Raw genomic sequence first — 57671 nt, forward strand, 5'->3', positions numbered from 1 at the left:
TTACTCGAGGATGGTGGCAACCACGCCAGCACCGACGGTACGGCCACCTTCGCGGATTGCGAAGCGCAGGCCGGCGTCCATGGCGACCGGGTTGATCAGGGTGACAACCATCTTGATGTTGTCGCCCGGCATCACCATCTCGACGCCTTCCGGCAGCTCGACCGCACCGGTGATGTCGGTGGTACGGAAGTAGAACTGCGGACGGTAGCCCTTGAAGAACGGGGTGTGACGGCCGCCTTCGTCCTTCGACAGCACGTAGACTTCGGCGTCGAACTTGGTGTGCGGCTTGATCGAACCCGGCTTTGCCAGAACCTGGCCACGCTCGACGTCGTCACGCTTGGTGCCGCGCAGCAGCAGACCGGCATTGTCGCCTGCCTGACCCTGGTCCAGCAGCTTGCGGAACATTTCCACGCCGGTCACGGTGGTCTTCTGCACCGGACGGATGCCGACGATTTCGATTTCTTCGCCGACCTTGATCACGCCGCGCTCGATACGACCGGTCACCACGGTGCCGCGGCCCGAGATCGAGAACACGTCTTCGACCGGCATCAGGAATGCCTTGTCGACGTCACGCTCCGGGGTCGGGATCCAGGTGTCCAGCGCCTCGACCAGCTTGATGACGGCCGGCACGCCGATGTCGCTCTGGTCGCCTTCCAGCGCCAGACGGGCCGAACCCGAGATGATCGGGGTGTCGTCGCCCGGGAAGTCGTACTTGCTCAGCAGCTCGCGGACTTCCATTTCGACCAGTTCCAGCAGCTCGGCATCGTCAACCATGTCGGCCTTGTTCAGGAACACGACGATGTACGGCACGCCGACCTGACGCGACAGCAGGATGTGCTCGCGGGTCTGCGGCATCGGGCCGTCAGCGGCCGAGCACACCAGGATCGCGCCGTCCATCTGGGCAGCACCGGTGATCATGTTCTTGACGTAGTCAGCATGGCCCGGGCAATCGACGTGGGCGTAGTGACGAACGGTGGATTCGTATTCGACGTGCGCGGTCGAGATCGTGATGCCACGTGCCTTTTCTTCCGGCGCGGCGTCGATCGCGGAGTAATCCTTGAACTCGCCACCGAAGCGCTCGGCACCGATCTTGGTCAGTGCGGCGGTCAGCGTGGTCTTGCCGTGATCGACGTGACCGATGGTGCCGACGTTGACGTGCGGCTTGGTGCGCTCGAACTTACCCTTTGCCATTTCTTTCTACCTTATTGGTTCGTAAGTGGTTTGGAGGACCTGAGCGTTACGCTCAGGCCTTCTTCATGACTTCGTCGGCGATGTTGTTCGGCGCCGGCTCGTAGTGGTCAAATTCCATCGTGAAGGTGGCGCGGCCCTGGGTCTGCGAACGCAGCGAGGTCGCGTAGCCAAACATTTCGCCCAGCGGGATCATCGCGTTGATGATGCTGGCCGAACCGTCACCGGTGGTATCAGAACCCTGCAGAACGCCGCGACGACGGCTGACGTCGCCCATCACGTCACCCTGGTAATCCTCCGGGGTCACGATCTCGACCTTCATGATCGGCTCCAGCAGGACCGGCTTGGCCTTGCGGAAACCTTCCTTGAAGGCCATCGAGGAAGCGAGCTTGAACGCCATTTCCGAGGAGTCGACGTCGTGGTACGAGCCGAACACCAGCTTCACCTTGACGTCCACGACCGGGAAGCCAGCCAGCGGACCGCTGGTGATGGTTTCGCGCAGGCCCTTTTCGATCGACGGGATGAATTCCTTCGGAATCACGCCACCGGTGATGTCGTTGATGAACAGGAAGTCGTCCTTGATGCCGGCAGCGATCTTCGGATCTGCACGATCGGCCTCGGTGATCGGCGACAGCTCGATCACGACGTGACCGTACTGACCCTTACCACCGGACTGCTTGGCGTGCTTGTAGTCCGACTTCACGTCCGACATGGTGATCGTTTCGCGGTAGGCCACCTGCGGCTTGCCGACGTTGGCTTCAACGTTGAACTCGCGCTTCATGCGGTCAACGATGATGTCCAGGTGCAGCTCGCCCATGCCCGAGATGATGGTCTGGCCGGATTCTTCGTCGGTCTTGACGCGGAACGACGGATCTTCCTGCGCCAGACGACCCAGTGCCAGACCCATCTTTTCCTGGTCGGACTTGGTCTTCGGCTCGACAGCCATCGAGATGACCGGCTCCGGGAACACCATGCGCTCGAGGATGATCGGCTGATCCATGGAGCACAGGGTGTCACCCGTGGTGGTGTCCTTCAGGCCCACGGCGGCGGCGATGTCGCCGGCCAGAACTTCCTTGATTTCTTCGCGGTTGTTGGAGTGCATCTGCAGGATACGGCCGATGCGCTCCTTCTTGCCCTTCACCGAGTTCAGCAGCTGGTCGCCTGCATTCAGCGTGCCCGAGTAGACACGGAAGAAGGTCAGCGCGCCGACGAACGGATCGGTGATGATCTTGAAGGCCAGGGCCGAGAACGGAGCCTTGTCGTCAGACTTGCGGCTCATTTCCTTGGTTTCATCGTCAACGTCGGTACCGGTCACGTCCGGCACGTCGATCGGCGACGGCAGCAGCTGGATCACGCCGTCCAGCATGGCCTGCACGCCCTTGTTCTTGAACGCCGAGCCGCAGTACATCGGCACGATGTCGGTGGCCAGGGTGCGCACGCGCAGGGCTTCGATGATCTCGGCCTCGGTCAGCTCATCGCCGCCCAGGTACTTGTCCATCAGCTCTTCGCTGGCTTCGGCAGCCGCTTCGATCATGAAGGTACGGGCTTCGGTCGCTTCAGCGAGCAGCTCGGCCGGCACATCGCTGTACTCGAACTTCATGCCCTGCGAAGCCTCATCCCAATGGATGGCCTTCATCTTCAGCAGATCGACGACGCCCTTGAAGCCTTCCTCAGCGCCGATCGGCAGCTGCATCGGAACGGCCTTGGCACCCAGCTTCGCCTTCAGCTGGCCAACGACCTTGCTGAAGTTGGCACCGGTACGGTCCATCTTGTTGACGAACGCGATGCGCGGCACCTTGTAACGGTTGGCCTGGCGCCACACGGTTTCCGACTGCGGCTGCACGCCACCGACGGCGCACAGCACGAAGACGGCACCGTCGAGCACGCGCAGCGAGCGCTCCACTTCGATGGTGAAGTCGACGTGCCCGGGGGTGTCGATGATGTTGAAGCGGTGCTCCGGCAGGGACTTGTCCATGCCCTTCCAGAACGCGGTGGTCGCAGCGGACTGGATCGTGATGCCACGCTCCTGCTCCTGCTCCATCCAGTCCATGGTGGCGGCGCCGTCATGCACTTCACCGATCTTGTGGCTCTTGCCGGTGTAGAACAGGATGCGCTCGGACGTGGTGGTCTTGCCGGCATCGATGTGAGCCATGATGCCGAAATTGCGGTAACGCTCGATGGGAGTGGAACGGGCCACGGGGAGCCTCTCAGATTTCTTGGATTTCGGATGGCCGAACGCCGCCTTTCGGCGGCCTTCGGATTGGCGCAGCCCTTCTGGGGCCGCGAGGCAGCACCGAGATGGTGCTGCCCTGCCTGTTTTACAAGGCCGTCAAACTCACCAGCGGTAGTGGGCGAATGCCTTGTTGGCTTCGGCCATGCGGTGGGTTTCTTCGCGCTTCTTGATGGCGCCGCCACGGTTTTCCGCAGCGTCGATCAGTTCAGCGGCCAGCTTCTTCGGCATGGTGTTCTCACCACGCTTGCGCGCGGAGTCGATCAGCCAACGCATGGCCAGGGCCATCTTGCGCGAGGCGCGCACTTCGACCGGCACCTGATAGGTGGCACCACCGACACGGCGGGACTTGACTTCGACCGACGGAGCCACGTTTTCCAGAGCCTTCTGAACCAGCTCGACGGAATTCGGGCTCTTCTCACCGATCACGTCCATGGCGCCATAGACGATCTTTTCAGCGACCGACTTCTTGCCGCTCAGCATCACCATGTTGATGAAACGGGCGATGGTTTCGCTTCCGTGCTTCGGATCCGGCAGGACTGCGCGCTGCGGCGTATTACCTTTACGAGACATGTGTGCTTTCCCTTAGCTCTTCGGACGCTTGGCGCCGTACTTGGAACGGCCCTGGCGACGCTTGGCAACGCCGGAGGCGTCGAGCGAACCACGAACGGTGTGGTAACGCACACCCGGCAGATCCTTGACGCGACCGCCACGGATCAGGACCACGGAGTGCTCCTGCAGGTTGTGGCCTTCACCGCCGATGTAGGAAATCACTTCTTCCTGGTTGGTCAGGCGAACCTTGGCAACCTTGCGAAGCGCCGAGTTCGGCTTCTTCGGAGTAGTGGTGTAAACGCGCGTGCAGACGCCACGGCGCTGGGGGCACTTTTCGAGAGCCGGCGAGGCGCTCTTATAAGTGGTTGCCTGCCGCGGCTTGCGGACAAGCTGATTGATCGTCGCCATCAGTATGTTCTTCTGAGAGAGGCCGAAAAAAACCGGCCATGAATGCGGATATGTGCGAGCAGGCGAAAAACCGGCCTGCTGAGACAGACGATTGTAGCAACCTGGCGAAAACGCGGTCAAATGCGCACACGCCAAGCCAGCCCTGATCCCGGGCCGTTACAGGGGAGCCTTCTCCATGCCCCCCGTTCAGGTTGTCGTCCGACCCATCGCTGGGCCGGGCGGCATCCTACCTCATCGAAAGCCAACAGACCAGCGGCCTGGGCCCTCGAGTGCAGATCCGGCCGGAACCGGTGCTGCGTGATGCTTGTCCGGCACGAGGCCGGACCGTACGGCAGGGACCGACCGATGGCCGTCCCCTGCCCGATCAAGGTCCGGCCGGAGCCGAACCCGCCGATCAATCCTCGGCCTGCTCGGCGTCGGTCGATTCCACCACCACTTCCGGTGCTGCCACAGCCACCGGGGCTGCAGCTGCCGGGGTACCGGCGAGGGTCTGCATTTCCGAGTCGGTCAGCCCGCTCGCGTTGCGGCGGCGGTTGGCGTGGTAGGACAGACCGGTACCGGCCGGAATCAGACGGCCGACGATCACGTTCTCCTTCAGGCCGCGCAGGTTGTCCTTGGTGCCGCGGACGGCAGCCTCGGTCAGCACGCGGGTGGTCTCCTGGAAGGAGGCCGCCGAGATGAACGATTCGGTTGCCAGCGAGGCCTTGGTGATGCCCAGCAGGACCGGATCGAAACGAGCGATCAGCTCATTGCGGGTGGTCAGGCGTGCATTTTCCTCGATGACACGCTGACGCTCGACCTGTTCACCGTTCAGGAACTTGCTGCTGCCCTGATCGGTGATCTCGACCTTGCGCAGCATCTGGCGGGTGATCACCTCGATGTGCTTGTCGTTGATCTTCACGCCCTGCAGGCGGTACACGTCCTGGATTTCCTTGACCAGGTAGGCGGCCAGCGGCTCGACACCCAGCAGACGCAGGATGTCCTGCGGGCTCGGCTCGCCGTCGACGATGGTTTCGCCCTTGGTCACGTGCTCACCTTCGAACACGATGACCTGACGGTACTTCGGAATCAGCTCTTCGTGCTCCGAACCATCGGTGTCCTTGATGATCAGGCGCTGCTTGCCCTTGGTGTCCTTGCCGAAGCTGATGATGCCCGAACGCTCGGCCAGCACCGCCGGATCCTTCGGCTTGCGCGCTTCGAACAGATCGGCCACGCGCGGCAGACCACCGGTGATGTCGCGGGTCTTGGACGCTTCCTGCGGGATCTTGGCAACCACGTCACCCACGCCGACGGCAGCGCCGTCCTGCAGGTTGACGATCGAGCGCGGCGGCAGCAGGTACTGCGCCGGCAGGTCGGTGCCCGGAATCGACAGGTCGTTGCCCTTGCCATCGACGATGCGGACGATCGGGCGCAGATCCTTCGCCTGGGCGCCGCGGCGCTTCGGGTCGGTGATTTCGCGCGATGCCAGGCCGGTCAGCTCATCGGTCTTCTCGATGACGGTGATGCCGTCGACGAAGTCGATGAAGCGGATGAAACCAGCCACTTCCGAAACGATCGGGTGGTTATGCGGATCCCAGTTGGCCACGGTCTGGCCAGCCTTGACCGCATCACCATCCTTGGAGGTGATGGTTGCGCCGTACGGCAGCTTGTAACGCTCACGCTCACGGCCGTGCGCATCGAGCACCGACATTTCGCCCGAGCGCGACACGGCGACCAGCGAGCCATTGGCATGGGCCACCGACTTGAGGTTGCTGAACTTGACCGAGCCGGTGGTCTTGACGGTGATGTTGTCGACCGCAGCAGCTCGCGATGCCGCACCACCGATGTGGAACGTACGCATCGTCAGCTGGGTACCCGGCTCACCGATGGACTGGGCGGCGATGACGCCGACCGCTTCACCGATGTTGACCAGGTGGCCACGGGCCAGATCGCGGCCGTAGCAGCGGCTGCAGACACCGAAGGCCGATTCGCAGGAGATCGTCGAGCGGACCTTGATGGTCTGCACGCTGGCCTCTTCAAGCTTGGCGACCCAGGCTTCGTCGAGCAGGGTGTTGCGGGTGACGATCGGATCTTCGTCGTTGCCCGGCAGGAACACGTCCTCGGCAACCACGCGACCCAGCACGCGATCCTTCAACGGTTCGACCACGTCGCCGCCTTCAACGATCGGGGTCATGATCAGGCCTTCGGTGGTACCGCAGTCCACCTCGGTGATCACCACGTCCTGCGCCACGTCGACCAGACGACGGGTCAGGTAACCCGAGTTCGCGGTCTTCAGCGCGGTATCGGCCAGACCCTTACGGGCACCGTGGGTGGAGTTGAAGTACTCCTGCACGTTCAGGCCTTCGCGGAAGTTCGCCTTGATGGGCGTCTCGATGATCGAGCCATCGGGACGGGCCATCAGGCCACGCATGCCGGCCAGCTGACGGATCTGCGCCTGGCTGCCTCGCGCACCGGAGTCGGCCATGATGTACAGGGAGTTCATCGACTTCTGGTCGATGGTCTCGCCCTTGGCATTGATGACCTTCTCGGTACCGATGGTGTCCATCATCGCCTTGGCGATGCGCTCATTGGTGCGCGACCAGATGTCGACCACCTTGTTGTAGCGCTCGCCGGCGGTGACCAGGCCCGACTGGTACTGCTCCTGGATTTCCAGCACTTCGGCTTCAGCCTCGGTGAGGATGCCCTTCTTCTCGTCGGGGATCAGCATGTCGTCGATGCCGATCGAGACGCCGGCACGGGTCGCGTAGGCGAAGCCGGTGTACATCAGCTTGTCGGCGAACACGACCGTGTCCTTCAGGCCCAGCTGGCGGTAGCTGGAGTTGATCAGGCGGCTGATGTTCTTCTTGGTCAGCTCGGTGTTGGCCAGCGCGAACGGCAGGCCTTCCGGCAGGATTTCAGCCAGCAGGGCGCGACCGATCGTGGTCTCCACGATCGACGACTTGCTCTGCTTGTTGCCTTCCTCGTCGGTCACCACCTCGGTGATGCGGACCTTGACGCGCGCGTGCAGTTCCACCACGCGGTTGTCGTAGGCGCGCTTGACTTCGGCGATGTTGGCGAAGGCCATGCCCTCGCCCTTCTTGTTTTCCAGCGAGCGGGTCATGTAGTACAGACCCAGCACGACGTCCTGCGACGGCACGATGATCGGCTCGCCGTTGGCCGGCGACAGGATGTTGTTGGTGGACATCATCAGCGCACGCGCTTCCAGCTGGGCTTCCAGCGAGAGCGGCACGTGGACGGCCATCTGGTCACCGTCGAAGTCGGCGTTGAACGCGGTGCAGACCAGCGGGTGCAGCTGGATGGCCTTGCCTTCGATCAGGACCGGCTCGAAGGCCTGGATGCCCAGACGGTGCAGGGTCGGCGCACGGTTCAGCATCACCGGATGCTCGCGGATGACCTCTTCCAGGATGTCCCAGACTTCGGCTTCTTCGCGCTCGACCAGCTTCTTGGCGGCCTTGATGGTGGTGGCCAGGCCACGACGCTGCAGCTTGGCGAACACGAACGGCTTGAACAGTTCGAGTGCCATCTTCTTCGGCAGGCCGCACTGGTGCAGGCGCAGGTACGGACCGACCACGATGACCGAACGGCCCGAGTAGTCGACGCGCTTGCCGAGCAGGTTCTGACGGAAGCGACCCTGCTTGCCCTTGATCATGTCGGCCAGCGACTTCAGCGGGCGCTTGTTGGTGCCGGTGATGGCACGGCCGCGACGGCCGTTGTCCAGCAGCGCATCGACCGATTCCTGCAGCATGCGCTTTTCATTGCGCACGATGATGTCCGGCGCGCTCAGTTCGAGCAGGCGGCGCAGGCGGTTGTTGCGGTTGATGACGCGGCGGTACAGGTCGTTCAGGTCGGAGGTCGCGAAGCGGCCACCATCCAGCGGAACCAGCGGACGCAGGTCCGGCGGCAGCACCGGCAGGACGGTCATGACCATCCACTCCGGACGGTTGCCCGATTCCAGGAAGGCTTCGATCAGCTTGATGCGCTTGGTGAGGCGCTTCAGCTTGGTTTCCGAACCGGTGCTGGCGATTTCTTCGCGCAGGCGGGTCATTTCCGACTGCAGGTCGATGGTGCGCAGCAGTTCGTACACGGCCTCGGCGCCCATGGCGGCGTCGAAGTCGTCACCGTGCTCCTGGCGGGCCTGCAGGTACTGTTCTTCGGTCAGCAGCTGGCGGCGCTCCAGGGCGGTCAGGCCCGGCTCGGTCACCACGTAGGCTTCGAAGTACAGCACGCGCTCGATATCGCGCAGGGTCATGTCCAGCATCAGGCCGATGCGCGACGGCAGCGACTTCAGGAACCAGATGTGCGCGACCGGCGAAGCCAGGTCGATGTGGCCCATGCGCTCACGACGCACCTTGGCCAGGGTCACTTCGGTGCCGCACTTCTCGCAGACCACGCCGCGGTGCTTCATGCGCTTGTACTTGCCGCACAGGCACTCGTAGTCCTTGACCGGTCCGAAGATGGCGGCGCAGAACAGGCCGTCACGCTCCGGCTTGAAGGTACGGTAGTTGATGGTTTCCGGCTTCTTCACTTCGCCGAAGGACCACGAACGGATCAGGTCCGGCGAAGCCAGCGCGATCTTGATCGCGTCGAAGTCCAGCGTCTGGCGCTGCTGGTTGAAGAGGTTGAGCAGGTCTTTCATGGTGTTCTCCAGAAGGAGGAATGCTGTGTCGATGGGCTTTCAGTTGACTGCCAGCGGCGCGGCGGCGTTGACCGCCGCGCCGGCATGGATCAGTTGTCTTCCAGTTCCATGTTGATGGCCAGCGAGCGGATTTCCTTCACCAGGACGTTGAAGGATTCCGGCATGCCCGCGACCATCTCGTGCTCACCGTCGACGATGTTCTTGTACATCTGGTTGCGGCCCTGCACGTCATCGGACTTCACCGTCAGCATTTCCTGCAGGGTGTAGGCCGCGCCGTAGGCTTCCAGCGCCCAGACTTCCATTTCACCGAAGCGCTGGCCACCGAACTGCGCCTTGCCGCCCAGCGGCTGCTGGGTGACGAGCGAGTACGGACCGGTCGAACGGGCGTGCATCTTGTCGTCGACCAGGTGGTTCAGCTTCAGGTAGTGCATGTAGCCAACGGTGGTGTGGCGATCGAAGGCTTCACCGGTGCGGCCGTCATACAGCTGGGTCTGGCCACTGCTCGGCAGGTCGGCCAGTTCCAGCATGCGCTTGATTTCCGCTTCGGTGGCACCGTCGAACACCGGCGTTGCCATCGGCACGCCGTCGAACAGGTTGCGGGCCAGGCGCAGCAGTTCCTCGTCGCTGAACTGCGACAGGTCGACACGGTTGGCCACGTTGGTGTCATCGTGGTTGTAGATGTCGTCCAGGAACTTGCGCAGGTCGGCGACTGCCGCCTGGGCTTCCAGCATCGCCTGGATCTTGCGACCCAGACCCTTGGCGGCCCAGCCCAGGTGCACTTCCAGGATCTGCCCGATGTTCATACGCGACGGCACGCCCAACGGGTTCAGCACGATGTCCACGGTTTCGCCCGAGGCCATGTACGGCATGTCCTCGACCGGCACCACGTTGGACACCACACCCTTGTTGCCGTGGCGGCCTGCCATCTTGTCGCCCGGCTGGATGCGGCGCTTCACGGCCAGGAACACCTTGACCATCTTCAGCACGCCCGGGGCGAGGTCGTCGCCCGCGGTGATCTTGCCGCGCTTGTCGGCGAAGCGACGCTCGAATTCCTTCTCGTGCGCCTGGATCTGCTTCTGTGCGCGTTCGATGGCTTCGGCAGCGTCCTCGTCCTTCATGCGCAGCACGAACCAGTCGGCCTTCTTCAGGCCATCCAGGTAGGCGTCGGAGATGACGTCGCCCTTCTTCAGGCCGGCGCCGCCGTTGACCACCTTGCCCACGATCTGCGAACGCAGACGGGCGTAGATGGCCGCTTCCAGGATGCGGAACTGGTCGTCGAAGTCCTTCTTGACACGCTTGATTTCAGACTCTTCGATCTGACGGGCGCGCTTGTCCTTCTCGATGCCATCGCGGGTGAAGACCTGCACGTCGATGACGGTGCCGTCCATGCCCGGCGGCACGCGCAGCGAGCTGTCCTTCACGTCCGAAGCCTTCTCGCCGAAGATCGCGCGCAGCAGCTTCTCTTCCGGGGTCAGCTGGCTTTCGCCCTTCGGGGTGACCTTGCCGACCATGATGTCGCCGGCGCGGACTTCGGCACCGATGTACACCACGCCGCTCTCGTCCAGGCGGTTCAGCGCCTGCTCGGAGACGTTCGGGATGTCGGCGGAGATTTCCTCCGGCCCCAGCTTGGTGTCACGCGCAACGCAGGTCAGCTCTTCGATGTGGATCGTGGTGTAGCGATCCTCTTCCACCACGCGCTCGGAGAGCAGGATGGAGTCTTCGAAGTTGTAGCCGTTCCACGGCATGAAGGCGATCAGCATGTTCTGGCCCAGGGCCAGTTCACCGATGTCGGTGGACGGACCATCGGCCAGCACGTCGCCACGCGCCACCACGTTGCCCACTTCCACCAGCGGACGCTGGTTGATGCAGGTGTTCTGGTTGGAGCGGGTGTACTTGATCAGGTTGTAGATGTCGACGCCGGCATCGGACGCATCGGTGATCTCGGCTTCGTTGACCTTGACCACGATGCGGGCGGCGTCGATCTGCACGATCTCACCACCACGACGGGCGTTCACGGTCACACCCGAGTCACGCGCCACGGCGCGCTCGATGCCGGTACCGACCAGCGGCTTCTGCGCACGCAGGGTCGGCACGGCCTGACGCTGCATGTTGGCGCCCATCAGTGCGCGGTTGGCGTCATCGTGCTCCAGGAACGGAACCAGCGCGGCCGCGATCGACACGGTCTGCATCGGCGAGACGTCCATGAAGTGGACTTCCGCCGGCGGCTTCAGCAGCGATTCGCCCTGGTAACGGCAGGGAACGAACTGCTCGGTCAGCACGCTGTTGGCATCGGTCAGGGCGTTGGCCTGGGCGATGACGTACTCGTTTTCTTCGATGGCCGACAGGAACTCGACTTCGTCGAACACCTTGCCGTCCACGACCTTGCGGTACGGGGTCTCGAGGAAACCGTACTGGTTGGTGCGGGCGTACACGGCCAGCGAGTTGATCAGGCCGATGTTCGGGCCTTCCGGGGTTTCGATGGTGCAGACGCGGCCGTAATGGGTCGGGTGCACGTCGCGCACTTCGAAGCCGGCGCGCTCACGGGTCAGGCCGCCCGGGCCCAGGGCCGAGACGCGACGCTTGTGCGTGACTTCCGACAGCGGGTTGTTCTGATCCATGAACTGCGACAGCTGCGAGGAGCCGAAGAATTCCTTGATCGCCGCAGCCACCGGCTTGGCGTTGATCAGCTCCTGCGGGGTCAGGCCTTCCGACTCTGCCATCGACAGGCGTTCCTTGACCGCGCGCTCGACGCGGACCAGGCCCACGCGGAACACGTTCTCGGCCATTTCACCGACCGAACGCACGCGACGGTTGCCCAGGTGATCGATGTCATCGACCACGCCACGACCATTGCGGATCTCGGTCAGGACCTTGATCACGTCCAGGATGTCCGAGCTGTCGCCGTGGGCGGCAACCAGGCGCTTGGACTCTTCGTCGTTGCGCTCGCCGTAGTACTTGCGGTCGTACAGCACGGCTTCGCCGGTGGTTTCCTTGCGGCCCACGCGACGGTTGAACTTCATGCGGCCGACGGCGGACAGGTCGTAGCGCTCGAAGGTGAAGAACAGGTTGTGGAACAGGTTCTGCGCGGCATCCTTGGTCGGCGGCTCGCCCGGACGCATCATGCGGTAGATCTCGACCAGGGCTTCCAGCTGGGTCTTGGTCGGATCGATGCGCAGGGTGTTGGACAGGTACGGGCCACGATCCAGGTCGTTCACCCACAGGGTGCCCACGGCATCGACGCCGGCCTTGCGGAAGTTCTGCAGCTGCTCGTCGGTGATTTCGTCGTTGGCCTGGGCCAGCAGTTCACCGGTCGAGGCATCGACCACGTCGTGCGACAGGATGCGGCCGACGATGTAGTCGTCCGGCACGGCCAGGGCGGCGATGCCCGAGGCTTCCAGCTGCTTGATGTGACGCGCGGTGATGCGCTTGCCGGCTTCCACGATGACCTTGTCGCCATCGGCGAGGTCGAAGCCCAGGGTTTCGCCGCGCAGGCGCTCCGGCACCAGCTCCAGCTGGACGCCTTCATCCGGGTTGATGTGGAAGGTGTTGATCTCGAAGAACTCGGCCAGCATCTCTTCGTTGCTGTAGCCAAGCGCACGCAGCAGGATCGACACCGGCAGCTTGCGGCGACGGTCGATACGGGTGAACAGCGCGTCCTTCGGGTCGAACTCGAAGTCCAGCCAGGAGCCGCGGTAAGGAATGATGCGGGCGCTGTACAGCAGCTTGCCCGAGCTGTGGGTCTTGCCACGGTCGTGGTCGAAGAACACGCCCGGCGAGCGGTGCAGCTGCGAGACGATGACGCGCTCGGTGCCGTTGACGATGAAGGTGCCGTTGTCGGTCATCAACGGGATTTCGCCGAGGTAGACCTCCTGCTCCTTCACGTACTTGATGGCCTTGGTCGACGACTCGCGGTCGTAGATCACCAGGCGCACGGTCACGCGCAGCGGCGCACCGTAGCTCATGCCACGCTGACGGCACTCACGCTCGTCGAAGACCGGATCGCCCAGCTTGTAGCCGACGTATTCCAGGGCAGCATTGCCGCTGTAGCTGGCGATCGGGAAGACCGACTTCAGTGCAGCGTGCAGGCCGTGGTCCGTGCGCTTGGCCGGATCGACGTTTTCCTGCAGGAATTCACGGTAGGAATCCACCTGGATGGCGAGCAGGAACGGCACTTCGAGAATCGAACGCTGCTTGCCGAAATCCTTGCGGATACGCTTTTTTTCGGTGAACGAATAGGACGTCATGAGGTCTTCCACCTTGTTGTGCGAGTCGTGCGCCCACGACCCGAAGGGAACTTGAAATTGTCAGTTGGAAGTCGCTGGTATTGCCGGCACCAGCACGCCTTCTCCCGCTACTTCCAACTGCCAACTCGTCTGCATCCACTCCCCTGCCGTCGCGCGTTGCGCTGGCCGACCAGGGTTTGACCGCAGCCCGTGTTGGGCTTTTTGCCGCTTTTCACATCCACGCATGGCGCGGATCTACAACACCGCAACAACGACCAAAGGCCGGGGGCTTACGCCCCCAGCCTTGGCTGCATCGCCGGATTTCGATGGCGACGCAAAGGAAGTGCTTACTTGACTTCGACAGTCGCGCCAGCAGCTTCCAGGTCCTTCTTCATCTTCTCGGCTTCGTCCTTCGAAGCGTTGTCCTTCAGGACGCCGCCGGCTTCGGCCAGGTCCTTCGCTTCCTTCAGGCCCAGGCCGGTGATGGCGCGGACGGCCTTGATGACTTCGACCTTCTTGTCGCCAGCGGTCTTCAGGGTGACGACGAATTCGGTCTGCTCTTCAACGACGGCAGCCGGGCCAGCCACAGCAGCGGCGACCGGAGCAGCAGCGGAGACGCCGAACTTCTCTTCGATGGCCTTGACCAGCTCCATCACTTCCATCAGGGACTTCTCGGCGATGGCGTCGACGATCTGTTCGTTGGTAAGGGACATGATAATTACCTTTGGATGTTTTTCTGGATTGAGGTTCCGTCAGGAACCACGATTAGTCGAAACTCAGGCGGTCTCGGCGGCCGGTTCAGCAGCGTCGGCGGCGACGTCGCCACCATTCTGCTTGTCGCCGATTGCCTTGATGGCGCGGGCGAACATCGTGACCGGCTCGGTCAGGACGCGTGCCAGCATTGCCAGGGCCTGGTCGCGGGTCGGCAGCGAGGCCAACACGTCGACGTGGCTTGCCGGGAACACTTCACCACCGATTGCGACGACCTTGGCCTTCAGCTTGTCGTTGCCCTTGGCGGCTTCCTTGATCAGGCGACCGGCAGCACCGGGCTCCTCGAGCGAGAACGCGTACAGCAGCGGACCAACCATCTGGTCCTGTGCGACTGCGAACTCGGTGCCTTCAACAGCACGCGACGCCAGGGTGTTCTTGACAACTTTCAAGAAAACGCCGGTTTCACGAGCCTGCTTGCGCATCGCGGTCATCTGGGCGACCGTGGTGCCAGCGTATTCGGCTGCGATCAAGGAGTGGGCCTTGGCGGCGATGTCTGCCAGCTCCGCGACTACTTCTTGCTTCTGGGACAGATTGAGAGCCATTGCACTCCTCCGATTGAACTCCGCTTACGGCTCCTGCCGTGTGCGGTCCTGTGCGGCATCCGTCCTGGACGCCGGGAACATCGGAATGATGTTCCGGGGGGTGGGCCGTTCTAGACCTGGAGTGGGCCAACCTGGGTAACCCCAGACGTGCGTGAACCAGAAAAACTCCAGAAGGGCACCATCTACGCAGGGTGATTCCGAGGAATCGATTAAGCGTTCGTGGCTGCTCCGGCGGCGACTCCCTGCCAAATCGTGCTTCCTTGCCCGTCGCCGGCATACCACGACCGCACCTGCGGTCTTTGACGGCTACCACCGGCGATGGGTTGCCGGCGATGCCTTCAAATGTCACGGCCGCGGGACCCGAGGGACCCGCGATCGCTTGAAACGATTACTTCAGGCTCAGCGACGACTGGTCGACGGTGACGCCCGGGCCCATCGTCGAGCTGACCGACACCTTCTGCAGGTACAGGCCCTTCGAGGTGGCCGGCTTGGCCTTGATCAGGTCCAGCAGCAGCGCGGTCAGGTTCGACTTCAGCGCGTCTTCGGCGAAGTCGGCCTTGCCGATGGTGCAGTGGATGATGCCGGCCTTGTCGGTGCGGTAACGCACCTGCCCCGACTTGGCATTCTTCACAGCCTCACCCGGGTTCGGGGAGACGGTGCCGACCTTCGGGTTCGGCATCAGGCCGCGCGGGCCCAGCACGGTACCCAGCTTGCCGACGACGCGCATTGCGTCCGGGGTCGCGATCACGACGTCGTAGTTCAGATCGCCGGCCTGCATCTTCTCGGCCAGGTCGTCCATACCGACGGCTTCGGCACCAGCGGCCAGGGCTTCATCAGCCTTGGCACCGGCCGGAGCGAAGACAGCGACGCGGACCGACTTGCCGGTACCTGCCGGCAGCACGGTGGAGCCACGGACCTGCTGGTCGGACTTCTTCGCGTCGACGCCCAGGCGCACAGCAACGTCGATCGACTCGACGAACTTGGCCTTGGTGGCGGTCTTCAGGATGTTGATTGCGTCCTCGAAGGCATACGCCTTACCCGGGACAACGGCGGCCTTGATGGCCTTTTCGCGCTTGTTCTGTGCCATCTGATTAACCCTCCACCACGAGGCCCATGGAACGGGCAGAGCCAGCGATGGTACGCACGGCGGCGTCCAGGTCGGCGGCAGTCAGATCCGGTTCCTTCGCCTTGGCGATCTCTTCCAGCTGCTTACGGGTGACCTTGCCGACCTTCTCGGTGTTCGGGCGCTTGGAGCCCGACGAGATGCCAGCGGCCTTCTTCAGCAGGGTGGTGGCCGGGGTGCTCTTGGTGATGAAGGTGAACGTACGGTCCGAATAGGCCGTGATGATCACCGGAACCGGCAGACCCGGCTCGAGCTTCTGCGTGGCGGCATTGAAGGCCTTGCAGAATTCCATGATGTTCAGGCCGCGCTGACCCAGCGCAGGACCGACCGGCGGCGAGGGGTTGGCCTGACCGGCCTTCACCTGCAGCTTGATATAACCGACAACTTTCTTTGCCATGTGAGTACTCTCCGGGTGCTAGCGCCTTGCGACAACAGGCTCCCCATCGGACCGGGAATCACGCGTCCCGGCATCGCGTTTTGAAATCATGCCGAAGGCCACCTTTCGGTGGCCTCGTCCCGCCAGCTTCCCAACGGGAGCCGCGCAGCATATCAGGTTTTTTCTTCACATGCCTGAAGCGGCAGGTGAATTCAGATCAGACGGCCTTTTCGACCTGGCCGAACTCGAGCTCGACCGGGGTAGCGCGACCGAAGATCAACACGGAGACGCGCAGACGGCTCTTCTCGTAGTTGACCTCTTCGACGACACCATTGAAGTCGTTGAACGGACCTTCGGTGACGCGGACCATCTGGCCCGGCTCGAACAGCACCTTCGGACGCGGCTTCTCGACGCCTTCCTGGACACGGTTCAGGATCGCCTCGGCCTCGGAATCAGCGATCGGCAACGGACGATCAGCGGTTCCACCGATGAAGCCCATGACGCGCGGGGTTTCCTTGACCAGATGCCAGCTTTCGTTGTCGATGCGCGGAATGCCTGCTTCTTCGTGGGTCTCGATCTGGACCAGCACGTAACCCGGGAAGAACTTGCGCTCGGAACGGCGCTTCTGGCCGGCGCGCATTTCGATCACTTCCTCGGTCGGAACCAGGACGTCGCCGAAGCGCTCTTCCATGCCGTCACGGACGATGCGATCGCGCAGAGCCTGCGCCACCGACTTCTCGAAGCCCGAATAGGCGTGAACGACGTACCAACGCTTCATGCATTTCTCCTTAGCGGCTCAGGAACCACTGAGTCAGTTTCTGGATGAAGAAGTCGAACCCGCCCAGCAGCAAGCTGAGGATCAGGACGACGACAATCACCACCCAGGTCATGCGAATGGCTTCCTGGCGGGTCGGCCAAACCACTTTACGCAGTTCGAAACGCGACTCGGAGAGGAATTCGCGGGTGTCGCGCCCCTTGCCGGTCAGCATGAACACGCCGATACCGCCAACCAGGCCGACCACGACCGCCAACGCACGCAGCTGACCCGCCCACGAGCCCAGCTGGGCAGCGCGACCGGAATCGGCGGAGAACCAGAACCAGACGAACAGACCTGCCAGCACCAGCAACGATGCGAGGACGTACTTGACGATATCCCCGCCTTGCGCGGAGGTGTCCTTGGAATGTTCGATCTTGCTATTCATCAGGCTGTGTCTGCTTTAGCGGCAGGGCCGCTCGGTAAGGTGGGCAGATGGCACGCCAGGAGGGACTCGAACCCCCAACCTGCGGTTTTGGAGACCGCTGCTCTGCCAATTGAGCTACTGGCGTACGTAGAAAACTTGCCTTCCCTTAGACGGCGAAGGCGGACCGAGGTTCCCGGCCCGCCACTCGCCAGACCGGCAGCGCTATGCGACCGCCGGCATGCAGGCTTACTCGAGGATGGTGGCAACCACGCCAGCACCGACGGTACGGCCACCTTCGCGGATTGCGAAGCGCAGGCCGGCGTCCATGGCGACCGGGTTGATCAGGGTGACAACCATCTTGATGTTGTCGCCCGGCATCACCATCTCGACGCCTTCCGGCAGCTCGACCGCACCGGTGATGTCGGTGGTACGGAAGTAGAACTGCGGACGGTAGCCCTTGAAGAACGGGGTGTGACGGCCGCCTTCGTCCTTCGACAGCACGTAGACTTCGGCGTCGAACTTGGTGTGCGGCTTGATCGAACCCGGCTTTGCCAGAACCTGGCCACGCTCGACGTCGTCACGCTTGGTGCCGCGCAGCAGCAGACCGGCATTGTCGCCTGCCTGACCCTGGTCCAGCAGCTTGCGGAACATTTCCACGCCGGTCACGGTGGTCTTCTGCACCGGACGGATGCCGACGATTTCGATTTCTTCGCCGACCTTGATCACGCCGCGCTCGATACGACCGGTCACCACGGTGCCGCGGCCCGAGATCGAGAACACGTCTTCGACCGGCATCAGGAATGCCTTGTCGACGTCACGCTCCGGGGTCGGGATCCAGGTGTCCAGCGCCTCGACCAGCTTGATGACGGCCGGCACGCCGATGTCGCTCTGGTCGCCTTCCAGCGCCAGACGGGCCGAACCCGAGATGATCGGGGTGTCGTCGCCCGGGAAGTCGTACTTGCTCAGCAGCTCGCGGACTTCCATTTCGACCAGTTCCAGCAGCTCGGCATCGTCAACCATGTCGGCCTTGTTCAGGAACACGACGATGTACGGCACGCCGACCTGACGCGACAGCAGGATGTGCTCGCGGGTCTGCGGCATCGGGCCGTCAGCGGCCGAGCACACCAGGATCGCGCCGTCCATCTGGGCAGCACCGGTGATCATGTTCTTGACGTAGTCAGCATGGCCCGGGCAATCGACGTGGGCGTAGTGACGAACGGTGGATTCGTATTCGACGTGCGCGGTCGAGATCGTGATGCCACGTGCCTTTTCTTCCGGCGCGGCGTCGATCGCGGAGTAATCCTTGAACTCGCCACCAAAGCGCTCGGCACCGATCTTGGTCAGTGCGGCGGTCAGCGTGGTCTTGCCGTGGTCGACGTGACCGATGGTGCCGACGTTGACGTGCGGCTTGGTGCGCTCGAACTTACCCTTGGCCATGGCTGCTTATCTCGAATTCGTCTGGTGTGGTGCTGAAGATGGTGCTCACAAAAGGAATCGAACCTTCGACCTCTTCCTTACCAAGGAAGTGCTCTACCGACTGAGCTATGTGAGCGAGTTTTGCATTATGGCATGAACTCGATAATATTCAAAGTTCACTCAATGGAGCGGGAGACGGGGATCGAACCCGCACCATCAGCTTGGAAGGCTGAGGTTCTACCATTGAACTACTCCCGCACCGGGAATGTGCCACAACGTGAAGCTGGTGGAGGGAGGTGGATTCGAACCACCGAAGGCGTAAGCCAGCAGATTTACAGTCTGCCCCCGTTGGCCGCTTGGGTATCCCTCCTTTTACCACCCCGTCCCGTGCCGCCGAAGCGTTGCGGTGTGTGGTGGTGAGCCCGCAATTCTGGAGATGAAGCGGGGGTCTGTCAACGCTTTTTTTCACTTTTTTTCACACGCGTCGCAAACCCCTTGATACGCAAGGGTCTGCTCAGGGCAGTGCGATTGTCTCGTCGGCAAAGATGGCCACGTGGGCAACGCCATCGGCCCCGATCCAGCCCCGATACATGCCCTGGGTGTTGAACGGCGCTGCGGCTTTTCCGTCTGCGGAGAGCACGATTGCGCCGCCGTCGCCGCCCATCTGCGGAATCGCGTCGTTGATCACGCCCTTGCCCGCCTGTTCCGGCGATTGACCGAGGTAACGCATGCGCGCGCAGATCTCATGGGCGGCGGCGGTGCGGATGTAGTACTCGCCCCAACCGGTACCCGATACCGCACAACGCGCATCGGCCCAGGTGCCGGCACCGATGATCGGCGAGTCGCCGACACGGCCATAGCGCTTGTTGGTCATGCCGCCGGTGGAAGTGCCCGCAGCAAGATGGCCCTGCGCATCCAGGGCGACCGCACCGACCGTGCCGAAGTGCTTTGCGGTTTCCAGGTCGGCATGCGCCTGCCCGCTCGCTTCTTCCTTCAATGCACGCTGCAGCTGCTGCCAGCGCTTGTCGGTGCGGAAGTAGGAGGGGTCGACCAGGGTCACGCCCTGCTCGGTGGCGAAGGCTTCGGCGCCCTGCCCCACCATCATCACGTGCCTGGACTTCTGCATCACCGTCTGCGCGAGCAGGATCGGGTTGCGCACGCGCTGCACGCCGGCCACTGCGCCGGCTGCCTGGGTGGCCCCGTCCATCACCGCCGCGTCCAGTTCATTGCGGCCTTCGTGGGTGAACACCGCGCCCTTGCCCGCGTTGAAGGTCGGATCATCCTCGAGCACGGTGATGGCCGCGGTGACCGCCGCCAATGCCGGACGCCCGGCTGCCAGTTCGGCATGGCCCTTCAGCAATGCCGCCTTCAGCGCAGCGCGCGCGGCCTGTTCTTCCGCCGCGGAGAGATCCTTGCGCTCCACGCCGGCACCGCCGTGGATAACCAGCAGCGGTGAGGCAGCGGGTGCGGCCTGGGCCAGCAGTGGCAGGGACAACAGCGCGGACAGCGCCAGGCGCAGTTTCATGGAAGCAGATCTCCAGCAGGAAAGGGATTGGATTGCACGGTAGCGGGGGGGGGGCGCCCCCCCCCGCCCCCCCCCCCCCGCCGCCCCCCCCCGCCCCCGCCGCCCCATGCCCGGCGGAAGGCACCGCGCGGCGGCATCCGCCGGGCATGGCCCGGCGCTACCGGATCATTGGCGGATGACTTCAATCTCGCCGTCGCTGATGTCAGCCAAGGCCTGGTAGGCCGCGTCGGCCTGCAGGTCGTCCAGGCGCATGCGGCTGCCGCTGGCAACCACGGTGACCGGCACCGCGTGGAAGCGCAGGGGTTCACCTTCCACCAGCCGGTCGGCATCGCGTCCGGGGCTGACCACCCAGACCTTGCCTTCGCCGTCGGTGCTGTAGACCTGGGCCTGGCCGTCAGGCTCCACGCACAGGGCCGTATCTTCGTCGACGCCGATGCCGACCATGTCCGGGTCACCACTGTCATGCGCGGCGCGGGCCACGAACACGATCAGGCGGCCGAGACGGTCGCGCTTGTCGAAGTGGGTGTCGGTGACCACCCGCTGCAGGTAGGGCAGCTGCAGGAAGCCGCGATCCAAGGTGACGGCCTCGCCCATCGGGTCGGCCATGGCGCTGGCCGAATCGATGCTGCCGCCATCCAGCGCGCCATAGGCGTAGCCGCCGAGGATGGCCAGGCCGGCGCTGGTACCGGCAATCGGCTTGCCGGCGCGCACGTGGGCATTCAGTGCGCGGTTGAGCGCGGTACCCTTCCAGAAGCGGATGTAGCGGGACTGATCGCCGCCGGCGATGAAGATCGCATCGGCCGCAGCCACGACCCGCAGCACGGCCGGGTCGTCGGCGCCGCGGCGGCTGTCGAACACCAGGGTCTGCACGGCGGTGGTGCCGCCGATCTCGCGGTACAGGCGGTCCTGCAGCTCATCGGTGCCGGAGGCGCGCAGGATCAGCACGCGACCATTGCCGGCCTGGCGCAGCCACCACTGGAAGGCCTCGGGGACCCATTCGCCGCCGCCCATCAGCATCATCGCGGGGGCGCGCGGACCGGGCCGCGGCGCATCCAGATCACCCACTTCGTAGTAGGCGAAGCCCGGCTCCATCAGCTCCTGTGCAGCTGCTGGCGAGGACCAGCAGAGCACCGACAGCAGCAAGGCGATGAGCGGGCCACGCAGCCCGTAGCGAAGGCGTCGCATCTTGATCTCCCTGAACAAAAACGACCTGCAACCGTTTTCACTCTTTGCCAGACATATCCCCAGTAGTCAAGGACATAAAAAAGGCGTTAAATGCGCGCGCCCATTCCTGAAATGTGAATGGGGGACAGGGCCCCTCCTCTGTGGGCCGGCATTACTTCCGAGAATTTCTCATGCGTAGACAGGCGATGGCGTGGTCGATCCAGCTGGCGTTGATGGGCGTTGCTGCTTCGGCGGCAGCACAGACTCCCGCTTCCTCTTCGGTACAACAGCTGGATGCGGTGCAGGTGACCGGCTCGCGCATCCCGCGCGCCCAGGTGGAAGGACCGGCGCCGATCACTGTCATCAACGCAGAGCAGATCCGCTCCAGCGGCTTCACCACCGTGCCGGACGTGCTGCGCGCGATGACCCAGAACGGCGGTGAGACGCAGAGCCAGCAGTCCTCCGGCGGCGCCGACTTCTCGCCAGGCGCGCAGCAGGTCGACCTGCGTGGGCTGGGGCCGAACCACACCCTGGTGCTGGTCAACGGCCGCCGCATCGCCGACTTCCCGATGCCGTTCAAGGGCCGCAGCAACTTCACCGATGTGTCCAACATTCCGCTGGGCATGATCGACCGCATTGAGGTGCTGACCGGCAGCGCATCGGCGATCTACGGCTCGGATGCGATCGCCGGCGTGGTCAATTTCATCCTGAAGAAGAAGGCCGATGGCACCACCATCGACATGCGCATGGGCACCACCACCGAAGGCGGTGGTGAGTCGTTCGACATGAGCCTGGCCAGCGGCTTCAGCAGTGGCAACTTCAACGCGGTATACAGCGTCGAACTGCAGTCGCAGACGCCGCTGTGGGCCTACGGCCGCGACATCCAGGACTCGACCCAGGACGGCCCGACCGAAGGCGCGCGCATCGCCCGTCGCTCCTATCTGCGCACCGATTACAACGATGACTACCTGGATCCGGGCGCAGCGACCTGTGATGCACTGTCCGCGCAGAACCAGGGCAGCACCTACCGCGCGTTCCGCCCGCGCTACGGCTACTACTGCGGCAGCGACAGCGCGATCGGTTACGGCACGATCCTCAGCAAGCGCCGCGGCGCCAACGGCTATGCCTCGCTCAGCTACGACTTCGACAACGGCCAGCAGTGGTTCGCCGACGTGCAGCTGGGCTACCACACGATGTCGCTGATGCGCGATGTCACCAAGTGGGGCCGCATGGCCGCCGACGGCGATGAGTCGGGCTACTTCAACAATGAAGCGACCGGCGAGATCGAGTTCTGGCAGCGCCAGTTCTCGCCCGAGGAAATGGGCGGGCTGGACAATGCGATGGTGCGCAGCACGCAGAAGACCTTCAGCGTGACCACCGGCTTCAAGGGCAACCTGACCGGCAGCTGGGACTACGAAGCGTCACTGAGCCATTCGCAGTACCAGTCGCGGATCAGCTGGGCGCAGATCATCGCGTCCAAGGCCAACGACCTGTTCCTGGGCCCGCAGCTGGGCGAGGACGATGACGGCTTCCCGATCTACAACGCCGATCCGTCGCGCCTGTACCGGCCGCTGACACGTGCCGAGTACGATTCGATCGCCGCACGCACCACCTATACGCCGAAGTCGCGCACCGAGACGGCGGCGCTGACGCTGACCAATGGCTCACTGTTCACCCTGCCCGGTGGCGACGCCGGCTTCGCCGCGACGGTGGAAGTGGGCCAGCAGGCCTATGCGCTCAACCCCGATCCGTTGGCGACCGGCTATTACTACTACAGCTGGAAGGATTCGGACGGCAAGGGCTCGCGCAACCGCTGGGCGACCGCTGCCGAGCTGCGCATGCCGCTGCATGAAACGGTGAACCTGAGCGTGGCCGGGCGTTACGACCAGTACCGTTATTCGGGCCACACCATCGGCAAGGCAACCTGGAGCGGCGGCCTGGAATGGCGTCCGATCGACACGCTGCTGGTGCGCGGTTCGTACGGCACCGCGTTCCGCGCGCCGGACCTGCACTATGTTTTCGCCGGCCCGGGCAACGACGAGACCAGCGCGGAAGATCTGTACAACTGCCGCGCCGATGCCGCCGATGACTGCGCCGACTACGAGCGCAACGTGATCCGCAGCCGCAGTGGCAACCGCGAGCTGGACCCGGAAACCAGCACCTCCTGGAGCGCTGGCTTCGTGTGGTCGCCGGCCGCCGGCCTGGACCTGTCGGCCGACTGGTTCAACATCGACATGCGCGACCAGGTGCAGGACATGGACGTGCGTACGATTCTGGCCAGCGAAGCGAACTGCCGGCTGGGCAGCGCCGACCCCGCCTCGCCGACCTGCGTGGACGCCCTGGCCCGCATCACCCGCACTGCCGATGGCCGCCTGTATGGCGTGCATGTGAACCCGATCAACGTTGCGCGTGAGTCCACCTCCGGCATCGACGTCGGCCTGCGCTACCGCCTGCAGACCGGCATCGGCGACTTCATCTTCAATGGCACCCACACCTGGGTGAAGAAGCATGACTTCCAGCGCTATGCCGGTGATGTGACCGAAGACCAGTTCGCGATCAACAGCGGTTTCGATATACCGCGCACCAAGACCAGCGTCAGCGTGACCTGGGAGAAGGATGCCTGGTCGGCCACCGTGTACGGCTCGCGCCTGGGCAAGCTGCCGACCTCGGACAGCTACGACCAGGTGTTCGACGAGGAGAGCGGCGACAGCCCGTGGATCAAGGCGACCTACCGCTACAACGCCTCGCTGCAGTACCGCTTCGACGATCACTCGCGGTTGTCGCTGTCGGTGGTCAATGTGTTCAACAAGATGCCGCCGAAGGACAGGACCTATACCGCGTACCCGTACTACGACGTGTCCTGGTTCGACAGCGTCGGCCGCACCATCAACCTGCAGTACACGCACAAGTTCGGCGGCAGCGCGCTGTAAGGGCGCCGCTGCTGGAGGCACGTTACAGACCCCCGCTTCGGCGGGGGTCTTTTTTTACCCGGCCCCAGCGCCAGCCTGAACGGTTCCTCGCCGGTGGTCTCCTGCACGGGGTGCAGGCGGCTTTTTAGGACATGGCTGATTCCGGGCGGGTGACCGTCCTCCCTAGGATCGGTGCATGTTCCGATTCCCTCGCCCTTCCCTGCCCCTGGTCGCGCCGCCGACCACCGCTTCGGTGCTGCTGCGCTGGCTGACGGTGTGCATGTTCCTGTGCCTGGCGGCCGCCACCGGCTTCTACCTGCTGACCGCGCTGACCGAAGACATCTCCAGCCACCGCCGCGACATGAATGCCGCCGCGTACAGGGCGCAGATCTACTTCGACCAGCGCGAGGCCCTGCTGCGCTACCTGGGCGATTCGGTGGTGGTGGGTGATCCGTCGGTAGCGTCCAGCGAAGGTGTGCGCCAGCTGCCATTGGACGGGCCGGGCGGCAAGCCTGGCCAGCGCCTGCTGCTGTCGCCGCGCGCGGAGCACACGCTGCAGACCCTGCAGACCCATCTGCTGCTGGTCGATGCGCAGGGAACGCATTGGCTGGCGGGTGGCCAGGCCAACGTGGACATCGCCGGCCTGCCCACGTTGCAGGTGCTGCGGCAGCGCAGCGGCACGCTTGCCGGTACCGATCCGGTGTACTGGCTGCGCGCGGGCGATGCCGGGGTCGCCCTGGCCCAACCGGTACAGGCCGGGCCGCAGCCGAGCCAGTGGCTGATGCTGCTGCTGGACGGTGCGGCCGCCTCGGACATGATCGATGGCCAGGGCATCGGCGGCTACGCCCTGCTGGACCGCGATGGACAGCCGGCCCTGTCGAGCCTGGCGCCACGGCTGGACAGTGCGGGCTGGAAAGCGCTGCAGCAGCGCCAGGACGACAGTTTCGGCGTGCTCTGGAGCACGGGCCTGCCGCGCGGCGTGGCCCTGGTCAAGGGGGTGGGCAATGACGGCTGGCGGCTGGTCTATCACCTGCCTCCGCGCCTGCTGCTTGGCGACATGGCGACTTCACTGCTGATCAGCGGTGCCTTGCTGCTGCTGGCTGGCATTGCCCTGCGCCTGCTGCGGCACCGCGTCGACCGCCAGCTGATCCAACCGGCCCTGCTGCAGCACCGGCGCTTGCTGGAAAGCCTGGATTTCAGTTCGACGGTGATCGACCTGGCGCCGGTCGGCATCTGTGTCCTGCGTCGCAGTGACCGCCAGCTGCTGCTGTCCAACCAGCTGCTGCGCGACTGGCTGGGCGAGGACGGCACCGACAGCGATTGGCAGGCACCGTGGCGCGGGCATGCCGGCGAACGCGGTCGCGGGCTGGAGTTCACCGCACGCGACGGTCGCCAGCTGCAGGTGCTGCATGCGGCCTGCCGTTACCAGGATGATGACGTGCTGCTGTGCGTGTTCCATGACATCTCACGCCATCGGCAGGCGCAGGCGGCACTGTCCTCGGCGCGGCAGGCGGCCGACGCCGCCAACCAGGCCAAGAGTGCGTTCCTGGCGACCATGAGCCATGAAATCCGCACGCCGCTGTACGGGGTGCTTGGCACGCTGGAGCTGCTCGGCCGCACGCCGCTGGATGCGCGCCAGTCGCAGTACCTGCGCACCATCGAAAGTTCCTCGTCGGTGCTGCTGCAGCTGATCAGCGACGTGCTGGATGTGTCCAAGATCGAGTCGGGCCAGCTGAGCCTGGAACCGGCATCGTTCTCGCCGCGCGAGCTGACCGAAAGCGTGCTGCGCAGCTTCGCTGCTGCGGCCACGCGCAAGGGCCTGCAGGTACTGGTCTGCACCGATCCACGGTTGCCGACACGGGTGCTCGGCGATGCCGACCGGATCCGCCAGGTGCTGGGCAACCTGCTCAGCAACGCCATCAAGTTCACCGAGCATGGCCGGGTAGTGCTGCGCGTGCGTCTGGTGCAGCGCGAAGGCGAGTCGAGCGTGCTGGCCTGGCAGGTCACCGATACCGGCGTGGGCATCGCCACCGAGGAACAGGCGCGCCTGTTCGAGCCCTTCCGCCAGGTTCGTGGCGCCGCCAGCGCGCAGGGTACCGGGCTGGGCCTGTCGATCAGCGACCGCCTGGTGCGGTTGATGAGTGGCGAACTGCGCGTGGTCAGCGAACCGGGACTGGGCAGCAGTTTCACCGTGCGCCTGCCCTTGCCGGTGCTGGCCGCGACCGAGGACGGCCCGGCGTTGCTGGCCGAACCACCGGTCTACGTGCGCGGCCGCGATCGCGAGCTGGTCGACAGTGCCTGTGGCTGGCTACGCCGCTGGGGTGCCAATGCGCAGCCGCTGCAGGGCGATCCTGCCCTGCTCGACCACGGCGGCGCGATCCTGATGGATGGCGAGGCGGAACAGCCGCTGGCCTGGCAGGGACCGCGGGTGCTGGCCTCGATCGATGGTGGCGACCAACCCGCACCCGCTGCCGATGGCGCGCTGCTGGTCACCCTGCACGGCATGTCTTCGATCGCCCTGGCGGTTGCACGCCAGCAGCGGCAGTGCGCAACGCTGCCGACCGCAGCGCGCGATGTGCAACCGGGCCCGCTGGGACTGCGGGTGCTGGCCGTGGAAGACAATCCCATCAACCGGGTGATCCTGGCCGAACAGCTGCAGGCCCTGGGCTGCGAGGTGGAGCTTGCGCAGGATGGCGTCGAGGCGTTGCAGCTGTGCCAGACCCATGACTTCGACCTGGTGGTCACCGACATCAACATGCCGCGCATGGACGGCCACACCCTGGCGCGCCGGCTGCGGGCGGAGGGCACTCTGCTGCCCGTGATCGGCGCTACTGCCAACGCCACCGCCGAGGAGCGCGAGCGCTGCCTGGCCAGCGGCATGCAGGGCTATCTGAGCAAACCCATCGACATCGCACGCCTGCGTCAGGCGCTTTCCGCCGTTCGCCAAGGAGATCCCGCATGACCCGCCGTGTCCTGATCCTGGAAGACCAGCCGTTCCAACGTGGTTACCTCGTCAATCTGTTCAGCGCGCGTGCCGGCGTGCAGGTCGACGCCTGCGAAGACGTGGAGGCGGCGATCGCCCTGTGTGCCTGCCAGGCCTATGACCTGGTGGTGAGCGATCTGTTGATGCCGGGCCAGGATGGCATCCAGTTCATCCAGGCACTGGCCGCGCAGCCGCGCCCGCCGCGGCTTGCCGTGGTCAGCGCAGCCTCGCGGCGGATGATGAGTTCGGCGCGGTTGATGGCCGAATCACTGGGCCTGGACGTGGTCGGCCTGCTGGCCAAGCCGGTCGCCGCCAGCGATGTCGATGCGCTGCTTGATGCACTGGCGCAGGCGCGGCCAGCGGTGCGCACCAGCCCGGCGGCGCTGACGCCCGAGCCGGATGCGGCGCAGCTGCGACAGGCGCTGGCCGACGGCAGCCTGACCGCCTGGTTCCAGCCGAAGAAGTCGTTGCAGTCCGGGCGCGTGGTTGCCGCCGAGGCACTGGTGCGCTGGCGCCACCCGCAGCTGGGGACGCTGGCACCCGGCAGTTTCCTGCCGGCGCTGTGCCGGCATGGCCTGGAGGGCGAACTGCTACGCGGGATGCTCACCGCCAGCATCCGGGCACAGGCGCGCTGGCGCGCGCAGGGATTCCGCGTGCCGGTATCGATCAACCTGCCACCGCACCTGCTGGAGCAGTCCGATCTTCCGGATGAACTGCTGGCGCTGACCCTGGCCGCAGGCGGCACTCCGGCGGATCTGTGCTTTGAACTGATGGAGAACAGCACCACTCGCCACGTCAGCGACTTCTATGCAGGCGCGTGCCGGTTGCGGATGAAGGGCTTCGGTCTGGCCCAGGACGACTTCGGCCAAGGGCTGAGCTCGGTGCACAACCTGGTCAACACCCCCTTCACCGAGGTCAAGATCGATCGTGCGCTGGTCAGCGGTTGCGCGCGCGATCCCGCCCTGCACCTGACCCTGACCACGGTGATCGCGCTGGCCAACCAGCTCGGCCTGACCATCGTTGCCGAAGGCGTGGAGAGCGATGCCGATCTGGCCGCGCTGCGCCAGCTCGGCTGCAACCAGGTACAGGGTTTCCTGATTTCGCAGGCGCTGCCCTCCGACGACTTCACCCGTCTGCTGGACGAAGATGCTCCTGATGAGGGCGCGCGCGGCAGCCGTGCAGCGTCGCGCTGACAGGCGTGGCTGAAAGGCTTCACAATCCCATCAAGAGTCTTTGACGATCCTCTCTGCGCGGCGGTACCGGCCGTGCCCTGGGCCCTTCGGGCCGCCATCGACCGCCTACTGCTCCGAGACCTGTCCATGCCGGCCGAGGCCGCTCCCGTACGCCGACTCGCCCGCCGCTCCCTGCGTGTACATGCCCTGTTGATTGGCGTGGTGGTGCTGGCCACCCTGCAGGCCGGCCTGCTGCTGTCCACAGGCAGCCAGCTGTTCAACGAAGAAGAGGGCAAGATCCGCTATCACTTCCGTCGCCTGGACGGCACGCTGCAGGAACAGGAACGCTTCCTGCGGCAATGGCGCCTGCATGACGTGGGCAATCGCGGGCAGCCTGTGGACGAGGCCGCCTCAGGTACACAGCCCAGCCCGCTGTTCGCCAGTTTCGCGCGGATCGGTGCCGACGGCGGCGCTTCGACACAGGCAACGGCCGAACTGGGCGACCGCTTCCTGCGCTTCTACGGTGCTTTCTGGGCGGCCTCGCGGTTTCCACCGCCGCAGTGCCTGCTGGTCGATGGCCAGGGCCGCCGTGGCCTGCTTGCACCGATCCAGACAGTGCGTGGTGACCCGGGCCAGAGCAGTCCGCATCACCTGCAACCGGCGCTGACCGCCATCCACCAGGTCCTGCGCGAACGGCCGGCGCTGCGTCGCGGCAACGTGGTGTGGACGCCGGTGGCCTGGCGCGAGGGACAGACCCGGCTGCTTGCCATCGCGCACGCGCCGCAGGATGCCCGCCTGTGGGGCGAGAGCGAGGACGAGTCGCTGGCCGCAGTGGCCTGCCTGCTGGATCCCGGCCGCGTTGATGACTACCGCCAGGTGATGGGGACACCGGTGTTCGAACGGATGTCGCTGTTCGATGGCAACGGCCGCCTGCTGCTCGGTGATGCCAACGATGCCAGCCGCGCCGGCACTTCATGGCGCGCGGGCCTGGACGACCTGCTGTTCCGCATGCGCAGCGAACACGGCTGGCTGGCGGTGTATCACGTGGGCTGGCAACAGGTGTTCCAGCACCCGCGCGGGCCACTGCTGGGCAGCATGGTGGTGGCGTTGCTGCTGGCCACCGGTGGCGTGCTGATCCTGCGTGCCTACCGGCGCTCGGTGATCGAACCACTGCGCCGCAACCATGCGCGGTTGCTGGAAAGCGAGGCCTTCAGCCGCACCATCCTCGACAACGCGCCGATCGGGTTGTGCCTGCTGCGCCGTACCGATGGCCGCGTGTTGCTGGACAACGCGCTGGCACGTCAGTGGCTGGGGGAAGACCACGACGACGGTGGCTGGCACGGGCCCTGGCGACGCAGCGTGTTGGCCGCTGGCGGCACCACGGCAGGCGATGGCCTGGCCTACACCACGCCGGACAACCGCCACCTGCTGATCACCGCGACGCCCGCGCGCTATCGCGGCGCACCCGCCGTGCTGTGCCTGTTCATCGACCTCAGCAGCCAGCACGAGGCCGAACAGGTGCTGCAGCAGGCACGCCGTGCAGCCGACCAGGCCAACCGCGCCAAGAGCCAGTTCCTGGCCACCATGAGCCATGAGATACGCACCCCGCTGTACGGCGTGCTCGGCACGCTGGAGCTGCTGGGCCTGACCCCGCTGGATGCGCGCCAGCAGGACTACCTGGACACGATCCAGCGCTCCTCATCGACATTGATGCAGCTGATCAGCGACATCCTGGATGTCAGCAAGGCCGAGGCCGACCAGCTGAGCCTGGAGCCCGGCGCGTTCGACCCGGTGCGGTTGACCGAGGACGCGCTGGACTCCTACGCCGCTGCCGCCGCCCACAAGGGCCTGCAGTTCTATGCCTGCATCGATCCGGACGTGCCGGCTGCGGTCAACGGTGATGCCGCGCGCATCCGCCAGATCCTCAACAATCTGATCAGCAATGCGCTGAAGTTCACCGACAGCGGCCGGGTCGTGGTGCGCCTGGGTGCACAGCGCATTGATGAACGCTGCTGGCTGCGCTGGCAGGTGGCCGATACCGGCATCGGCATTGCCAGCGAGCACCAGGCACATCTGTTCGAACCTTTCTTCCAGGCCAACCCCGGCACCGATGCGATGCGCGGCACCGGATTGGGCCTGGCGATCTGTGCGCACCTGACCACGATGATGGACGGCCACCTGCGGGTGGTCAGCGAAAGCGGCCTGGGCAGCAGTTTCTCGGTCGAGCTACCGCTGCCCGAGGCAACACCCGATCCATTGCAGGCGGCTTCACCGCGATTGCCGCCAGCGTTGCCGGTGCACGTGCGCGGCAGCGTCCGCGAGTTCGCACAATCGATATGCGAGCGGTTGCAGCAGCGCGGCGCACAGGCCAGCGTGCATCGCGACGATGCGCCGGAGCTTGCCGATCCCGGCGCGGTGATGCTCGACCTGGTGCTGGACGAGGGCACGCCCACGTGGAGTGGACCGCAGGTGGTGGCGTGCCGCGAAGGCGGAATGCAGCCACAGCAGGTGCAGGCACATTGGCAGGTCGGCGTGCATCGTCTGGATGCGATCGTGCTCGCGCTGGCGGCTGCGGCCGGGCGAGCAGTGCCCGCAGAGGTCAACGGACGTCTGCCGGCGCCACGCAGGTTCGGGCTGCAGGTTCTTGTCGCCGAAGACAACCCGATCAACCAGGCGATCCTGCGTGGCCAGCTGGAGCAGCTCGGCTGCCACGCCGTGGTCGCCAGTGACGGCAATGAAGCCCTGCACTATTGGCCGCAGCGTCCCTTCACCCTGGTGTTGACCGACCTCAACATGCCTGGACTGGATGGTTACGGACTGGCCCGTGCACTGCGCGCGCGTGGGGTTGACGTACCGATCCACGGCGCCACCGCCAACGCCGACCCCGCCGAACGGCAACGCTGCCACGAGGCGGGAATGCAGGGCGTACTGGTCAAGCCGATCACCCTGGCAGCACTGCAGCGCCTGCTGACCCAGGTTGCGGCCCAGCCGCACCGCGGCCCCATCGACGACCAAGCCGATGCTCCCCTGCAGGTTCCGGAAACCATGCAGGCGCTGTTCGTGCAGACCATGCAGGCCGACCTGGACAGCCTGCAGCGGGCGATCGACGATGCCGCGCCGGAACGCGTGGCACAGGTGCTGCACCGCATCCGCGGCGCACTGGTGATCGTTGGCGCACCGGCACTGGTGGCGCACGGCCAGCAGATCGAACAGCAGATCGGCGACGGCGACGCGTTGCCTGCCCTCGCCTCGGCGCTCGCGCATTTCCAACGGCGCCTGCGCCGGCTGCTGCAACCCCTGGTGCACGTCGCCGCCCCCTCATCCCCCAGCAAGCCGACACCACCATGACCACCCGCATCCTCATCGCTGACGACCACCCGATCGTGCTTGCCGGCATCCGCGATGTCCTGGCCGGCGAACTGGACCTGGACGTGGTCGGCGAGGCCGCCGATCCGGCGACCTTGGTCGAGCTGATGACGAGCACCCTGCCCCATGCGGTGATCACCGACTACAGCATGCCCGGGGGGGACAGCTTCGGCGATGGCATCAAGCTGATCTCGTTCCTGCGCCGCAGCTTCCCCGATGTGCGTCTGCTGGTGTTGACGATGGTCTCCAACCCCTCGCTGGTGGCGGCCATGTATGCAGCCGGTGCCAGCGGCGTGGTGCTCAAGAGCCACGGCCTGGGCAGCCTGGTGCAGGCGCTGCGCACGGTGCTGGCCGACCGCATCTACCGCCCACCGGGCCTGCTGCCGGTTGCCGCCGCAGAACCGGCGGATGCCGAGGCGGTGCTGGCGCGCCTCTCGCCGCGCGAACTCGAAGTCATCCGTCTGTTCACCGGCGGCATGAGCGTGGGCGACATCGCCCGCCAGCTGCAGCGCAGTGCGAAGACGGTCAGCACGCAGAAAATCAACGCGATGCGCAAACTGGGCGTGGACAGCGACCAGGCGCTGATCGAGTACTGCCTGCAGTCGTCGATGTTCGGCTGAGGCCTCCACATCGCTGAACCGTGCCCCGCCTCTGTGCAGGGCACGACGTGCTTTAGGAAACGCCTGATTCCATCGGACAGGGCTGATTTCTAGTCTGGATGCATCCCGCCACGGTGACGATTTCCCATCGTCATCGCGTTGCCGGCGAGAGCGAAACCGGATGGCGCCTGCAGTGGCCATCGCACCCGGTTTCCACAGCGACGCGGCCCTGCCGCGCCAGATCGCGCAGCCGCGCTGCGCCCTGCCACAGGAATCCACCAGCATGAACGCCTCTCCCCCACGGCGCCGCCGTGTGTCCGCCTGCGCGCGCGCTTCGCGCCTCCCCTTGATTCCCAGCCTGCTGGCCAGCGCGCTGTGGGCCGCCCTGCCCGTGCACGCGGCCGAACTGCAGGGGCCGTTGAAGGTTACCGATGGCGCCAGCCTGCAGCTGGGCGCCGACGACACCCTGTCGCACAGTGCCGGTGGCTACGCCCTGGAGGCCAATGGTGTCGGCAGCACCATTACCGTCAATGGCAGCTGGATCTCCAGCACCGGAGGCGGCAGCGGCATCCTTGCCAGCGCCGGCGGCAGCGTCCTGATCGAGGGCGGCATCCTGCAGGTCGGCGATGGCAGCACCACCGTCGGCTATGCGCTGAACGCCAGCGGTGCGGGCAGCGTGATCCGGGCCAACAACCTGGTCATCAATGCCTATCGCAACGGCTCCGGCTACGGCACGGTCAATGCCACCGGCGGTGGCAAGGTGTGGTTGAACGGTGGCAGTGTCAGCAGCGGCGGGCACGCGCTGTATTCCACTGGGCGCGGCAGCGAGCTGCACGTGGCCGGTACGGAGATCAATGGCGGTGCCAACAGCGCGGTGTACGCCGAGGGTGGCGCGCTGCTGTCGCTGGAATCGCTGAAGATGACCTTCGCCGACGCCAGCAACGGCTACAGCGGCCGATTGTCCTCCGATGGCAGCGGCAGCGTGCTGTCGCTGCGCGACGTGGACGTGGTCAACGGCTACTTCGATATCGACAACGGTGGCACGCTGCAGATCGTGGGCGGCAGTGCCAGCAGCAGCGGCAGCAGCATCCGCCTGCTGGGCAACAGAATCAACCGCGTATACTCCACCGCCGATATCACCGGCGGCCGCTTCGAGACCATCGGCGGCTATGGCGTCAACGTCAACAGCTGGGCGAAGCTGACCACCAACGGCGCCCACTTCACCGTGCGTGATGGCTACTCCGGCATCTGGCTGTCCGGCGCGGACTCGCTGGCCGACCTCACCGATACCACGATCAGCACCCATGGCGACAACGGCTACGGCCACGGCGTGGACGTCTGGGGTGGCACTGCCACGATCACCGGCGGCAGCATCGATACCCACGGCGATGGGGTCTATGGCCTGCGCGCCTCGGGCAGCAATCCACCGACGCCCTATTCGCGCATCCGTGCCAAGGATCTGGATATCACCACCTACGGCACCGGTGGCGGCGGCGTCTTCCTCGGTGGCAGCACGGCCGATGCGCAGCTGGACGGCGGCTCGATCACCACGCGGGGTGCCTCCTCGTTCGGCATCGTGCAGATGAATACCGCCAAGCTCACCGCCGACAACCTGAGCATCCAGGCACAGGGGACGAATTCGGGTGCCTATCGTTCCTACATCACGGTGTTCGGGCCGTACTGGGACCGTCTGGTATTCAACAACAGCAGCCTGCAGACCCAGGACGGTCCTGCGCTGTGGCTGCAGGGCAGCAACCATGAGCTGACGCTCAACAACACCGACGTCGTCGCGCGCCAGCAGGGCAACGTCGACGGTGGCCGCCTGCTGCGGGTGAGCGATACGGTGTTCACCGATGGAAGCTCGGTCGCCACCGCGGACATTCTTTTCACCGCCGACAACAGCCGCCTGACCGGCGATGTCGTGGTCGACAGCGCCACCGCCAACGTGCAGATGACGCTGCGCAACGGCACCGTATTCAACGGCGCGCTGCGCAACGACTCGGGCTACCAGGTCGCGCAGCTGGCGATGGACGGCAGCAGCCAGTGGAACGTGCGTGGAAGTTCCAGCGTCGGCTCGCTGGACCATGCCGGCACCATCGCCTTCGTCGCGCCCACCACCGACGACTTCAAGACCCTGACCGTCACCGGCGACTATGTCGGCAACGATGGCCATTGGCTGTTCAACCGCGCGCTGGGCGACGATGCCTCGCAGGGTGATCAACTGGTGATCCAGGGCAACAGCAGTGGCACGGCCTCTGTCAGCGTGCGCAACGCGGGGGGCGCCGGCGCCCTGACCAGCGAAGGCATCCGCCTGATCAGCGTGGCTGGCCAGTCCGATGCGCAGTTCTCGCTGCAGGGACGCGCGGTGGCCGGCGCTTACGACTACTTCCTGTACAAGGGTGGCGTCGCCACCCCGGACGACGGCAACTGGTACCTGCGCTCGGAATACGTACCACCGGTCGATCCGCCGGAACCGCCCGATCCGCCGGAACCGCCGATTGATCCGCCGACTCCGCCGATTGATCCCCCTGCTCCGCCGATTGATCCGCCGATCGATCCGCCGCTGCCGCCAGCGCCGCCGCGCGTGGAGCGCCCGGAGCCAGCCGTGTACATGGCCAACCAGAGCAGCGCGCTGCGCATGTTCCGGCACAGCCTGTACGACCGCAGTGGCGATCCTGCCGATGCAGCCGACGGCGGCAGCGACGCCATTGCCTGGGCACAGGTGCGCAGCAGCCAGCCCGGCAGCCGCGGCAGCCAGGTCGATGTGGACAGCGAACTCAACAGCGTGCTGCTGGGCGTCGGTCGTCGCTTCGAAGCCAATGCCGGTGGCCAGCTGCAGGCAGGTGTGATGGCCGGCCAGGGCCGGGCGCGCAACGACAGCCGTTCGCAGGTGACCGGTTACACCGCGCGCGGTGTGGTCAACGGCACCAGCCTGGGCGTGTATGCCACCTGGTTGCAGGACGCACGGATGGACAGCGGTGCGTATGTTGACGGCTGGTTGCAGTACGGGCGGTTCCGCAACAGCGTGCAGGGTGAAGGGCTGCAGAAGGAGCACTACCGCTCGCACAGCTGGACCGGTTCGGCCGAGGCAGGCTATGTGCTGCCCGTGCAGCGCACGGCGCAGCGCGGTGTCTACCTGGAGCCACAGCTGCAGGTGATCCACAGCCGCTACGATGCCGATCGCGTGGTCGAGGCCAACGGCACGGTGGTTGAGGGTTACGACAAGGACAGCACCACCACCCGTGTGGGCCTGCGTCTGTACACCCGTTCGCTGACGCAGCGCCAGGGGCAGGTACAGCCGTTCGTCGCGGTGAACTGGTGGTCCGGTGGCAACGACGCGGCCATCGCCGTGGACGGCGAACGCCTGCGCCGGCAGTTGCCGCGTGACATCTACGAAGCCAAGGCCGGCGTGCAGGTGAATCTGTCGGGCGGCTGGCGCGGCTGGGGCGAGATCAGCCGGCAGACCGGCGGCATGGGCTTCCGCGATACCAGCGGTCAGCTGGGCGTCTCTTACCGCTGGTAAGCGCTGCCACGGGTGAGCCCAGAGAGGGGTCCGGCGATGCGTCGTCGGACCCCTTGTTGTTTTCCACACCACGCGTGGAAATCGATGGGGGTTGGATGTGGACAAGTGGCCGTAAGCCGCGCACGGCAAGGGTTTTCGAGGCTGGTGATTTTTTGTCCAGCCCATCGGCGGTGCAAACAGCTGCGTGTTTTCCACACAGCAGGTGGAAAGCAATGCGGACTTGATGTGGACAACCCGCCTTGAACGTTGTGCCGCAAGCGTTTCAAGGCATGGCGATATTTTGTCCAGGCGCCTCATCGGTTTTCCACACGCGACGTGGAGAGCCGTGGGGGTTTGATGTGGACAAGTCGCCGCGAGCCATGCAGGCCAGGCGTTTCAACGCGTGGTGAATTTATGTCCACTGCCATCCGCAACGCCGGGCTGGCGCTTCTGCAGCGCAAACGCGCAATGACACGATCCTCGTGTGCCCGTTCTGACAGGCGCCTAATACAACAAGACCCCGCATTGCGGGGTCCTGTGGGCAATCACTGCGCTGCGTCGTCGATCAGACGTTGAAGCGGAAATGCAGGATGTCGCCTTCCTGCACGCGGTATTCCTTGCCTTCCAGGCGCAGGCGACCCGCTTCCTTGGCGCCGGCTTCGCCCTTGTACTTGATGAAGTCGTCATACGCGATGGTTTCGGCGCGGATGAAGCCCTTCTCGAAGTCGGTGTGGATGACCGCGGCAGCCTGCGGCGCGGTGGCGCCCTTGCGCACGGTCCACGCACGGACTTCCTTCACGCCTGCGGTGAAGTAGGTCTGCAGGCCGAGCAGGCTGTAGGCTGCGTTGATCACGCGGTTCAGGCCCGGCTCGGTCAGGCCGAGGTCGGCCAGGAACGTATCGCGGTCTTCGTCGTCCAGCTGCGACAGCTCTTCTTCGATCGCTGCCGACACCGGCACCACCTGGGCGCCTTCTTCGGCGGCACGGGCGCGCACCGCATCCAGGTGCGGGTTGTTCTCGAAACCGTCTTCCAGCACGTTGGCGATGTACATCACCGGCTTCAGGGTCAGCAGGAACAGATCGCGCACCAGCGCCTTCTCTTCCTCGTCCAGGCCCGCCGAACGACCGGCCTTGCCGTCGGCCAGCGCGGCCTGCAGCTTGGCCAGCACCGGCTTGCGTGCCGCTGCGTCCTTGTCGCCGCCCTTGGCCGCACGCTCGGCGCGGTTCAGTGCCTTCTCGACGCTGTCCAGGTCGGCCAGCGCCAGTTCGGTATCGATGGTGTCGATGTCCGAGATCGGGTCGACCTTGTTGTTGACGTGGATGACGTCAGCGTTCTCGAAGCAGCGCACCACGTGGGTGATCGCATCCACTTCGCGGATGTGGGCCAGGAACTTGTTGCCCAGGCCCTCGCCGCTGGCGGCACCGGCCACCAGGCCGGCGATGTCGACGAACTCGACCGCCGTCGGGATGACCTTCTGCGGGTTGATGATCGCTGCCAGTTCGTTCAGGCGCGGATCCGGCACCGGCACGATGCCGACGTTCGGTTCGATGGTGCAGAACGGGAAGTTCGCCGCGGCGATGCCCGCCTTGGTCAGCGCGTTGAACAGGGTCGACTTGCCGACGTTGGGCAGGCCGACGATGCCGCATTTGATACCCATGGGTGACAGCTCTCTGGGGTGAAAGTGATTGGGAAAACAGCGGCGTGGGCGCTGCTTTTTCAATCATTCTCCGTACCGACCAACGGTCGGTACCTACCGGTACAATTATTTCGGGGTGTGCAGCCGCTTCATCGCTTCGCTGAAATCGCCCTGCACCGCCAACGGCAGCACGTCGATCGCATCGTCGATGGCGCGCGAGATCAGTACTTCATCGTCCTTGGAGGGGCGTCCCAGCACCCAGCCCACCACGCGATCCTTGTGGCCGGGATGGCCGATGCCCACGCGCAGGCGATGGAACTTGCCGTGGCCGAGCAACCGGATGGTGTCACGCAGGCCGTTCTGGCCACCGTGGCCACCGTCGAACTTCAGCCGCGCCACGCCGGGCGCCAGGTCCAGTTCGTCGTGGGCCAGCAGGGTTTCCTCCGGCTCGATCTTCCAGAACCGCTGCGCGGCGGTGACCGACTTGCCGCTGAGGTTCATGAAGGTGGCGGGCTTGAGCAGCCACACCGTCTGTCCGGCGATGTCGACCTTGGCGGTCTCGCCAAACAACTTGCTGTCCACGTTCCATCGTGCACCGGCCTTTTCGGCCAGGGCCTCAACGAAATGAAACCCGGCATTGTGCCGGGTCCGGGCGTGCTCCGATCCGGGGTTGCCCAGACCGACGATCAGTCGCAATCCTGCCATCGTTCCATCCAGATACGGCGCCTGCCCCGAAGGACAGGCGCCGCGGGGTATTACTCGGCCGCTGCTTCTTCAGCGTCGGCAGCGTCCTGCTTGCCGTGCTTGGCAGTGACGATGGCGTCGTCGTGGTCCTTGCCCAGCGCCAGCGCCGGGATTTCCACGCCCTTCGGCAGCTTGATGTCCGACAGGTACACAACGTCGCCAGCCTTCAGCTCGCCCAGGTCGACTTCGATCGACTCCGGCAGGTCCTTCGGCAGGCAGCTGATGGCCACTTCCTTCAGTTCGTGGGTGACCACGACGTCGGCAGCCTTGCCAGCCGGCGAGGTGTCTTCGTTGATGAAGTGCAGCGGAACCGAAGCGGTCAGCTTCTCGTTCTCGTTCACGCGCAGGAAGTCCAGGTGCATGATCAGCTGCTTGAACGGATGGCGCTGCATGTCACGCAGCAGCACCTTCTGCACCTGGCCGTCCAGGTTCAGGTCCAGGATCGAGGCATAGAACCACTCGTTCTGCTGGGCCAGCCAGATTTCGTTGTGGTCCAGGCTGATGGCGACCGGTTCGGCGTTGCCGCCGTACACGATCGCCGGGATCACACCAGCGGTACGCAGGCGGCGGCTCGCACCCTTACGCTGCAGTTCACGCTTGGTGACCTTGATTTCATGGGTCTTCGACATTTTCGACTACTCGGTTGTTGCCTTGCCTTGCGGCTTGGCGGTTGAAGGCACTTCCGCGACCAGAAGTGCCCAGTGTGTCCCTGCCGTTGCCGGCGGGGACGAAAAAATCAATCGACGTACAGCGAGCTGACCGACTCGCCGAAGGCGATGCGGCGCATCGTTTCGGCCAGCATTTCCGCCACGCTCAGCTGGCGGATCTTGCTGCACACCCGCGCGGCGTCCTTCAGCGGGATGGTGTCGGTCACCACCAGCTCATCGAGCTGGGAGTTGGTGATGTTGTCCACCGCCGGGCCCGACAGCACCGCGTGGGTGCAGTAGGCGGCGACCTTGAGCGCACCGCGCGCCTTCAGGGCAGCGGCAGCGGCGCACAGGGTGCCGGCGGTATCGACGATGTCATCGACCATCACGCAGGTCTTGCCTTCGACGTCACCGATGATGTTCATCACGGTGGAGACGTTGGCGCGCGGACGGCGCTTGTCGATGATCGCCAGATCGGCGTCATCCAGCCGCTTGGCCACCGCACGGGCGCGGACCACGCCGCCCACGTCCGGCGACACCACGATCAGGTTCTCGGTGCCGTAGGCGCGCCAGATGTCGGCCAGCAGCAGCGGAGAGGCATACACGTTGTCGACCGGAATATCGAAGAAACCCTGGATCTGGTCGGCGTGCAGGTCGACCGTCAGCACGCGATCGGCGCCGGCGGTGCTGAACATCTTCGCCGCCAGCTTGGCGGTGATCGGCACGCGCGAGGAACGCATGCGGCGATCCTGGCGCGAATAGCCGAAGTACGGCACCACCGCGGTCACGCTGGCCACCGATGCGCGCTTGAGCGCGTCGATCAGCACCAGCAGTTCCATCAGGTTTTCCGCGCTCGGCGCCGAGGTCGGCTGGATCACGAACACGTCCTGCTTGCGGACGTTCTCTTCGATCTCCACCTGCACTTCGCCATCGGAGAAGTGCGAGACCAGCGCCTTGCCCGGGCGGACTCCCAGTTCCTTGCAGATGTTCTGCGCCAGACGTTTGTTGGCGTTGCCGGAAAAGACCAGCAGGTTCGGGGACTCTTGCATCATGATTGTCTCGGGCGGGGACGAGTGGCGGGGATCCGGTAGCGGCAAGGACCACTGCGGCCCCTGCTGCTGACAACACCGCGGCTGTTCCCACGTCCCGCGCAGATGATGCGCTGGAAGGCGCGGACGCAGCCGCATTGGCAGGGGCGGGAGGATTCGAACCTCCGAATGCCAGGATCAAAACCTGGTGCCTTGGGCCTCTTGGCGACGCCCCTGCATTGATGAATCTAGTGTTGCTCGAGTGCATCCAGCAGTGGCGAACGTGCAACGCCCGCAGCCACCCTTGCCCGCAACTCCTTCGACAACTTCGCTCGTCCCTGCTCGGCGGCAGCCTGCGAATCGAACTCGACGAAACAACCACTTCCCGAACCAGTCAGACGTGCCGTGCCGATGTCGCTCAACGCAGCAAGCACCGCCTCGACGGCAGGCTCACGGCGGCGCAGCACCGGTTCGAACACGTTCCCGACCAGCGAGCCGGAAGCGAAGTCCTCTATTTTCGCCTGTGGACTGTCGCGCGTCAAATCCGGATCAGCGAACAGGAGGGGCGTGGGCACATGAACGCCCGGTTCGACCACCACATACCAGGCCTGCGGCAGGGTGATCGGCCGCAGCCGCTCGCCCACCCCTTCGGCCCAGGCGTTGTGACCACGCACGAACACCGGCACGTCGGCGCCGAGGCGCAACCCCAGCGCGGCCAGCGCATCTTCGTCCAGCCCTGCACCCCAGAGGCGGTTCAACACCACCAGCACGGTGGCCGCGTCGGACGAACCGCCGCCGAAACCGCCGCCCGCAGGAACGTGCTTTTCGACGATGATGTCGACACCTTTATCGACATTCGCCGCTTCTTTGAGCATCCGCGCTGCACGAACGGCCAGATCATCGACCTCGGCGACGCCGGCCAGGCCCTCGCCCTGCCGTCGCACCTGGCCGTCTTCACGCAGGCGCAGGCCGATCCGATCGCCCCAGTCGAGCAGGCGGAACACCGTCTGCAGCTCGTGGTAGCCGTCGGCACGGCGGCCGGTGATGTGCAGGAACAGGTTCAGCTTGGCCGGGGCCGGCCACCAGGACCAGCCCGCGTCTTCCCCCCGCGCGTTCATGGTGCGCCCTGGCCCCACTGGTCAACCAGCAGGCGCACCTTGGCGTCGCCATTGACCGCTTCGACCCTGCGCGGCAGGGCCGGCCGTCCGGCTTCGGCCGGGTACCAGTCCAGATACTGGATCACCCAGCCCATCTGCTGCATGCGCCGCGGACGGCCATCCGCATCACGATCGATCTTTCCCGGCCCCGCGCTGTCGCCGGCGACCAGCCCGCGTACCCAGTCCGGCAGCTGATTGACCGGAATATCCCAGCCGGTCGCCTCCAGCAGCAGTGCCTGTGCGTCTTCACCCTCGCGCGGACCACCGGCCAGTCCTTCCAGGCGCCCGGCTTCATGGTGGGTATCACCGCTCAACTTCCAGCTCTGGCGGGTCACCGGGGCGCTCAGTTCGACGACATAGCGCTGGCCTTCCTGTTTCCAGTCAATGCGGCCGCTGCCACCGTCCTTGCCCTTGCTGACCGCCACCCGGCCCTGGAAATTCCAGTCCGCTGCCGAACGCACGGCATCCACGCGCGCCGCCTCGGCGGCGGCCGCTTCGGCGGAAACGGTGGTGACCACGGCCGGCGCCGGCGTTTTCTGCCGGCCAACGGTGGTGCAGGCACTCAGGGCCAGGGTCACGGCCACCAGCAACAACGGCCGGATCGTGGAAACACTCATGGATTGAATTTCTCGCGGGCGCGCAGCAGCGCGCGGTTTTCAGGGTCGAGCCTGGCCGCTTCCTCGAAGAAGTGACGGGCTTCATCGTGCTTGCCCAGCACCCACAGCACCTCGCCCACGTGGGCGGCGATTTCCGGGTCCTTGGCCAGCGTCCAGGCGCGGCGCAGCTGCACCAGCGCGTCGGCGTTGCGTCCCAGCCGATACAGCACCCAGCCATAGCTGTCGACGATGGCCGCGTTGTCCGGTTCGGCCACGCGCGCGCGGTCGATCAGTTCGAGCGCTTCCTGGTAGCGGCCAGTACGGTCGGCCAGGGTGTAACCCAGTGCGTTCAGTGCTGGCACGTTCTCCGGCTCGGTCACCAGGATCTTGCGCAGATCGGCCTCGGCGCGGGCGATGTCATCGCGGCGCTCCCAGGCCAGCGCACGGGCATACAACAGGCCGTTCTCGTCCGGATACGCAGCCAAGCCACGGGCCAGTGCATCGATCTCGCCGGGAAGGTCGTCGGCGCGCTGGCGCAGCTCGGCTTCCAGCAGATACGCATCGCGCCGCACATCGTCATCAACGCCGGCATCGGACTGGATCGCATGCACTTCATCCAGCGCCAGCGACTGCCGGCCCGCCAGGCCCTGTGCATTGGCCGCGCGCAGGCGCGCTTCATTCAGCTCATCGCCGCCGGGCACGCTGTGGTACCAGTTGACCGCCTCCGGGTAGCGCTTGAGGTACTCGGCGATCTTGCCCAGCAGCAGGCGCTGCGCCGGGTCCGGCTTGGCCGCCTGCCGCGACAGTTCGTTGTACAGGTTGGACAGCGCGGCCTTGTCGCCCTGCTTGGCCAGCAGCGAAGCGCGCATGCCCCAGGTCTGCACATTCTGCGGACCGACCGCCAGCACGCGCTCGGCCGCCGCCGGCTGGCCGAGGCTGTCGTAGGCGATGGCCACCGCATTGCGCAGTTCCGGATCCTGACGGGTCTTCGGCTCCACCCCACGCAGCAGCGACAGCGCCTGCTCGGTCTGTCCGGCCTGCTGCAGCTGGCTGGCGCGCAGCAAGGCGACGCGCGGCTCCTCGGGGAAGCGCTTGACCACCTCGTCGATCATGCGCCGCGCCAGCTCGGGCTTTTCCATGCGCAGCGCCAGGCGTCCAAACTCCTGCCAGGCCTCGATCTTCTGGGGAATGGCGTTGGCATCGACCAGCTCGCCCAGCACCTGGGCCGGCACGGCCGGATCGCGGCCGCCGCCGATCAGGGCGCCCAGAGCGAACTTCCAGCCCTCGTCGCCCGGGTCCTGCAACAAGGCCTGAAGCTCGCTGCGCGCAGCCTTCACATCGCCCTGGCGCATCGCCAGCGCACCGGCGGCGCTGCGCATCGCCAATGAGCGTGGCGCACGCTGCTGCCACAGGGCCAGGCCCTTGGCCGCGGCATCATCTTCGTTGGCCAGCATGGCGATGCGGGTCGCCCGCTCGGCCAGGCCGGCGTCGCCGTCGGTCTGCTGGGCGGCCTGCAGGTACCAGCGCGCGGCCTCGGCCAGCTTGCCCGCCTGCAGGGCGAACTCGCCAGCCAGCACCGGCTCCAGCGCCAGTTCCTCAGTCACCGCGGGGCGTGCAGGCGCCTTGGCGGGCACCGCCGCCAGGGCCTGTGCACAGGCCAGAGACAGCAGCAGAACACTGGGGATGCGAATCAATGCGGGCATCGTCGGCATCGGGGCCTTAAAATGTCGTCCAATGGCCAGCAGCTTATCGCAAGCAACTGAACAATGACCCTGTGGGTGCTCGGACTGAATCACCAGACCGCACCGGTGGAACTGCGCGAACGCGCAGCCTTCGCCGGTGACGCGTTGCCGCGCGCGCTCGGTTCGCTGCGCGATACCCCGCAGATCGCCGAGGCGGTGCTGCTGTCCACCTGCAACCGCACCGAGCTGTATGCCGTGGCCGAATCCGCGCAGGCACTGGACCAGTGGCTGCACGCCCAGGCCGGCGACCTGCAGGGCTATCTGTACCAGCACGCCGACGCCGATGCCGTGCGCCACCTGTTCCGGGTGGCGACAGGGCTGGATTCGATGGTGCTGGGCGAGCCGCAGATCCTCGGCCAGGTGAAGGACGCGTGGTCGACCGCGCGCGACCACGGCCTGCTCGGCCATCGCCTGGACCGGCTGTTCCAGCAGACGTTCTCGGTGGCCAAGCGCGCGCGTACCGATACCCAGGTCGGCGCCAACCCGGTATCGGTGGCCTCGGCGGCGGTGCGCCTGGCGCAGAACGCCTTTGCCCGCCTGGATGATTCCACCGTGCTGCTGGTCGGCGCTGGCGAGACCATCGAACTGGCCGCGCGCCACCTCAGCGAAGGCAAGGTGCGGCGTCTGCTGATCGCCAACCGCACCCTCGCCCATGCGCAGGAACTGGCCAGCCGCCATGGCGGTGTGGCGCTGCCGCTGACCGAACTGGAGCGCCACCTGGCCGAGGCCGACGTGGTGTTCTCGGCCACCGCCGCCCGCGAACCGGTGATCCACCGTGCCGCGGTGGCCAACGCCCTGCGCGCGCGCCGGCACAAGCCCATGCTGCTGTTCGACCTGGCCGTGCCGCGCGACATCGAGGCCGACGTTGCCAGTCTCAACGATGCGTTCCTGTACACCGTGGACGATCTCGAGCGCGCGGTGGAAGACAACCGCCGCAGCCGCCGCGAGGCCGCCGCCGAAGCGGAGACGATCATCGACCTGCAGGTCTCGCGCTTCGTCGAAACCCTGCAGGCCAGTGCCCACCAGGCACCGCTGCGACAGCTGCGTGCCTTCGGCGAGGCCACCCGTGCCGAACTGCTGGAACGCGCGCGCCAGCAGCTGGCCAACGGCAAGCCGGCCGACGAAGTGCTGGAACTGCTTGCCCACGGCTTGACCAACCGCCTGCTGCACCCGCCGACCGCCGCCCTGCGCGCGGCCGCGCTCAGCGGCGATGCCGACCTGACCCGCGCCGCCGAGCGCCTGTTCCCGGCCACGCCGGGTTACCGCCACCCACCTGTGAGAACCGATGACGCCGACCCTGCGCCGTAAGTTGGAAGCGCTGGCCGAGCGCCGCGAAGAACTGGAACGTCTGCTCGCCGAACCGGAGGTGGTCGCCAACAACGCGCGCTTCCGCGATCTGTCGCGCGAATTTTCCCAGCTCGAACCGATCGCCACCGCACTGGCCGATGAAGCACGCGCCAAGGCCGACCTGGCTGCGGCCGAAAGCATGCGTGCGGACCCGGACCTGCGCGAGCTGGCCGACGAGGAAATCGCCGCCGCGCAAGCCCGCCTGCAGGAACTGGAGCAGGAACTGGCGCTGCTGCTGGTGCCGCGCGACCCGCGCGATGAAGGCAACCTGTTCCTGGAAGTGCGCGCCGGCACCGGCGGCGACGAGGCGGCGATCTTCGCTGGCGACCTGTTCCGCATGTACGCCCGCTACGCCGAGCGACAGGGCTGGAAGGTCGAGATCGAATCGGACAATCCCGGCGAACATGGCGGCTACAAGGAAGTGGTGGCACGCGTGGTCGGCCGTGGCGCGTTCTCGCGCCTGAAATTCGAATCGGGCACGCACCGCGTGCAGCGCGTGCCGGCCACCGAATCGCAGGGCCGCATCCACACCTCGGCGGCCACCGTGGCGATCATTCCGGAAGCCGACGAAGTCGATGAGATCGTCATCAACCCGGCTGACCTGAGAGTCGACACCTACCGTTCTTCCGGCGCCGGCGGCCAGCACGTCAACAAGACCGAATCGGCGATCCGCATCACCCACGTTCCCAGCGGCGTGGTGGTGGAATGCCAGACCGAACGCAGCCAGCACGCCAACCGGGACAAGGCGATGAAACGCCTGAAGGCGCAGCTGCTCGATGCCGAGCGCCAGCGCCATGACGCGGCGCAGGCCGAATCACGGCGCCTGCAGGTCGGCAGCGGCGACCGCAGCCAGCGCATCCGCACCTACAACTTCCCGCAGGGCCGCATCACCGACCACCGCGTGGAAGGGCTGACCCTGTACGACCTGCCCAACGTGTTGGCCGGCGACCTGGACCCGCTGCTGCAGCGATTGAGCCACGAGCACCAGGTCGACGCCCTGGCCCAGCTTTCGGCCGGCTGACCCGCATGTCGGCCTGGCAGCAGCGGCAGCAACTGCAGCAGGCGATCACGCGCCAGCCCGGCGACTTCGTTGCCTGGGTGATGCTCGCCGACCTGGAACTGGAAGCCGGCGACATTGCGGCCGGCGAGCAGGCCGCGCGACGCGCGCTGCAGCTGCGGCCCAATCATCCTGAAGCACTGGCCCGGCTGGGCCGGGTAGCGTGGATGGCAGGAGCGCATGCCGATGCCGCCAAGCTGTTGGGCCAGGCCTCCGCGCTGGCACCGGAGCACCCGGGCATCGCGTTGTGGCTGGGGCACGCGCTGGAAGATGCCAACGATGCAGAAGGTGCATCGGCAGCCTATCGCCGCGCGCATGCACTGATGCCCGAAGAGCCGTACATCGCCGCACAGCGCCTCGCCTGGCAGCGTCGCCTGTGCGATTGGCAGGACGTGGATGCGCTGGCCAGCCAGGTGCGTGGCGCGCTTGCATCGGGCCAGGGCGTGGTTGAGCCCTTCGCGTTCCTCAGCGAAGACGCCAGCGCGGCCGAACAGCTGGCTTGTGCGCGTGCGCGCGCGGCCGCTGTCGCTGCTGCGGTGCGGCCACTGTCGCCGGTGAAGCTGCGCGAACGGGGTCCACTGCGCGCGGGCTTCCTGTCCAACGGGTTCGGCGCTCATCCCACCGGCTTGCTGACGGTGGCGCTGCTGGAACACATGGGCCAGGACCCGGCCTTGCAGCTGCATCTGTTCGCGCTCAACGCCGACGATGGCAGCCGCATCCGCCAACGCCTGCAGACCGCCACCCGGCTGCATGACGTGGCGGGATTGCGCCATGCCGATACCGCCGCGCGCATCCGTGCTCAGGGCATCGACCTGCTGTTCGACCTGCGCGGCTGGGGCGGCGGCGGCACACCGGAAGTACTAGCGATGCGCCCTGCCCCGCTGCAGCTCAACTGGCTGGCCTACCCCGGCACCTCCGGTGCGCCGTGGCTGGAGGCAGTGATCGGTGACAGCTTCGCGCTGCCGCCCTCGCTGGAAGCGCACTACAGCGAACGTGTGCTGCGCCTGCCGCGTGCGTTCCAGCCGTCGGACAACACCCGCGTGCTGGAGCCGGCACCGGACCGCGCGGCCTGCGGCCTGCCTGCGCAGGGCACGGTATTCTGCTGCTTCAACAACAGTTACAAGCTCAACCCGCGCAGCATGGGCCGCGCGTTCGCGGTGCTGCAGGCCGTACCCGGCAGCGTGCTGTGGCTGTTGTCCGGCCCCGGCCAGGCCGATGCGCGGCTGCGTGCCGCCGCGCAGGCAGCAGGACTCGATCCGGCGCGTCTGGTGTTCATGGCCAAGCTGCCGCATCCGCAGTATCTGGCCCGCTATCAGTTGGCCGACCTCTTCCTGGATACGAACCCGTACAACGCGCACACCACCGCGTCGGATGCACTGTGGGCCGGCTGCCCGGTACTGACCTGCCCCGGCGCCACCTTCGCCGCGCGCGTGGCCGGCAGCCTGAACCATCAGCTGGGTCTGGAGCACATGAACGTCGCCGACGACGCGGCGTTCGTCGCCACTGCCAGCGCACTCGGCAACGATCCGACCGCCTTGGCCGCGGTGCGCGCTGAACTGGCGCAGGCGCGCGAGCGCAGTGGCCTGTTCGACATGGCAGCTTTCGCGCGTGATCTGTCCGCGCTGCTGCAGCAGCTGGCCCGCGAACAGGGCTGGCAGGGCCTCGACACGCCCTGACCTCGCCCTGCGCTACGCTCGGGCTTCCTTCCCGCGTGGTATGACGATGGCCAAGCTCAAGCGCAAGGAATACGACGAACTGCTGCAGCCGCTGCAGCTGGAACTGGCGGCGATGGCACGCTGGGTGCAGCACAGCGGACAACGCCTGCTGGTGCTGTTCGAAGGACGCGATACCGCCGGCAAGGGTGGCGCGATCCAGACCATCAGCGAGCACCTCAACCCACGCCAATGCAGGGTGGTGGCGCTGCCCAAACCCACCGACCGCGAAGCCACGCAGTGGTACTTCCAGCGCTACGCCTCGCATCTTCCGGCTGCCGGCGAGATCGTGCTGATGGACCGCAGCTGGTACAACCGCGCCGGCGTTGAACGGGTGATGGGCTACTGCAGCGAGACCGAATACCAGCAGTTCCTGCGCCAGGCGCCGGTGTTCGAACAGCTGCTGGTGGATGACGGCATCCTGCTGTTCAAGTACTGGTTGTGCGTGGACCAGGAGCAGCAGGAAAAGCGCTTTGCCGAACGCCATGTCGATCCACTGAAGGGCTGGAAGCTGTCACCGGTGGACCTGAAGTCACGCAGCAAGTACAGCGCGTATACCGAAGCGCGCGAGGCGATGCTGCGCGCCACCCATCGCGACGGTGCGCCGTGGACGCTGGTGGATTTCAACGACCAGCGGCTCGGTCGCCTGACCCTGGCCCGCAACCTGCTGGACCGGCTGCCGGACACGCGGGTCGATGCACCGTTGCCGGAGCTGCCGAAGCTGAAGGGCAAGCTGCATCACGAGCACTACGAGGTACTGAAGCCGATAGAGGATTTCCCGGTCGAAGAATAGGGGTGGTCGGCAGGGCCTGCGGCCCTGCACCGGCTACAGGCAACGGCAACAGCCGAAGCAATGGCCGGAGCGGTATTCCGTGGGATGGCGAGGCGGTGTCGGAGTGCGGGGACGCCGCAAGTACGTCCTTGTAGGCTTGGCCGCGGCATCCATGCCGCGGACACCCCGCACTCCGACACCGCCCCACCTCTGACAGATTTCCGCGATCTGGTAGATCCACGCCATGCGTGGATGGATCTCCATCGGAATCGAATATTTCAACAATTGAACGAAAAGCATCCACGCATGCCGCGGACACCCCGCACTCCGACACCGCCCCACCTCTGACAGATCTCCGCGATCTGGTAGATCCACGCCATGCGTGGATGAATCTCCATCGGAATCGAATATTTCAACAATTGAACGAAAAGCATCCACGCATGGCGTGGATCTACGTGTCGACCAAGGTCGACACCCACCAAGAGCAGGCCATGCCATTCCGACAGTTGGCCGCGGCATCCATGCCGCGGACACCCCGCACTCCGACACCGCCCCACCTCTGACAGATCTCCGCGACTTGGTAGATCCACGCCATGCGTGGATGGATCTCCATCGGAATCGAATATTTCGACAATTGAACGAAGAGCATCCACGCATGGCGTGGATCTACGTGTCGACCAAGGTCGACACCCATCAGGAGCAGGCCATGTCATTCCGACAGTTCGCGGAAATCCGTCGAAGGCGGGGTGGGTCCGGTTGCGGGGGCGTGAGCCGCATGGATGCGGCGACCGAGCTTACATGGACGTACTTGCAGCGTCCCCCGCAACCGGACCCACCCCGCCATCCCACGGAATGCCCGCCGTTGCTTTGGCGGTTGCCGTTGCCGTCGATTCGGCAGGTGCAGGGCGCAGCCCTGCCGACCCACCTGTTACTTTGCAGCCGCGATCTGCTGTTCGATGTCGGCTGCCGTGACCGGGCCCAGGAAGCTGTGCGCCAGCTTGCCCTGCGGATCCAGCAGGTGCGTCAGCGGCAGGCCGCGCGGGGTGGCGAAGTCGGCCGGCGGATCGAACGGATCGACGATCACGATCGGATAGGTCACCGGATGCTTGGTCAGGAACGACTGCATCTCCGGCGCCTCGATGTCCTCGTAGGCCAGGCCAACCACTTCGATGTTGCTGCGCATGGCATGCAATGCCGACAGCTCGGGCATTTCCTTGCGGCAGGGTGCACACCAGGTCGCCCAGAAATTCACCACCACCCACTTGCCGCGATGTGCGGCCAGGTCGTAATCGCTGCCATCGACCGCCTTCATCTTCAGCGTCGGGAACTCGGCAGTGACGCGCTCGGCGGGCGTGTCCTCCACCGGCGCCGGCGCGGCCGGGGTCGGTGCCTGCGCCGGCGGCTGGCTGCTGGCCGGGGTCGGCTCCTGCGCGGGTTTGCAGGCGGCCAAAGCCAGCAGGGCAGCCAGCAGCAATGAGGTCTTGCAGGTCATGGGGCGTCTCCAGAATCAGGGTAGATGTCGCTGACGCGACGCTTGAGGCGTTCACGCAGCGGCAGGCGCAACTCGTCCAGCGCAGCCAGTGCGGCCCGGCCGAGGCTGTCATCGCGGTAAGGCAGGTGTTGTTCGGCCACCGGAATGCGCAGCTGCGTGCATTCGTACAGATCGCCCAGGCTGACCTGGTCCAGGTCACGGGCCAGCAGCCATTCACCGCGCTCATCACGGCGCAGCAGGCCGATGCCCTCCAGGTGGCAGGCCAGGTCCTGCAGCAGCGAGTCGGTCAGCATCGGTTCCAGCCGCAGGATCTCGTCATCGGCCAGGCCCCTGCCCTTGGCGCGTGCGTGCTGGAAGCGCCCGAGCAGGCGCAGCAGGCCATAGAACTCGTAGCCCTGCGGCAGGCGCAATTCCACCGGCTGGTAGCGGAAGGCCGCCATCGACGATGCCAGCGACGCGCCCAGCAGCACCGCCACCCAGCACAGGTAGATCCACAGCAGCAGGATCGGCACGAAGGCCACCGTGCCATACAGCTTCTGGTAGGACTGGAAGCTGCCCAGGTAGGCGCCGATGCCCCACTTCACCAGCTCCAGGATCACCGCGGCCAGAATCGCGCCCGGAACCGCGTGGCGCCACTTCACGGTGTGGTGTGGCACCACCCGGAACATCAGGGTGATGCAGACGAATTCGATCAGGATCGGCGCCAGCCGCAACGCGAGATCGGCCAGCCAGCGCCCCTCCTGCGTGCCGAACAGCGGCATCGCGAACACCCGCGCCGACACGGCCAGTGAAGCAGCGGCGAGCATCGCGCCGAGGGTCAGCACCGTCCAGTAGACCAGGAAGCGGGTCAGCCGCGGTCGACTGCTGCCGACGCGCCAGATCTGGTTGAAGGTCTCTTCAACACTGTTGAGGGTGATCAGCAGCGAGATGACCAGGGCGATGAAGCCGGCGGCCGTGAGCTGGCCCGCGCTGGCCGAGAACTGCCGCAGGTAGCCCTCGGCAGCGCGCGCGGCATTGGGCACGAAGTTGGAGAAGACGTAGTCGCTGAGCTGGTCGCTCCAGCGGTCGAACACCGGGAAGGCCGAGAGCACGCCGAACACCACGATCGCCAACGGCACCAGCGCGAACACCGTGGTGTAGGCCAGCGCGGCGGCCGCCTGGAACAGGCGGTCGTCGAGGAAGCGGCGCCACAGGAAGCGGCCGAAGCTGGCGGCGCGTGCGCGATCCCGCGCGCGCTCCATCCACAAATTGAGCGTATCCAAAGGTTCCATCGGCGCAAGGGTACCCGATGCGGAATCGATGCAGGATAGCCATACTGGCGTCCACACGATGAGGAGAGCTGGGCGCGATGGGCGAAATCCTGGTGCTTTACTACAGCCGCGGCGGTTCGGTGGCACGGCTGGCGCGCCAGATCGCGCGGGGCATCGGCGAGGTGCCGGGCATGGCGGCGCGGCTGCGCACGGTGCCGCCGGTGGCAGCCGTCACCCAGACCGCGCAGCCGCCGGTGCCGGACGATGGCGCGCCGTATGTGAGCGTGCAGGACCTGGTGGAGTGCCAGGGACTGCTGCTGGGCAGCCCCACCCGTTTCGGCAACATGGCCGCGCCGGTCAAGCATTTCCTCGATGGGCTCGGCGCCGAATGGGTGAACGGCACGCTGGCGGGCAAGCCGGCCGGGGTGTTCACGTCCACCGCGTCGATGCATGGCGGCCAGGAGTCGACCCTGCTGTCGATGCAGGTACCACTGCTGCACCACGGCTGCCTGATCGTCGGCATTCCGTTCACCGAGCCGGCGCTGAGCCACACCACCAGTGGCGGCACGCCGTATGGCGCCAGCCACGTGGCCGGTGCCGCCGACGACCCGCAACCGACCGACGATGAAGCGGTACTGGCGCGGGCGCTGGGCCGGCGCGTGGCCGACATCGCGCAGCGGCTGGCGCGATGAGCACCGCGCCGCGCACCGTGCTGCTGCTGGCCTTGATGGGGCTGGCGGCGCTGTTTGCCGGCTGGTTCATCAACGACAGGCACTGGCTGGCCACCCAGCTGGTGTTCACTGCACCACCGCTGGCCCTGGCCGTCGCCCTGCGGCTGGGCTGGCGCAAGGCCGGGTTCTGGGCGGCAGTGCTGGCCCTGGGCTGGTTCAGCCACGGCGTGATGAGCGCCTGGAGCCACCCGGAAACGCGCTGGCTGGCGCTGATCGAGATCGCGCTGGCGCTGCTGGTGATCTTTTCGGCCAGCCTGCCCGGCCTGCGCGCCCGTTTCGGGCGGCGGCGCTGACGCTGCGCCCGGTGGGCCGTATCATCTGTGTTCCCGGCCCCGCGCCGCTGTACCTGCCTTGGTTTCGCGCATGCACATGATGGAAGAGCTCCTGGTCGTCACCACCGGTGGCACGATCGACAAGATCTATTTCGACGACAAGTCGGACTACCAGATCGGGGACCCGCAGATCGGCATGATCCTGCGCGAACTGGGGGTCACGTTCCGGTTCAACGTGATTCCGATCCTGCGCAAGGATTCGCTGCACATCAACGACGACGATCGTGAGCTGATCCGCGCGACGATCGCTGCGCAGCCCACCCGCCACGTGCTGGTGACCCACGGCACCGATTCGATGGTGCAGACAGGCAAGGTGCTGGCGACGATTCCGGACAAGACCATCGTGATGACCGGTGCGTTGAGCCCGGCGCGGTTCCGTGGTTCGGATGCGGAGTTCAACATCGGCTGTGCGATCGGTGCGGTGCAGTCGCTGCCGGCGGGGGTGTTCATCGCGATGAATGGCCGGATCTTCGATCCGCAGCATGTGCGCAAGAACGTGGCGGCGAACCGGTTCGAGTCGGTTTGAGGGACGTGTAGTGCCGAGCCCATGCTCGGCAGCCCTCTGATAGCCGAGCGTGGGCTCGGTTCTACAGAAACAAAAACGCCCCGGCCGAGGCCGGGGCGTGCCCATGGAGAGGGGCTTGGGCTCAGTACTGGGCGTTGAGGGTCACGCCCGAGAAGGTGCTGTAGGCCTTCACCCGCACGTGCCATACGCCGGCAGCGGGGCTGTTGACGGTGCAGGTCTCGTTGTTGCCGCTCAGGTACGGGCGGCAGGTGTAGACGGTGTCGGTCGGGGCACTGCCCTGGCGCAGGTACAGGTCGGCATCACCGCTGCCGCCGCTGATCGCCACGCGCAGCTGCGCGCTGCCAGCCGGGACGTTGACGGTGTAGCTGAGCGATGCGCCGCTGGCCGCGCCGAGGCCGGTGACCGGCACGTTGTTCTGCAGCACGGTGCCACCCGGGTTGGGCGTGGTGCCGTTGATCGCGGCTGTCACTGCGGCATCGGCGTCGATGATGCCGGCGCCGCAACCACCCGAGCACGCACCCGGCAGCGGACGCGCGGTGCTCTTGATGATGCTCTCCACCTGCGCCGGGCTGAGCGGGCTCGGTGCCACCGACTGCATCAGCGCAACGACGCCGGCCACGTGCGGCGCCGCCATCGAGGTGCCGTTGTAGGACGCATAGCTGGCGCTGCCCGGGGTGGTGGTGCCGCTGTTGAGGGTGGACAGGATGCCCTGGCCCGGTGCGGAGATGTCGATGCCGGTGCCGTAGTTGGAGAAGCTGGCACGTGCGCCTGCCGAGGTAGTCGCGGCCACCGCGATCACGTTCGGGCAGTTCGCCGGAACCGACGAGGACACGTTGGTGTTGCTGTTGCCGGCAGCGACCACCACGGTGGTGCCACGGCCGACCGCGCCGTTGATGGCGTTCTGGTAGGTGGTCGAGCAGCTGCCGCCGCCGCCGAGCGAGAGGTTGATGACCTCGGCCGGATTGGCGTTGGCCGGCACACCGCTGACCGTGCCACCGGAGGCCCAGACGATGGCGTCGGCGATGTCGGAGGTATAGCCGCCGCACTTGCCGAGCACGCGCACCGGCACGACCTTGGCATTGAAGGCGGTCCCGGCTACGCCGCTGCTGTTGTTGGTTACCGCGGCGACCGTGCCGGCCACGTGGGTGCCATGCCAGCTGGAGTTCGAGCCCGGGTAACCGGCCTGGCACTCGTTGTCGCCGTACCAGTCACCCTCGTCGTTGGGATTGCTGTCACGGCCACCACCATCGCGCGCCATCGCCGCGTCGCTGATGAAGTCATAGCCGGGCAGGATGTTGGCGTTGAGGTCGGCATGGTTGGTGATGCCGGTATCGATCACGGCCACGACCACGCCGGTGCCGGTGGCCTTGTCCCAGGCCGGGCGCACGTTGATCGACGCGTTGGACGTACCGAAGCCCCACTGCTCGCTGAAGCGGGTGTCGTTCGGGGTCAGCGTCGCGCGCATGATCTGGTCGACTTCGACGTATTCCACGTTCGGGTCGGCGGCGAGCTTGCGCATCAGCAGTTCGGATTCGGCCTGGTCCAGCGCGCGGTCGGTCCTGACCACGGTGGAGCCGACAGCAAGCTTGCGGACCTGCTGCAGGCCCAGCGCGCGGCCCTGGCTGCTGGCGATGCCGGCAGCGGCGGTCTTCAGCGAGGAGGCGAGTGCGGTGGTGTTGGCCACCGGCGCACTGCCGTCGCGGTACTTCACGATGAACCGCTGATGGGTCGGCGCGGACTGCAGACCGCTGAGCTGGACATCACCGGCCAGCGCAGGCGTGGCCAGCAGCAGCGATGACAGGACGGACGCACCAAGGACCACCCACACACGACGCACACGCGGTTGCGTTACCTGGGACATCGGATTTCCCTTCTAATGGTAGGAATGCCGGAATCGGCAGAAGCACCGGCCTGAACCGTGGGCTGGCTTGCAATGGCGAGGTTCGGGTCCGGCGAGCCAGCGGATTCCCCTGCCCATCCGCTGTGTTGATGACGCTAGTGGCTCAAACCGGACACCACAAGATTTTCAGCGTCTTTTCAGCAAGATGAAATGTTGGATCTGAGACTTTCCGGGTCGAGGGTTTGTGAAGGTGAAGGAACTTTCGCGTCACCTGCACGGACCTGACTGCGCAATGTCGTGTCTCGTCATGTCTTTGCCGACATCGGCGGCGGGAGATTCAGGGTCAGATCCCTTTTCCGTTGGAAAAGGGCTCTGACCCCCTGCTCACAACGCAGAAAGCCCGTCACAAGGACGGGCTTTCCGGACGAGCCGCCGAGCGTGGGCTCGGCTCTACAGTTCAATGCGGGCGATCAGCCCAGCTTGACCAGCCAGCCGTGGCGGTCCGGCAGGCGGCCGTACTGGATGTCGGTCAGTTCCTTGCGCAGCGACATGGTCACTTCGCCGGCCGGCGCATTGATGTCACCCACCGAGAAGCCTTCGCCCTTCAGCTGGCCGATCGGGGTGACCACCGCAGCGGTACCGCAGGCGAACACTTCGGCGATCTCGCCCGACGCAACGCCCTGCTTCCACTCGTCGATGCTGACCTTGCGCTCTTCGACCTTCATGCCACGGTCGCGGGCCAGCTGCAGGATGCTCTCGCGGGTGATGCCCTCGAGGATGCTGCCGGACAGTTCCGGCGTGACCAGGGTGCCGTCCTTGTAGACCAGGAACACGTTCATGCCGCCCAGTTCTTCCAGGTACTTGCCTTCGACCGGGTCCAGGAACAGCACCTGCGAGCAGCCCTGTGCCTGCGCCTTCTGCTGCGGCAGCAGCGACGCGGCGTAGTTGCCACCGCACTTGGCCGCACCGGTGCCGCCCTTGGCCGCACGCGCGTACTCGGTGGACAGCCAGATCGACACCGGGGCGACGCCCTTGGCGAAGTACGGGCCGGCCGGGCTGGCGATGACGTAGTAACCGGCCTTGTGCGCGCCGCGCACGCCGAGGAAGGCTTCGTCGCCGATCATGAACGGACGGAAGTACAGGCTCGACTCATCGGCCGACGGCACCCAGGCGCTGTCGACGGCGATCATCTGCTTCAGCGATTCGACGAAGATCTCCACCGGCAGTTCCGGCAGCGCCAGGCGCTGCGCCGAACGCTGCAGGCGACGGCCGTTGGCATCGGGGCGGAAGGTCCAGATCGAACCATCGGCATGGCGGTAGGCCTTGATGCCCTCGAAGATCTCCTGGCCGTAGTGCAGCACGGCCGCGGCCGGGTCCAGCTGCAGCGGGCCGTAGGCACGCACGTTGGCGTTGTGCCAGCCGGTGTCCTTGTCCCAGCGCACTTCCACCATGTGGTCGGTGAAGTGCAGGCCGAAGCCCGGCTTCTCCAGGATCTGGGCGCGCTCTTCAGCGCTGCGCGGGTGGTCCGAACGGGTGACGGCGAAGCTGGGAATGGACTGGGACACCGGAGATTTCCTGTTCTGGTTGCGGGTAATGCCGGGCCCGCGTCACTGCGGGCCGTGGGTCAAAGCATGCCGGTTTCGAGCCGGGCGGCCTCGGACATCATGTGCTGGTTCCACGGCGGGTCGAAGACCAGCTCGACGTCGGCCTCGGCCACCGTCGGGATCATTTCAAGCTTGCTGCGCACGTCGTCGACCAGGATGTCACCCATGCCGCACGCGGGCGCGGTCAGGGTCATCTTCACGTCGATCTCGCGCTGCCCTTCGTCCAGGTGCTTGATCTCGACCTCGTAGACCAGGCCCAGTTCGACGATGTTCACCGGAATTTCCGGGTCGAAACAGGTGCGCAGCTGCTGCCACACCAGTTGTTCGACCTGCTCGTCGCTGGCATCGTCAGGCAGCTCCAGCGGTGCCGGCGCCTCCTTGCCGATGGCATCGCCATCCTTGCCGGCGATACGGAACAGATTGCCCTCGACGAACACCGAATAACTGCCGCCCAGCGCCTGGGTGATGTACCCATAGCTGCCGGCGGGCAGGGTCACGGTGTCGCCCTGCGGGACCATCACGGCCTCGCAATCGCGTTCGAAGTGGACAGGTTCGCTGCTACGGGAATACATGGGGACCGATATGGGGCTGCGGCCGAAGCCACGCAAGACGGCATTCTAACGTAGGCGCCCGGCCCTCGCCGGTGCACTGCGGCAAACCACAGTATCCTGTGGGCGACCTTCAGGAGCTTCGATGTCCTCCAATGCCGCACGTGCCAGGACCGTTACCTGGCTCTGGCCCTTCATGTTGTTGCTGGCGCTGGCCACCGCCCCCCTCGCCTGGATGCTGATCGCCCTGTTCACCGGCCGTCCGGTCGGCTGGATGGCGGTACTGACCGCCCTGGAACTGGTGTTCATGCTGCGTCTGGGCACGCTTGGCCCCGGCAAGCTGCGCATCGCCCTGGTCGTGCTGGGCACGCTGCTGGTGGCCGCCATCGCGAACTGGGCCATCGCCAGTGCCTGGATGGGCGGCTCGATGGGCCTGAACCCGTGGGACGCCTCGCTGCGGATGGGCCCGCACCTGGCCTGGACGCTGATCACCCTGGCCAACGGCGTGGTCGAATGGCTGTGGCTGGCGGTAGGCATTGCCGTAGGTGCCTGGCTGGCGCGTTGATCGCGCCGGTGATGCCCTGATGGATCCACGCCATGCGTGGACATGTCTGGTAGATCCACGCCATGCGTGGATGGGGTGGTAGCGCCGGGCCATGCCCGGCGAGCGCAGCGGTCTGCACGAAAAGCCGCCGGGCATGGCCCGGCGCTACCGGTACGGCCTCAATGCCCGCCGTCGAGCGCCTTCAGTTCGCTGACCAGCGACGCCGCCGCCTCGGCACCATCGCCGTACAGCATGCGCGTGTTGTCGGCGTAGAACAGCGCATTCTCGATACCGGCAAAGCCGGTGCCCTTGCCGCGCTTGATCACCACCACGTTGCGGGCGTTGACCACGTCCAGCACCGGCATGCCGTAGATCGGACTGGCCGGATCGGTGCGCGCCACCGGATTGACCACGTCGTTGGCGCCGATCACCAGCACCACATCGGTGGTGGCGAATTCGGGATTGATGTCGTCCATGTCCGCGATCAGGTCGTAGGGCAC

Annotated in this window: 42 protein-coding genes and 5 tRNA genes (1 of these 47 running past the window's edge); 14 read left to right on the forward strand and 33 right to left on the reverse strand. The window is 65.8% G+C overall.

Annotation, left to right across the window (positions count from 1 at the left end; translation table 11 throughout):
• From tuf (AC13GI_RS17305) to AC13GI_RS17395, 19 genes are all read right to left on the reverse strand, one after another.
• Window positions 1-1191 (reverse strand): elongation factor Tu, encoded by a 1191-nt coding sequence (gene tuf / locus AC13GI_RS17305; protein ID WP_089238985.1) that lies wholly within the window; start codon window positions 1189-1191, stop codon window positions 1-3.
• Window positions 1192-1243: 52 nt separating this feature from the next.
• Window positions 1244-3385, reverse strand: a complete 2142-nt coding sequence (gene fusA / locus AC13GI_RS17310) for an elongation factor G (protein ID WP_099819137.1) — start codon at window positions 3383-3385, stop codon at window positions 1244-1246.
• 138 nt (window positions 3386-3523) lie between these two features.
• A complete protein-coding gene (gene rpsG / locus AC13GI_RS17315) occupies window positions 3524-3991 on the reverse strand; it encodes a 30S ribosomal protein S7 (protein WP_482996921.1) in 468 nt (155 codons plus the stop codon).
• 12 nt (window positions 3992-4003) lie between these two features.
• Window positions 4004-4378, reverse strand: a complete 375-nt coding sequence (gene rpsL / locus AC13GI_RS17320; protein WP_025879344.1) for a 30S ribosomal protein S12 — start codon at window positions 4376-4378, stop codon at window positions 4004-4006.
• A 394-nt stretch (window positions 4379-4772) separates the two neighbouring features.
• Window positions 4773-9014, reverse strand: coding sequence for a DNA-directed RNA polymerase subunit beta' (gene rpoC / locus AC13GI_RS17325; RefSeq protein WP_099819136.1), 4242 nt, complete (start codon window positions 9012-9014; stop codon window positions 4773-4775).
• Between the two features lie 89 nt (window positions 9015-9103).
• Window positions 9104-13258: a DNA-directed RNA polymerase subunit beta gene (gene rpoB, locus AC13GI_RS17330; RefSeq protein ID WP_100463185.1), complete on the reverse strand. Its 4155-nt coding sequence runs from the start codon at window positions 13256-13258 to the stop codon at window positions 9104-9106.
• A 326-nt stretch (window positions 13259-13584) separates the two neighbouring features.
• Window positions 13585-13950, reverse strand: a complete 366-nt coding sequence (gene rplL / locus AC13GI_RS17335) for a 50S ribosomal protein L7/L12 (protein WP_025879347.1) — start codon at window positions 13948-13950, stop codon at window positions 13585-13587.
• Window positions 13951-14013: 63 nt separating this feature from the next.
• Window positions 14014-14550 carry a 50S ribosomal protein L10 gene (gene rplJ / locus AC13GI_RS17340; RefSeq protein ID WP_004145252.1) on the reverse strand — a complete coding sequence of 179 codons (537 nt, stop codon included), beginning with the start codon at window positions 14548-14550 and terminating at the stop codon, window positions 14014-14016.
• 388 nt (window positions 14551-14938) lie between these two features.
• Window positions 14939-15637: a 50S ribosomal protein L1 gene (gene rplA, locus AC13GI_RS17345; protein WP_089238989.1), complete on the reverse strand. Its 699-nt coding sequence runs from the start codon at window positions 15635-15637 to the stop codon at window positions 14939-14941.
• 4 nt (window positions 15638-15641) lie between these two features.
• A complete protein-coding gene (rplK, locus tag AC13GI_RS17350; RefSeq protein ID WP_004145248.1) occupies window positions 15642-16070 on the reverse strand; it encodes a 50S ribosomal protein L11 in 429 nt (142 codons plus the stop codon).
• Between the two features lie 196 nt (window positions 16071-16266).
• The gene (gene nusG, locus AC13GI_RS17355; RefSeq protein ID WP_025879350.1) at window positions 16267-16827 is read right to left on the reverse strand and encodes a transcription termination/antitermination protein NusG; all 561 of its coding nucleotides are present in this window, start codon (window positions 16825-16827) and stop codon (window positions 16267-16269) included.
• A gap of 10 nt (window positions 16828-16837) precedes the next feature.
• Window positions 16838-17251: a preprotein translocase subunit SecE gene (gene secE, locus AC13GI_RS17360; protein ID WP_099819134.1), complete on the reverse strand. Its 414-nt coding sequence runs from the start codon at window positions 17249-17251 to the stop codon at window positions 16838-16840.
• A 48-nt stretch (window positions 17252-17299) separates the two neighbouring features.
• Window positions 17300-17375: transfer RNA gene (locus tag AC13GI_RS17365), tRNA-Trp, on the reverse strand.
• Window positions 17376-17476: 101 nt separating this feature from the next.
• Complete coding sequence (gene tuf / locus AC13GI_RS17370) at window positions 17477-18667, reverse strand: elongation factor Tu (RefSeq protein ID WP_089238985.1); 1191 nt, start codon at window positions 18665-18667, stop codon at window positions 17477-17479.
• 39 nt (window positions 18668-18706) lie between these two features.
• A tRNA-Thr gene (locus AC13GI_RS17375) sits at window positions 18707-18782 on the reverse strand.
• 48 nt (window positions 18783-18830) lie between these two features.
• A tRNA-Gly gene (locus AC13GI_RS17380) sits at window positions 18831-18904 on the reverse strand.
• Between the two features lie 26 nt (window positions 18905-18930).
• Window positions 18931-19016: transfer RNA gene (locus tag AC13GI_RS17385), tRNA-Tyr, on the reverse strand.
• A 144-nt stretch (window positions 19017-19160) separates the two neighbouring features.
• Window positions 19161-20171, reverse strand: coding sequence for an isoaspartyl peptidase/L-asparaginase family protein (locus tag AC13GI_RS17390; protein WP_380658200.1), 1011 nt, complete (start codon window positions 20169-20171; stop codon window positions 19161-19163).
• Between the two features lie 165 nt (window positions 20172-20336).
• Entirely contained in the window at window positions 20337-21356 is a 1020-nt protein-coding gene (locus AC13GI_RS17395; protein WP_482996922.1) for a cyanophycinase, read from the reverse strand.
• A gap of 170 nt (window positions 21357-21526) precedes the next feature.
• On the opposite strand from AC13GI_RS17395, the gene AC13GI_RS17400 reads away from it, so the two are divergent.
• From AC13GI_RS17400 to AC13GI_RS17425, 6 genes are all read left to right on the forward strand, one after another.
• A complete protein-coding gene (locus tag AC13GI_RS17400; RefSeq protein WP_482996923.1) occupies window positions 21527-24265 on the forward strand; it encodes a TonB-dependent receptor plug domain-containing protein in 2739 nt (912 codons plus the stop codon).
• A 175-nt stretch (window positions 24266-24440) separates the two neighbouring features.
• On the forward strand, window positions 24441-27206 hold the full coding sequence (locus AC13GI_RS17405) for a response regulator (RefSeq protein ID WP_482996924.1): 2766 nt from the start codon (window positions 24441-24443) through the stop codon (window positions 27204-27206).
• Window positions 27203-28420, forward strand: coding sequence for an EAL domain-containing response regulator (locus tag AC13GI_RS17410; RefSeq protein ID WP_482996925.1), 1218 nt, complete (start codon window positions 27203-27205; stop codon window positions 28418-28420). The genes AC13GI_RS17405 and AC13GI_RS17410 overlap by 4 nt, the downstream gene beginning before the upstream one ends.
• Before the next feature lie 126 nt (window positions 28421-28546).
• Window positions 28547-31747 (forward strand): hybrid sensor histidine kinase/response regulator, encoded by a 3201-nt coding sequence (locus AC13GI_RS17415; RefSeq protein WP_482996926.1) that lies wholly within the window; start codon window positions 28547-28549, stop codon window positions 31745-31747.
• Window positions 31744-32385, forward strand: coding sequence for a response regulator (locus AC13GI_RS17420; protein ID WP_380657549.1), 642 nt, complete (start codon window positions 31744-31746; stop codon window positions 32383-32385). The genes AC13GI_RS17415 and AC13GI_RS17420 overlap by 4 nt, the downstream gene beginning before the upstream one ends.
• Before the next feature lie 262 nt (window positions 32386-32647).
• The gene (locus AC13GI_RS17425) at window positions 32648-35887 is read left to right on the forward strand and encodes an autotransporter family protein (RefSeq protein WP_482996927.1); all 3240 of its coding nucleotides are present in this window, start codon (window positions 32648-32650) and stop codon (window positions 35885-35887) included.
• 544 nt (window positions 35888-36431) lie between these two features.
• Here the strand turns inward: AC13GI_RS17425 and ychF are convergent.
• The 8 genes from ychF to AC13GI_RS17465 form a co-directional block, all read right to left on the reverse strand.
• Window positions 36432-37523, reverse strand: a complete 1092-nt coding sequence (ychF, locus tag AC13GI_RS17430; protein ID WP_025879150.1) for a redox-regulated ATPase YchF — start codon at window positions 37521-37523, stop codon at window positions 36432-36434.
• Between the two features lie 105 nt (window positions 37524-37628).
• A complete protein-coding gene (gene pth / locus AC13GI_RS17435; RefSeq protein WP_089238967.1) occupies window positions 37629-38207 on the reverse strand; it encodes an aminoacyl-tRNA hydrolase in 579 nt (192 codons plus the stop codon).
• A gap of 50 nt (window positions 38208-38257) precedes the next feature.
• On the reverse strand, window positions 38258-38875 hold the full coding sequence (locus AC13GI_RS17440) for a 50S ribosomal protein L25/general stress protein Ctc (RefSeq protein ID WP_100463166.1): 618 nt from the start codon (window positions 38873-38875) through the stop codon (window positions 38258-38260).
• A gap of 107 nt (window positions 38876-38982) precedes the next feature.
• The gene (locus AC13GI_RS17445; RefSeq protein WP_025879147.1) at window positions 38983-39942 is read right to left on the reverse strand and encodes a ribose-phosphate diphosphokinase; all 960 of its coding nucleotides are present in this window, start codon (window positions 39940-39942) and stop codon (window positions 38983-38985) included.
• Between the two features lie 138 nt (window positions 39943-40080).
• Window positions 40081-40157: transfer RNA gene (locus tag AC13GI_RS17450), tRNA-Gln, on the reverse strand.
• A 12-nt stretch (window positions 40158-40169) separates the two neighbouring features.
• Complete coding sequence (ispE, locus tag AC13GI_RS17455; protein WP_482996928.1) at window positions 40170-41039, reverse strand: 4-(cytidine 5'-diphospho)-2-C-methyl-D-erythritol kinase; 870 nt, start codon at window positions 41037-41039, stop codon at window positions 40170-40172.
• Entirely contained in the window at window positions 41036-41695 is a 660-nt protein-coding gene (lolB, locus tag AC13GI_RS17460) for a lipoprotein insertase outer membrane protein LolB (protein WP_099819126.1), read from the reverse strand. Before lolB ends, ispE begins: the two co-directional genes overlap by 4 nt.
• Window positions 41692-43377 carry a tetratricopeptide repeat protein gene (locus AC13GI_RS17465; protein ID WP_180166825.1) on the reverse strand — a complete coding sequence of 562 codons (1686 nt, stop codon included), beginning with the start codon at window positions 43375-43377 and terminating at the stop codon, window positions 41692-41694. Before AC13GI_RS17465 ends, lolB begins: the two co-directional genes overlap by 4 nt.
• Window positions 43378-43440: 63 nt before the next feature.
• On the opposite strand from AC13GI_RS17465, the gene hemA reads away from it, so the two are divergent.
• Genes hemA through ppk2 form a run of 4 tightly spaced genes read left to right on the forward strand, consistent with a single transcriptional unit; the run spans window position 43441 to window position 48325 of the window.
• Entirely contained in the window at window positions 43441-44724 is a 1284-nt protein-coding gene (gene hemA, locus AC13GI_RS17470; protein WP_482996929.1) for a glutamyl-tRNA reductase, read from the forward strand.
• Window positions 44702-45784: a peptide chain release factor 1 gene (gene prfA / locus AC13GI_RS17475; RefSeq protein WP_089238955.1), complete on the forward strand. Its 1083-nt coding sequence runs from the start codon at window positions 44702-44704 to the stop codon at window positions 45782-45784. The genes hemA and prfA overlap by 23 nt, the downstream gene beginning before the upstream one ends.
• A 5-nt stretch (window positions 45785-45789) precedes the next feature.
• On the forward strand, window positions 45790-47496 hold the full coding sequence (locus tag AC13GI_RS17480; protein WP_482996930.1) for an O-linked N-acetylglucosamine transferase, SPINDLY family protein: 1707 nt from the start codon (window positions 45790-45792) through the stop codon (window positions 47494-47496).
• A gap of 46 nt (window positions 47497-47542) precedes the next feature.
• Window positions 47543-48325 carry a polyphosphate kinase 2 gene (gene ppk2 / locus AC13GI_RS17485; protein ID WP_482996931.1) on the forward strand — a complete coding sequence of 261 codons (783 nt, stop codon included), beginning with the start codon at window positions 47543-47545 and terminating at the stop codon, window positions 48323-48325.
• 907 nt (window positions 48326-49232) lie between these two features.
• Here the strand turns inward: ppk2 and AC13GI_RS17490 are convergent.
• Both AC13GI_RS17490 and AC13GI_RS17495 read right to left on the reverse strand, forming a co-directional pair.
• On the reverse strand, window positions 49233-49796 hold the full coding sequence (locus AC13GI_RS17490; RefSeq protein WP_482996932.1) for a TlpA family protein disulfide reductase: 564 nt from the start codon (window positions 49794-49796) through the stop codon (window positions 49233-49235).
• Window positions 49793-51067, reverse strand: a complete 1275-nt coding sequence (locus AC13GI_RS17495) for a YihY family inner membrane protein (protein ID WP_032977469.1) — start codon at window positions 51065-51067, stop codon at window positions 49793-49795. Before AC13GI_RS17495 ends, AC13GI_RS17490 begins: the two co-directional genes overlap by 4 nt.
• Window positions 51068-51144: 77 nt before the next feature.
• Between AC13GI_RS17495 and wrbA the strand changes: the two genes are divergently transcribed.
• The 3 genes from wrbA to AC13GI_RS17510 all read left to right on the forward strand — a co-directional run bounded on the left by wrbA (window position 51145) and on the right by AC13GI_RS17510 (window position 52635).
• Window positions 51145-51738 (forward strand): NAD(P)H:quinone oxidoreductase, encoded by a 594-nt coding sequence (wrbA, locus tag AC13GI_RS17500; protein ID WP_093818977.1) that lies wholly within the window; start codon window positions 51145-51147, stop codon window positions 51736-51738.
• Entirely contained in the window at window positions 51735-52070 is a 336-nt protein-coding gene (locus AC13GI_RS17505; protein ID WP_482996933.1) for a DUF2069 domain-containing protein, read from the forward strand. Before wrbA ends, AC13GI_RS17505 begins: the two co-directional genes overlap by 4 nt.
• A 79-nt stretch (window positions 52071-52149) precedes the next feature.
• The gene (locus AC13GI_RS17510; RefSeq protein ID WP_033830416.1) at window positions 52150-52635 is read left to right on the forward strand and encodes an asparaginase domain-containing protein; all 486 of its coding nucleotides are present in this window, start codon (window positions 52150-52152) and stop codon (window positions 52633-52635) included.
• Window positions 52636-52756: 121 nt separating this feature from the next.
• Here AC13GI_RS17510 and AC13GI_RS17515 read toward each other — a convergent pair whose 3' ends face one another.
• The 3 genes from AC13GI_RS17515 to sufT form a co-directional block, all read right to left on the reverse strand.
• Window positions 52757-54496 (reverse strand): S8 family peptidase, encoded by a 1740-nt coding sequence (locus AC13GI_RS17515; RefSeq protein ID WP_482996934.1) that lies wholly within the window; start codon window positions 54494-54496, stop codon window positions 52757-52759.
• A gap of 449 nt (window positions 54497-54945) precedes the next feature.
• Window positions 54946-56040 (reverse strand): branched-chain amino acid aminotransferase, encoded by a 1095-nt coding sequence (locus AC13GI_RS17520; RefSeq protein ID WP_482996935.1) that lies wholly within the window; start codon window positions 56038-56040, stop codon window positions 54946-54948.
• Between the two features lie 59 nt (window positions 56041-56099).
• Complete coding sequence (gene sufT, locus AC13GI_RS17525) at window positions 56100-56651, reverse strand: putative Fe-S cluster assembly protein SufT (protein WP_025877975.1); 552 nt, start codon at window positions 56649-56651, stop codon at window positions 56100-56102.
• 121 nt (window positions 56652-56772) lie between these two features.
• On the opposite strand from sufT, the gene AC13GI_RS17530 reads away from it, so the two are divergent.
• Window positions 56773-57192 carry a hypothetical protein gene (locus AC13GI_RS17530; RefSeq protein ID WP_099820223.1) on the forward strand — a complete coding sequence of 140 codons (420 nt, stop codon included), beginning with the start codon at window positions 56773-56775 and terminating at the stop codon, window positions 57190-57192.
• Window positions 57193-57350: 158 nt separating this feature from the next.
• On the opposite strand, the gene AC13GI_RS17535 is transcribed toward AC13GI_RS17530, so the two are convergent.
• Window positions 57351-57671: the 3' portion of an NAD(P)(+) transhydrogenase (Re/Si-specific) subunit beta gene (locus tag AC13GI_RS17535; RefSeq protein ID WP_089238937.1), read on the reverse strand. The gene runs 1140 nt beyond the window's last position; only the last 321 of its 1461 coding nucleotides appear in the window; its start codon lies off the right edge, out of view — the gene reads right to left on this strand; it ends in the stop codon at window positions 57351-57353.

This window comes from Stenotrophomonas sp. 82F1 (assembly GCF_056861525.1).

What these genes read in the sequence shown, in the direction of transcription:
- tuf (WP_089238985.1), bottom strand. Translation starts at nt 1,191, where the DNA reads ATGGCAAAGGGTAAGTTCGAGCGCACCAAGCCGCACGTCAACGTCGGC.
- rpsG (WP_482996921.1), bottom strand. Translation starts at nt 3,991, where the DNA reads ATGTCTCGTAAAGGTAATACGCCGCAGCGCGCAGTCCTGCCGGATCCG.
- rpsL (WP_025879344.1), bottom strand. Translation starts at nt 4,378, where the DNA reads ATGGCGACGATCAATCAGCTTGTCCGCAAGCCGCGGCAGGCAACCACT.
- rpoC (WP_099819136.1), bottom strand. Translation starts at nt 9,014, where the DNA reads ATGAAAGACCTGCTCAACCTCTTCAACCAGCAGCGCCAGACGCTGGAC.
- rpoB (WP_100463185.1), bottom strand. Translation starts at nt 13,258, where the DNA reads ATGACGTCCTATTCGTTCACCGAAAAAAAGCGTATCCGCAAGGATTTC.
- rplL (WP_025879347.1), bottom strand. Translation starts at nt 13,950, where the DNA reads ATGTCCCTTACCAACGAACAGATCGTCGACGCCATCGCCGAGAAGTCC.
- rplJ (WP_004145252.1), bottom strand. Translation starts at nt 14,550, where the DNA reads ATGGCTCTCAATCTGTCCCAGAAGCAAGAAGTAGTCGCGGAGCTGGCA.
- rplA (WP_089238989.1), bottom strand. Translation starts at nt 15,637, where the DNA reads ATGGCACAGAACAAGCGCGAAAAGGCCATCAAGGCCGCCGTTGTCCCG.
- rplK (WP_004145248.1), bottom strand. Translation starts at nt 16,070, where the DNA reads ATGGCAAAGAAAGTTGTCGGTTATATCAAGCTGCAGGTGAAGGCCGGT.
- nusG (WP_025879350.1), bottom strand. Translation starts at nt 16,827, where the DNA reads ATGAAGCGTTGGTACGTCGTTCACGCCTATTCGGGCTTCGAGAAGTCG.
- secE (WP_099819134.1), bottom strand. Translation starts at nt 17,251, where the DNA reads ATGAATAGCAAGATCGAACATTCCAAGGACACCTCCGCGCAAGGCGGG.
- tuf (WP_089238985.1), bottom strand. Translation starts at nt 18,667, where the DNA reads ATGGCCAAGGGTAAGTTCGAGCGCACCAAGCCGCACGTCAACGTCGGC.
- AC13GI_RS17390 (WP_380658200.1), bottom strand. Translation starts at nt 20,171, where the DNA reads ATGAAACTGCGCCTGGCGCTGTCCGCGCTGTTGTCCCTGCCACTGCTG.
- AC13GI_RS17395 (WP_482996922.1), bottom strand. Translation starts at nt 21,356, where the DNA reads ATGCGACGCCTTCGCTACGGGCTGCGTGGCCCGCTCATCGCCTTGCTG.
- AC13GI_RS17400 (WP_482996923.1), top strand. Translation starts at nt 21,527, where the DNA reads ATGCGTAGACAGGCGATGGCGTGGTCGATCCAGCTGGCGTTGATGGGC.
- AC13GI_RS17405 (WP_482996924.1), top strand. Translation starts at nt 24,441, where the DNA reads ATGTTCCGATTCCCTCGCCCTTCCCTGCCCCTGGTCGCGCCGCCGACC.
- AC13GI_RS17410 (WP_482996925.1), top strand. Translation starts at nt 27,203, where the DNA reads ATGACCCGCCGTGTCCTGATCCTGGAAGACCAGCCGTTCCAACGTGGT.
- AC13GI_RS17415 (WP_482996926.1), top strand. Translation starts at nt 28,547, where the DNA reads ATGCCGGCCGAGGCCGCTCCCGTACGCCGACTCGCCCGCCGCTCCCTG.
- AC13GI_RS17420 (WP_380657549.1), top strand. Translation starts at nt 31,744, where the DNA reads ATGACCACCCGCATCCTCATCGCTGACGACCACCCGATCGTGCTTGCC.
- AC13GI_RS17425 (WP_482996927.1), top strand. Translation starts at nt 32,648, where the DNA reads ATGAACGCCTCTCCCCCACGGCGCCGCCGTGTGTCCGCCTGCGCGCGC.
- ychF (WP_025879150.1), bottom strand. Translation starts at nt 37,523, where the DNA reads ATGGGTATCAAATGCGGCATCGTCGGCCTGCCCAACGTCGGCAAGTCG.
- pth (WP_089238967.1), bottom strand. Translation starts at nt 38,207, where the DNA reads ATGGCAGGATTGCGACTGATCGTCGGTCTGGGCAACCCCGGATCGGAG.
- AC13GI_RS17440 (WP_100463166.1), bottom strand. Translation starts at nt 38,875, where the DNA reads ATGTCGAAGACCCATGAAATCAAGGTCACCAAGCGTGAACTGCAGCGT.
- AC13GI_RS17445 (WP_025879147.1), bottom strand. Translation starts at nt 39,942, where the DNA reads ATGCAAGAGTCCCCGAACCTGCTGGTCTTTTCCGGCAACGCCAACAAA.
- ispE (WP_482996928.1), bottom strand. Translation starts at nt 41,039, where the DNA reads ATGAACGCGCGGGGGGAAGACGCGGGCTGGTCCTGGTGGCCGGCCCCG.
- lolB (WP_099819126.1), bottom strand. Translation starts at nt 41,695, where the DNA reads ATGAGTGTTTCCACGATCCGGCCGTTGTTGCTGGTGGCCGTGACCCTG.
- AC13GI_RS17465 (WP_180166825.1), bottom strand. Translation starts at nt 43,377, where the DNA reads ATGCCCGCATTGATTCGCATCCCCAGTGTTCTGCTGCTGTCTCTGGCC.
- hemA (WP_482996929.1), top strand. Translation starts at nt 43,441, where the DNA reads ATGACCCTGTGGGTGCTCGGACTGAATCACCAGACCGCACCGGTGGAA.
- prfA (WP_089238955.1), top strand. Translation starts at nt 44,702, where the DNA reads ATGACGCCGACCCTGCGCCGTAAGTTGGAAGCGCTGGCCGAGCGCCGC.
- AC13GI_RS17480 (WP_482996930.1), top strand. Translation starts at nt 45,790, where the DNA reads ATGTCGGCCTGGCAGCAGCGGCAGCAACTGCAGCAGGCGATCACGCGC.
- ppk2 (WP_482996931.1), top strand. Translation starts at nt 47,543, where the DNA reads ATGGCCAAGCTCAAGCGCAAGGAATACGACGAACTGCTGCAGCCGCTG.
- AC13GI_RS17490 (WP_482996932.1), bottom strand. Translation starts at nt 49,796, where the DNA reads ATGACCTGCAAGACCTCATTGCTGCTGGCTGCCCTGCTGGCTTTGGCC.
- AC13GI_RS17495 (WP_032977469.1), bottom strand. Translation starts at nt 51,067, where the DNA reads ATGGAACCTTTGGATACGCTCAATTTGTGGATGGAGCGCGCGCGGGAT.
- wrbA (WP_093818977.1), top strand. Translation starts at nt 51,145, where the DNA reads ATGGGCGAAATCCTGGTGCTTTACTACAGCCGCGGCGGTTCGGTGGCA.
- AC13GI_RS17505 (WP_482996933.1), top strand. Translation starts at nt 51,735, where the DNA reads ATGAGCACCGCGCCGCGCACCGTGCTGCTGCTGGCCTTGATGGGGCTG.
- AC13GI_RS17510 (WP_033830416.1), top strand. Translation starts at nt 52,150, where the DNA reads ATGGAAGAGCTCCTGGTCGTCACCACCGGTGGCACGATCGACAAGATC.
- AC13GI_RS17515 (WP_482996934.1), bottom strand. Translation starts at nt 54,496, where the DNA reads ATGTCCCAGGTAACGCAACCGCGTGTGCGTCGTGTGTGGGTGGTCCTT.
- sufT (WP_025877975.1), bottom strand. Translation starts at nt 56,651, where the DNA reads ATGTATTCCCGTAGCAGCGAACCTGTCCACTTCGAACGCGATTGCGAG.
- AC13GI_RS17530 (WP_099820223.1), top strand. Translation starts at nt 56,773, where the DNA reads ATGTCCTCCAATGCCGCACGTGCCAGGACCGTTACCTGGCTCTGGCCC.